Origin of the sequence: Synechococcus sp. R60.1 (assembly GCF_047461835.1) — a bacterium.
In the GTDB taxonomy this organism is placed as follows: domain Bacteria; phylum Cyanobacteriota; class Cyanobacteriia; order Thermostichales; family Thermostichaceae; genus Thermostichus.
Map to the genome: position 1 here is coordinate 1 of NZ_JANSIA010000011.1, position 42,131 is coordinate 42,131.

At 57.8% G+C, this 42,131-nt stretch carries 35 protein-coding genes and 1 tRNA gene; 20 read left to right on the forward strand and 16 right to left on the reverse strand.

Going from position 1 to position 42,131, the window contains the following annotated elements; translation table 11 throughout:
- The first annotated feature begins 84 nt into the window (after positions 1–84).
- Positions 85–444 (forward strand): DUF559 domain-containing protein, encoded by a 360-nt coding sequence (locus NW834_RS02955; RefSeq protein ID WP_148202775.1) that lies wholly within the window; start codon positions 85–87, stop codon positions 442–444.
- 40 nt (positions 445–484) lie between these two features.
- On the opposite strand, the gene ispD is transcribed toward NW834_RS02955, so the two are convergent.
- The 5 genes from ispD to NW834_RS02980 all read right to left on the reverse strand — a co-directional run bounded on the left by ispD (position 485) and on the right by NW834_RS02980 (position 6,389).
- Positions 485–1,192 carry a 2-C-methyl-D-erythritol 4-phosphate cytidylyltransferase gene (ispD, locus tag NW834_RS02960; protein ID WP_414418964.1) on the reverse strand — a complete coding sequence of 236 codons (708 nt, stop codon included), beginning with the start codon at positions 1,190–1,192 and terminating at the stop codon, positions 485–487.
- 40 nt (positions 1,193–1,232) lie between these two features.
- Positions 1,233–2,708 (reverse strand): ammonium transporter, encoded by a 1,476-nt coding sequence (locus NW834_RS02965; protein WP_414416892.1) that lies wholly within the window; start codon positions 2,706–2,708, stop codon positions 1,233–1,235.
- A gap of 209 nt (positions 2,709–2,917) precedes the next feature.
- Positions 2,918–4,330: an ammonium transporter gene (locus NW834_RS02970; protein ID WP_414418963.1), complete on the reverse strand. Its 1,413-nt coding sequence runs from the start codon at positions 4,328–4,330 to the stop codon at positions 2,918–2,920.
- 154 nt (positions 4,331–4,484) lie between these two features.
- Positions 4,485–4,823, reverse strand: coding sequence for a P-II family nitrogen regulator (locus NW834_RS02975; protein WP_011430352.1), 339 nt, complete (start codon positions 4,821–4,823; stop codon positions 4,485–4,487).
- Between the two features lie 150 nt (positions 4,824–4,973).
- Entirely contained in the window at positions 4,974–6,389 is a 1,416-nt protein-coding gene (locus NW834_RS02980) for an IctB family putative bicarbonate transporter (protein WP_414418962.1), read from the reverse strand.
- Positions 6,390–7,331: 942 nt separating this feature from the next.
- Between NW834_RS02980 and holA the strand changes: the two genes are divergently transcribed.
- Positions 7,332–8,399: a DNA polymerase III subunit delta gene (holA, locus tag NW834_RS02985; protein ID WP_414418756.1), complete on the forward strand. Its 1,068-nt coding sequence runs from the start codon at positions 7,332–7,334 to the stop codon at positions 8,397–8,399.
- A gap of 64 nt (positions 8,400–8,463) precedes the next feature.
- Here the strand turns inward: holA and NW834_RS02990 are convergent, their stop codons facing one another.
- From NW834_RS02990 to NW834_RS03000, 3 genes are all read right to left on the reverse strand, one after another.
- The gene (locus NW834_RS02990; RefSeq protein WP_011434242.1) at positions 8,464–9,075 is read right to left on the reverse strand and encodes a heme-copper oxidase subunit III; all 612 of its coding nucleotides are present in this window, start codon (positions 9,073–9,075) and stop codon (positions 8,464–8,466) included.
- 118 nt (positions 9,076–9,193) lie between these two features.
- A complete protein-coding gene (gene ctaD / locus NW834_RS02995) occupies positions 9,194–10,900 on the reverse strand; it encodes a cytochrome c oxidase subunit I (RefSeq protein WP_414418757.1) in 1,707 nt (568 codons plus the stop codon).
- A gap of 77 nt (positions 10,901–10,977) precedes the next feature.
- On the reverse strand, positions 10,978–11,982 hold the full coding sequence (locus NW834_RS03000) for a cytochrome c oxidase subunit II (protein ID WP_414418758.1): 1,005 nt from the start codon (positions 11,980–11,982) through the stop codon (positions 10,978–10,980).
- A gap of 536 nt (positions 11,983–12,518) precedes the next feature.
- Between NW834_RS03000 and NW834_RS03005 the strand changes: the two genes are divergently transcribed.
- From NW834_RS03005 to NW834_RS03020, 4 genes are all read left to right on the forward strand, one after another.
- Positions 12,519–13,622 (forward strand): FAD-binding oxidoreductase, encoded by a 1,104-nt coding sequence (locus NW834_RS03005; RefSeq protein ID WP_414418759.1) that lies wholly within the window; start codon positions 12,519–12,521, stop codon positions 13,620–13,622.
- 260 nt (positions 13,623–13,882) lie between these two features.
- Positions 13,883–14,578 (forward strand): TPM domain-containing protein, encoded by a 696-nt coding sequence (locus NW834_RS03010; RefSeq protein WP_414329371.1) that lies wholly within the window; start codon positions 13,883–13,885, stop codon positions 14,576–14,578.
- A 289-nt stretch (positions 14,579–14,867) separates the two neighbouring features.
- Positions 14,868–14,940 (forward strand) — tRNA-Thr (locus tag NW834_RS03015).
- 189 nt (positions 14,941–15,129) lie between these two features.
- On the forward strand, positions 15,130–16,728 hold the full coding sequence (locus tag NW834_RS03020; RefSeq protein WP_414418760.1) for a DUF6930 domain-containing protein: 1,599 nt from the start codon (positions 15,130–15,132) through the stop codon (positions 16,726–16,728).
- 258 nt (positions 16,729–16,986) lie between these two features.
- Here the strand turns inward: NW834_RS03020 and fni are convergent, their stop codons facing one another.
- Positions 16,987–18,048 (reverse strand): type 2 isopentenyl-diphosphate Delta-isomerase, encoded by a 1,062-nt coding sequence (fni, locus tag NW834_RS03025; RefSeq protein WP_414418761.1) that lies wholly within the window; start codon positions 18,046–18,048, stop codon positions 16,987–16,989.
- A 275-nt stretch (positions 18,049–18,323) separates the two neighbouring features.
- On the opposite strand from fni, the gene NW834_RS03030 reads away from it, so the two are divergent.
- Positions 18,324–19,118 carry a response regulator transcription factor gene (locus tag NW834_RS03030; protein ID WP_414381044.1) on the forward strand — a complete coding sequence of 265 codons (795 nt, stop codon included), beginning with the start codon at positions 18,324–18,326 and terminating at the stop codon, positions 19,116–19,118.
- A gap of 19 nt (positions 19,119–19,137) precedes the next feature.
- Here the strand turns inward: NW834_RS03030 and NW834_RS03035 are convergent, their stop codons facing one another.
- A complete protein-coding gene (locus NW834_RS03035) occupies positions 19,138–20,184 on the reverse strand; it encodes a tetratricopeptide repeat protein (protein ID WP_414418762.1) in 1,047 nt (348 codons plus the stop codon).
- A gap of 412 nt (positions 20,185–20,596) precedes the next feature.
- On the reverse strand, positions 20,597–23,197 hold the full coding sequence (gene glgP, locus NW834_RS03040; RefSeq protein WP_414406484.1) for an alpha-glucan family phosphorylase: 2,601 nt from the start codon (positions 23,195–23,197) through the stop codon (positions 20,597–20,599).
- Between the two features lie 150 nt (positions 23,198–23,347).
- Here glgP and mnmE point away from each other — a divergent pair, with 150 nt between their 5' ends.
- The 4 genes from mnmE (at position 23,348) to gpmI (ending at position 27,693) form a co-directional block, all read left to right on the forward strand.
- Entirely contained in the window at positions 23,348–24,727 is a 1,380-nt protein-coding gene (mnmE, locus tag NW834_RS03045; protein WP_414418763.1) for a tRNA uridine-5-carboxymethylaminomethyl(34) synthesis GTPase MnmE, read from the forward strand.
- 99 nt (positions 24,728–24,826) lie between these two features.
- Positions 24,827–25,327 carry a DNA starvation/stationary phase protection protein Dps gene (gene dps / locus NW834_RS03050; protein WP_414344460.1) on the forward strand — a complete coding sequence of 167 codons (501 nt, stop codon included), beginning with the start codon at positions 24,827–24,829 and terminating at the stop codon, positions 25,325–25,327.
- 39 nt (positions 25,328–25,366) lie between these two features.
- Positions 25,367–25,885: a tetratricopeptide repeat protein gene (locus NW834_RS03055; protein ID WP_011434229.1), complete on the forward strand. Its 519-nt coding sequence runs from the start codon at positions 25,367–25,369 to the stop codon at positions 25,883–25,885.
- 215 nt (positions 25,886–26,100) lie between these two features.
- A complete protein-coding gene (gene gpmI / locus NW834_RS03060; RefSeq protein WP_011434228.1) occupies positions 26,101–27,693 on the forward strand; it encodes a 2,3-bisphosphoglycerate-independent phosphoglycerate mutase in 1,593 nt (530 codons plus the stop codon).
- A 14-nt stretch (positions 27,694–27,707) separates the two neighbouring features.
- Here gpmI and NW834_RS03065 read toward each other — a convergent pair whose 3' ends face one another.
- Positions 27,708–28,022 (reverse strand): hypothetical protein, encoded by a 315-nt coding sequence (locus NW834_RS03065; RefSeq protein ID WP_414330481.1) that lies wholly within the window; start codon positions 28,020–28,022, stop codon positions 27,708–27,710.
- Positions 28,019–28,606 carry a DUF3177 family protein gene (locus NW834_RS03070; RefSeq protein WP_011434226.1) on the reverse strand — a complete coding sequence of 196 codons (588 nt, stop codon included), beginning with the start codon at positions 28,604–28,606 and terminating at the stop codon, positions 28,019–28,021. The genes NW834_RS03065 and NW834_RS03070 overlap by 4 nt, the downstream gene beginning before the upstream one ends.
- A gap of 517 nt (positions 28,607–29,123) precedes the next feature.
- Between NW834_RS03070 and NW834_RS03075 the strand changes: the two genes are divergently transcribed.
- The 8 genes from NW834_RS03075 (at position 29,124) to NW834_RS03110 (ending at position 35,054) form a co-directional block, all read left to right on the forward strand.
- Positions 29,124–29,528, forward strand: coding sequence for a hypothetical protein (locus NW834_RS03075; RefSeq protein WP_238376806.1), 405 nt, complete (start codon positions 29,124–29,126; stop codon positions 29,526–29,528).
- A 5-nt stretch (positions 29,529–29,533) separates the two neighbouring features.
- Positions 29,534–30,280: a F0F1 ATP synthase subunit A gene (gene atpB / locus NW834_RS03080; protein ID WP_414349847.1), complete on the forward strand. Its 747-nt coding sequence runs from the start codon at positions 29,534–29,536 to the stop codon at positions 30,278–30,280.
- A gap of 221 nt (positions 30,281–30,501) precedes the next feature.
- On the forward strand, positions 30,502–30,747 hold the full coding sequence (gene atpE, locus NW834_RS03085) for an ATP synthase F0 subunit C (protein ID WP_414330485.1): 246 nt from the start codon (positions 30,502–30,504) through the stop codon (positions 30,745–30,747).
- Positions 30,748–30,841: 94 nt separating this feature from the next.
- Positions 30,842–31,315, forward strand: a complete 474-nt coding sequence (locus NW834_RS03090; protein WP_414330487.1) for a F0F1 ATP synthase subunit B' — start codon at positions 30,842–30,844, stop codon at positions 31,313–31,315.
- Between the two features lie 35 nt (positions 31,316–31,350).
- Positions 31,351–31,914, forward strand: a complete 564-nt coding sequence (locus NW834_RS03095) for a F0F1 ATP synthase subunit B (protein ID WP_414418764.1) — start codon at positions 31,351–31,353, stop codon at positions 31,912–31,914.
- A gap of 20 nt (positions 31,915–31,934) precedes the next feature.
- A complete protein-coding gene (atpH, locus tag NW834_RS03100; protein WP_414417833.1) occupies positions 31,935–32,483 on the forward strand; it encodes an ATP synthase F1 subunit delta in 549 nt (182 codons plus the stop codon).
- Between the two features lie 44 nt (positions 32,484–32,527).
- Complete coding sequence (atpA, locus tag NW834_RS03105; RefSeq protein ID WP_011434218.1) at positions 32,528–34,048, forward strand: F0F1 ATP synthase subunit alpha; 1,521 nt, start codon at positions 32,528–32,530, stop codon at positions 34,046–34,048.
- A 61-nt stretch (positions 34,049–34,109) separates the two neighbouring features.
- Positions 34,110–35,054 carry a F0F1 ATP synthase subunit gamma gene (locus tag NW834_RS03110; protein WP_011434217.1) on the forward strand — a complete coding sequence of 315 codons (945 nt, stop codon included), beginning with the start codon at positions 34,110–34,112 and terminating at the stop codon, positions 35,052–35,054.
- A gap of 5 nt (positions 35,055–35,059) precedes the next feature.
- Here NW834_RS03110 and NW834_RS03115 read toward each other — a convergent pair whose 3' ends face one another.
- From NW834_RS03115 to NW834_RS03125, 3 genes are all read right to left on the reverse strand, one after another.
- On the reverse strand, positions 35,060–36,760 hold the full coding sequence (locus tag NW834_RS03115) for an ABC transporter permease (RefSeq protein ID WP_414418765.1): 1,701 nt from the start codon (positions 36,758–36,760) through the stop codon (positions 35,060–35,062).
- Between the two features lie 93 nt (positions 36,761–36,853).
- Positions 36,854–38,122, reverse strand: a complete 1,269-nt coding sequence (locus NW834_RS03120; RefSeq protein ID WP_414390689.1) for an esterase-like activity of phytase family protein — start codon at positions 38,120–38,122, stop codon at positions 36,854–36,856.
- Positions 38,123–38,295: 173 nt separating this feature from the next.
- Positions 38,296–39,348 (reverse strand): Fe(3+) ABC transporter substrate-binding protein, encoded by a 1,053-nt coding sequence (locus tag NW834_RS03125; protein WP_414407500.1) that lies wholly within the window; start codon positions 39,346–39,348, stop codon positions 38,296–38,298.
- A 451-nt stretch (positions 39,349–39,799) separates the two neighbouring features.
- Between NW834_RS03125 and NW834_RS03130 the strand changes: the two genes are divergently transcribed.
- Positions 39,800–41,980, forward strand: a complete 2,181-nt coding sequence (locus NW834_RS03130) for an NAD-binding protein (protein WP_414418766.1) — start codon at positions 39,800–39,802, stop codon at positions 41,978–41,980.
- The last annotated feature ends 151 nt before the right edge of the window (positions 41,981–42,131 follow it).

The window sequence follows — 42,131 nt, forward strand, 5'->3', positions numbered from 1 at the left end:
TTGTACTTCATCAAAGCGCATTCCTCCCGGCACTGACCCTACGGGTACAGTGCGGGGCTCCTGCGATTTCTAGCTGATATCGCAATGCAGGTATCTAGAGATGGAAAAAGATCACTCGTTTTACTCATTGACATTGAAATTGATGAGCCATGGTTTCTTGAAGGTAATCTGTGTAGGCCAGCCCATACTGTGAATGATCCTAAGCAAAGTAAGCGTGATGCTTATCTAGCGGATAGAGGCTGGGTTGTAGTTCGGTTCTCAGAACGGCAAGTTTATGAAGAAAGTGAAAAGTGCATTAATCTCATCTTTTGCTTGGTTTCAGGTGTCTTGGGTGCATTAGATTCTAAACAGCCAGACTTATCATTTTCATTTCCAACGGACCACAAGAGATGGGGTGATCAAAGTGCTCTTAGTGAACCTAGATTTCCTCCTTCCTACTTTTAATTCCCAAGGTTGAGACTGGCCCTACCGGGATTGAACTGAGCTAACGCGCTGGTCCGAGACGCTGCTGCAAGATTTGTGCGGCCAGCAACACATCCAGGGGGGTGGTTAGCTTCAAATTGGTCTCCTCCCCTTCCACGATGTAAACCGGCCAACCCAGCTTCTCAAACAGAGCTGCGTCATCGGTCACTTGCCAACCTTGGGCCAGAGCCTCCCGATGGGCTTGCCATAGCATCGACAGGCGAAACCCCTGCGGCGTTTGCGCTGCCCACAGCCGGCTGCGTTCTGGGGTTGACTGAATTTGGATCCCTTTTGGGCCTGCCTCAGCGACTTTAATCGTGTCCTTGACAGGGATCCCCGCGATGAGACCATCCACCTGCTGCAGAGCGGCACTGCAGCGATCGAACAACTCAGGGGTAGCCAGGCAGCGGGCCCCATCGTGAATCAGCACCCGTTCCACCGTCCCCCACCCATAGAGATACTCAACCCCCTTGCAAACCGACTCCTGCCGCGTCGCCCCCCCTTGTAAAAGCTGCACCGGCGTGGACAGATCCATTGCCGCCAGGATCTGCTCGATGGCCGGCCAATCGCCGGGTTGGGAGAGAATGCCGATCCACTCGATGGAGCTGGCTCGATCCGCAGCCTGCAACGTCCAAGCCAAAATCGGCTGACCCAAGAGCGGCAGCAACAGCTTATTGACCGCAGCTCCCATTCGCTTGCCGCTGCCAGCCGCCGGGATCAGGAGGTGCATGGGATCCAAAAGTGCATCCAACCGGATCCCAGTGTACTGCTCAACCTTCCAACTCTCCCGAAGCAGTGACAAAGTCAGGGTAGGCAATGTTGCCGTGCTCGCCAATATCCAAGCCGGCCAACTCTTCTTCTGCCGAGACGCGCAGACCGATGGTGCCCTTCAAAATCAAAAACAAAGCCAGACAACAGATAAAAGACCATCCTCCCAGGGCAATAACCCCCAGAATCTGTACCGGCAACACCGCCCAAGTCACCCCCGCTTCCGCATGGGCAAACCACGGGATCCCTGCAGCAATGACCCCCCAAGCGCCGCACACCCCATGTACCGACACCGCCCCCACCGGGTCATCCACCTTCAAGGTGCCCTCGATAAACAGCACCGACAACACCACCAACACCCCGGCCACCGAGCCGATAAGGATTGCCCCCAAAGGATGAACAGTGTTGCAAGGAGCAGTAATGCCCACCAGCCCCGCCAGTGTCCCATTGGCTGCAAACGTCATGTCCGGCTTGGTAAAAATGGCCCAGGAAGTACAGAGAGCGCCGATGGCTCCTGCCGCCCCGGCCAAATAGGTATTGAAAGCAATCCAGCCAATATCAGGAATCGCTGCCGTTGTAGAGCCGGCATTAAAGCCAATCCAGCCCAGCCACAGGATCAACGCCCCCAACATGCCCAAGGGTAAGCTATGCCCGGGAATAGCCCGCGGCTCCCCATTGGGACCATACTTGCCCAAGCGCGGACCCAACACCAAAGTTCCCGCAAAAGCTGCAGCCCCACCCACCAAGTGCACCACCCCCGACCCGGCAAAGTCAATGTAGCCCAGGTTTTCCAGCCAGCCGGCTGTACCACCGTTGTAGTCGGCAAACAGGCCATTCCAGGCCCAGCCCCCGGAAATCGGGTAGATCGCCCCAGAGATGACGATGGAGTAAATCAAATAAGCCAAAAAGCGGGTGCGTTCCGCCATTGCCCCGGAGACAATGGTGGCAGCGGTGGCGGCAAACACCAGTTGGAAACAGAAGAACGTGAAAGGCCAAGCATCGTTTTGACTGCCGGCTTCAGCTCCCTGTTGCCAGTTGAAAAAAAACCAGTTGGTGCCCAAAAAACCGGCCACATGGGATCCGAACATCAGCCCAAACCCCAAAAACCAAAAAGCGCAGGCCCCGAAGCAGAAGTCCATCAGGTTCTTCAGGACAATGTTGGTAGCATTTTTAGCCCGCGTGAAGCCCGCCTCCACCATGGCAAAGCCCGCCTGCATGAAAAACACCAGCGCCCCGGCCACCGTTGTCCAGACGATGTCGGCATGGTATTGCTGAGTTTTCAGTAAGGTTTGTAGCTCAGCCCAAGCCTCGGGTGGGAGAGCCTGTTCCAGAGCCGTGAGATCCGTCTGGGCCAGAGCAGGCGGGGCAACCAAACTTCCCAACCCCAGCAAAGCTCCAACCCCCAGCAGGACTTTCCCCCCTGTCCTCAAACCCAAAAGGATCCCCTGCCGAAGACGAGAGAAAACAGTCTCACCCATCTGACTTTTCATCTCGATTCCAAGTCCCACACCTCGATTTTGAGCTATTTCTCCCCTCCTACCCGTAACCACCTACACCAATGCCACCAAATACATCAGCAAGCCATAAAAGAGAGGGCCAGCCCTGACCCTCCCTTTTGATGCTCATTTGATGCTCAGTTCAGCAATGCTCCGATCCGGCAACCCCAGGTCAGACCGAGCACAACGGCTCAAGATTGCTCCGAATCGGTGGCAGCAGTAACGAAGTCGGGGTAGGCCACGTTGCCATGCTCGCCCACATCCAAACCGGCGATCTCTTCCTCGGCGCTGGTGCGCAGGCCGGTTACAGCCTTGAGGATAAAGAACAGGATCAAGCAGGTAATAAAGGGCCAGAGGAAGTAGGCCAGAGCGCCCACCACTTGTACCCCAAATTGGGCCCAGGTGACCTCTTCAGCATAGTTGGCATTGGCAAAGAAGGGGATCCCTGCTGCCAACACCCCCCAGATACCACAGGTGCCGTGTACCGAAATCGCGCCCACCGGGTCATCAATTTTCAGCACCGTATCCAGGATCACCACCGAAATCACCACCAGAATCCCGGCCACCGAGCCGATGATCAGAGCACCCAAAGGATGGACGCTATCGCAAGGGGCAGTGATCCCCACCAAGCCGGCCAGGACACCGTTGGCGGCAAAGGTCATATCCGGCTTGCCAAAATGAACCCAAGAGGTGAACATCGCCCCAATTGCTCCAGCCGAAGCTGCCAGCAGCGTATTCATGGCAATCCAGCCAATATCGACAGAGGCTGCAGTGGTGGAACCGGCATTAAACCCGATCCAGCCCAAGGCGAGGATAAACACCCCCAACATCCCCAGCGGCAGGTTGTGGCCGGGAATAGCCCGCGGCTCTCCATTGGGGCCGTACTTGCCAATGCGAGGGCCAAGCGCGATCGCACCTGCCAAGGCCGCAGCGCCCCCTACCAAATGCACCACCCCCGACCCGGCGTAGTCGATGTAGCCCAGATTTTCCAGCCAGCCGGCTGTGCCGCCGTTGTAGTCGCCGAACAGCCCGTTCCAGGCCCAACCCCCAGAGATGGGGTAGATTAGCCCAGAAATAACGATGGAGTAGATCAAGTAGGCCAAGAACTTGGTGCGCTCCGCCATCGCTCCGGAAACAATGGTGGCGGCGGTAGCGGCAAACACCATCTGGAAAACAAAAAAGGTGAAAGGCCAGCCGTCTGCCTCGTAAGCCTGCTGCCAGCCAAAAGCAAACCAGTCGGTGCCGAAGAAGCCACCACTGTTGCCGAACATGAGGCCAAACCCAATGAACCAGAAGGCGCAACAGCCCATGCAGAAGTCCATCAAGTTCTTCATCATGATGTTGGCGGCATTCTTGGCGCGGGTAAAGCCCGTCTCCACCATGGCGAACCCTGCCTGCATGAAGAACACCAAGGCCGCCGACACGATCGTCCAAACAACGTCAGCGTGTTTCTGAACTTCCTCGGCCTCTTGAGCAAAGGCAGTTCCCTGGCCGAATAGAAAAACCAGCGCAGCCATTAGAGCGGCAGTCAGACTCCACTTGGCCGGTCGCCAAAGCCACTGGGGCACCTGGCTCTTGAGCTTTTGGATCATTGTCGTACTCATGCTTTTCGACTCACCTAAAGTGACAGTACTTCTCGCAACACATTACCCGAAAAGTAGGGCAAGAACACCTCATCAGATATACAGCAAAAGAGACATGAAGCAAACTCACACGAGGCTCAGGCCGGGCAACCCAAACCCTGAACGTGATTCCTTCTCATAGGGCATCTTGGTTGAGCTCGCCAGTGCGGATGCGGATGGTTTTTTCGACGGGGCTGATGAAAATCTTGCCATCCCCGATTTCGCCGGTGCGAGCCGCTGCAATCAGCTTCTCCACCACCGTATCCACCAGGTCATCTTCAACCACGATCTCCACTTTCAGCTTTTGTAGGAACTCTACCGTGTACTCGGATCCCCGGTAACGCTCGGTTTGTCCCTTTTGGCGACCAAAGCCCCGCACTTCACTTACAGTCATGCCGACAATCCCGGCATTGACCAAAGCAATTTTGACCTCATCCAACTTGAATGGCCGGATTACGGCCTCGATTTTTTTCATTTGCCTCCTGCACCCCGGATAATTCCGCTAATTTCTAACACTACTGACACCTGCAAATTGTAAAAACAGATACATTTTTATCTCCTACTGAAGATGCTTACCACTCTGGATTTGCTCCCGTCAAGACCGGAAGGCCAAGCTTAAGCTACCTTAACGGGAGGAAGTCCCCACTGGCGTCTCACCAGCATCTGTAAGCGGCTGAGGGCTGAGAGAGGCCAAGCTGGCTGTAATAAGCGCTACCGCAAGCCACCACAGCATTTGTACCTGGGGACGATACCAGATGGTATCCACCAAGCCGTGGGCCATCATGCCGGTGCAAGCGGCCAAGCCTGCTGCCACCCATAGACCCTGCGGATCCCGCAAGTTGAGCAAAGTTTTCCAGCATCTCCAGCCGTGATCCCAGAGCACCAAGAGGAACCAGGCGAAAGTTAAGGAGCCGATGAAGCCAGTCTCCACGGTGAGCTGCAGAGGCACCGAATAGGCTCCGAGGGCGCTGAAGTTGCCTCGTTGGTAAAGGGGGTAGACGCGGTTAAAGGCGACATTGCCGGGGCCGATCCCCAAGATGGGAAAGTCGCGGATCATGTCCAAGACCGCCGCCCAGACATTGAGGCGAAAGTTGTTGCTGGTATCCAACCGCCCCCAAAAAAGGCTCTGCACCCGCAGCCGCAGAGGGCGTACCGTCAGGATTCCGAGCAACAAAGCGGCCCCCCCTCCACTCAACAGAACCGGCAAGGCCCAACGCCGCCAACGAGCCGGCAAATCGATAGAGTGCCACTGCGCCAACAACACGGCCATCAGGGTCAGCATAGCCAGCCCCCCAATCCAGGCGCCACGACTGTAGGTGAGCAACAGGCAAATCAGGTTCACCGCCGTCGTAAACCCGGCCAGGAGTTTCGCCCCCCAACTGGGCCAAATCCAAGTGGCGGCCAGCCCCAGGGGAATGACCGGGATCAAGTAGCCCCCATACAGATTTGGATTGCGCAGATAGCTGTACACCCGCGTCAGACCCGCCAAACCCGACTCCGGATCCACCCAGGTGGCCAGTTCCGCTGCCCCATATAAGTATTGCCGCAGGCCATGGATCCCCATCACCAAGCTGACCAAAAGCAGGGATCCAACGATCCCATCTCGGAATTGGGGTTTGCGCAGCAGACGATGCAACAACAGATAACCAGCCAGGTAGAGAGTCAACTTCAGCCAGCCATCCCGTGCTGCGTAGGCAACCGGAGAGAGAATCGTTGCCAAGGTGGCAATTCCCCAGAAAAGGCCCAGGGGCAGATGCAGCGGCAGCCCAATCGGCATTTCCACCAAAGCGCACAGGCCCACCAGAGCAGCCATAGCCAGCAAAATCAGGCCCAGGATGCCGGTGGAGCTGTGTGCAGAGAAAATCCAGTAGAGCAGCACTAGCCCCAGGCCAATCCGGTCGGAAGTTTGAACCAATATGCTGCTCTTCCCCCAACTTTGCAGGGATCCCAATAGACGACCCAAAAGGCTTCCCTGCTGCCAAGCCTTGATGGGAAAATCGCGCAGCAGAAAACCGTGCCACCGTTGCGTTGCTCGTTCCATAACCCTCCGGAGCCTGTTGGGCACAAGTTCATACGCCCCAAGTCACCTTCCGATTGCGTCGGTGGGACGAAGTTCTAGCTTATATCCCCAGAGGCAAGGAGACAACGAAGAAGAGCGCAACCTCTTATCGCGCCAGCCGGACAAAGTACCCCTCAACAAAAACAAAGAACCGGCTGACTCACAAGACTCTACAAGACAAAAGGCATCGAAGAGTTATCAAAGTTGGGTTTTCAATCTTAAGAACAAGTCTCTGTAAAAAGCAAAGAAGAACAGCAGGAAAAACTACAAAAAGCTCTATCTCAATCTTCAATCAAATGTTGGATTGCCGCAATCGAAGATCTCCTGACCTACCACAGACCGATTCTCAAAAGATTCTTCAGGCAACACAGGCTAACACTTGACCTTGAGATCCTCTTTCACCTTCGGCATTAGGAGAAGGGATTTGATCGCCTAAGCGGGATCCAGACCAACCTTCCTTGGCTCTAACTGCGTTCTGGGAATTGGAGTTGGAATAGTGAATCTGAATACGAGTAGGACGGCCCAGACCCAGGGCGGATCCCATGCAACGGGCTAAGATTTGCACCTTAAACTCAAACTCGCCAATGCCATCCATAATCTTTAACCCTGCAGTCTCTGCTCCTAATTCAACTGTAGGAGAAGGTCTACGAAACCTCTTCAGTGGGAATACAGAACTTTTTGAGCTGCGGAGACTTCTGGATTATGAAAGTTATGTAAAGATGCCTTTGTTTTCGCCAGACAGGGCGAGTACTTGACCTATTCTTAAACAACTTGAGTCAAGCTGGGCTCGGTATCTTCACTTGGACTGACTCCCTCCACCAAGCTGAGCAGGGATCCCAGCCAAACCGCTTAGACAAGGGGAACTGACCTACGCAAAATGGAGGAAGTAGGGGAAAAGCATCTCGTAAATCACTCGGTCGAAGCGTGCCCGTTTACCTGTACTGGGGGGATGATACCTATCGCCTGATGCAGGCGGTACAGCAGTTGCGGGATCAAGTGCTGGATCCCCACTGGGCAGCTTTTAACTACGATCGCCTGCCGCCGGAATCCACGGTTGCCGGGCTCAACCAAGCCATGACCCCGCCGCTGGGATCCACCGCCCGCTTGGTTTGGCTGGAAGAGACGACGCTCACCCACCATTGCCCGGAAGATCTGTGGGAAGAAGTGGAGCGCACACTGGCCCAGTTGCCCCCCACCACCCATTTGCTCTTGACCACCAGCAGCAAACCGGATGGGCGCCTGAAATCCACCAAAATCCTCAAAAAAACGGCCATTGTCCGCGAGTTTTCCCAACTGGCCCCTTGGGATGAAGAGGGCATTCTCCAGCAGGTGCAGCGGGAAGCCCAACAACGGGATCTGGCCCTCAGCCCGGCAGCCGCCCAGAAATTGGCCGAGGCGGTGGGCAATGACTCCCGTCGCTTGGCGATGGAATTGGAAAAGCTGGCCCTGTTTACGGCAGGTCAACAGGATCCCATTTCTCCTGAACAAGTCGAGGCGTTAGTTCCCGCCAGCGCCTACAACAGCTTTCAATTGGCGGGATCCCTGCGCAAAGGGAATCTGGAACAAGCCCTACGCATCTTGACCCATCTGCTGGATCACAACGAGCCGGCCCTGAGGATTCTGGCGGTGTTGGTAGGCCAATTTCGCACCTGGCTATGGGTGCGGCTGCTGCTGGATCAGGGAGAACGGGATCCCAAGGTCATCGCCCAGAAAGCAGAAATCGGGAATCCCAATCGGGTTTACTTTCTGCAAAAAGAGGTGGGATCCCTGGAAAGCTCAGCTCTGCTAAGGGTGATGCAGCAACTTTTGCAACTGGAATACCAGCTCAAGCAAGGTCAGCCAGAGCGAGAGGTGTTTCAAGAGGCGCTGATCCAGATTGTGGCCTTTCTCCAGAAAGGCTCATCTTCCCGCAGCCGCTCTCAGACCTCAGCCGCCGCTCTTCTTGGGGAGAGGGGAACCATTGGCCCAGCGAGCCGCTCCACTGCCACTTGAGGTAACCATGGGGCAGAGCTGAAATGGCTCTACGGGTTGCTGCCAAAATGGCTTCGAGACAACCTCAGAGCAAATAGAGCAAGATAAACAACACGATCCAAACCCCATCCACAAAGTGCCAGTAGATCTCGGCAGCTTCGACGCCAAAATGATGTTGGGCGCTGTAGTGGCCGGGTTTAAAGGAGCGCCAGAGCACCGCCAGAATAAACAGCAACCCTGCCATCACGTGGAGACCATGAAACCCCGTTAAAACATAGAAGGTGCTGGCAAACAAATTGGTGGTGAGGCCAAACTCCAGGTTGCTGTACTCATAGAGTTGCCCTGCCAGGAAAACCGCCCCCATCAGCGCTGTGAGGGCAAACCACAGCCGCAGACCCCTGACATCATCGGCCTTGATGGCCGACCCAGCTTTGTGAATGACGAAGCTGCTGGAGAGCAAGATCACCGTGTTGATCCCAGGCAAAAGCAATTCCCGCTCTGGGGTTCCCTCCGGCGGCCAGACAGGAGCGGTGAGGCTGTAGGCCAGGTAGGCCATGAAAAGCCCCAAAAATAGGCAGCCTTCTGCCACCAAAAACATCAAGATGCCAAAGACGCGATGATCTGGGTGCTCAGCATGGGCAGTGTGGGCCCTTGAGTGGCCAACCATCAGCGTTTCAGAGGCAAGGGATCCTTGCATATTCCTTTCCACCTAAATTCCTGAATTCCTGAGACTTCTTGAGGCTGTACAAGCAGCCCAGCCAAGACTGGAATACCCAGTGAGCAGGGGATCAGCCGCCCACCGGGCATCCGGCCTGCTAAGAAGAAGTAGGCTCCGCTTCCGCCAGTGCCAGCTCCCGCACGCTCTGCAACTGAGCAGCAAAGTAGTCCAGCGTCTCTTTGCTGTGCAAGCCGTAGTCGTAGGGGCCAGTTAGCAGAATGGGATCCCCATAGAAGTTGTGGGCAGGCGGCGGCGAAGCAGTCGTCCACTCCAGGGTGAGAGCCTGCCAGGGGTTGTCTCCCGCCTTGGGCCCGGCCACCCAGGAGTAGATGGCGTTAACCAAAAAGGGCAGGGTGGAAATGGCCAGAACAAAGGCCCCCACCGAGCTGATCCAGTTGAGGTCGGCAAATTGGGGATCGTACTGGGCCACCCGGCGGGGCATCCCCATCAGGCCCAGCTTGTGCATCGGCAAGAAGCACATGTTAAAGCCGACGAAGGTCAACACAAAGTGCACCCGCCCCCAAAACTCGTTCAGCAGCCGCCCCGTCATCTTGGGGAACCAGTGGTAGATGCCGGCATAGATCCCAAAGACGCTGCCGCCAAACAACACGTAGTGTAGGTGGGCCACCACAAAGTAGGTGTCGTGAACGTGGATATCCAGAGGCACCGAGGCGAGGATAATCCCGCTCAAGCCGCCGATCACAAACATCGAGACAAAACCCATGCCAAACAGCATGGCCGAGCGGAAGTGGATCTTGCCGCCCCACAAAGTGGCCAGCCAGCTAAACACCTTGATCCCAGTGGGAACGGCAATGGCCATGGTGGCGATCATGAAGAACACCCGCATCCAGTCAGGGGTGCCACTGGTGAACATGTGGTGAGCCCAGACGATCAACCCCAAAAAGCAGATGGCCAAGCTGGAGTAGGCGATGGCCTTGTAGGCAAAGATGGGCTTGCGGGCATGCACCGGCAAAATCTCCGAGATCATGCCAAAGACCGGCAAGATCATGATGTACACCGCCGGGTGGGAGTAGAACCAGAACATGTGCTGGTAGACCACCGGATCCCCGCCGCCGCTGGGGTTGAAAAAGGCCGTACCCGCCAACAGGTCAAAGCTAAGCAAAATCAACGCACCAGCCAGAACCGGTGTTGCAATGAGGGTAAGAATAGACGCTGCCAGCATGGCCCAGCAAAACAGCGGCATGTCTTCCATCTTCATGCCGGGCATGCGCATCTTCAGAATGGTGGTGATGAAGTTAACCGCCGCCAGGATGGAAGAGGTTCCTGCCAACAAAATGCTCAGGATCCAGAGTTCTTCGCCCACTTTGCCGCTGATCAAGCTGAGGGGCGGGTAGGAAGTCCAGCCGGCAGCCGGAGCCTCTATGAACAGGCTGGCCAAAAGCAGGATCCCTGTGGGCGGAACCAGCCAGAAGGCCACCGCATTCAGCTTGGGAAAGGCCATATCCCGCGCCCCAATCATCAGCGGTACTAGGTAGTTGCCAAAGCCCCCCACCAAAGCAGGCACGATCCACAAAAAGATCATGATCGTGGCGTGCAGGGTAAAGGCGCCGTTGTACCGCTCAAAGCCGAGAAAGTCCGCCTCCGGGGTAGCCAGCTCTGCCCTTACTGCCGTCGCCAGCGCCCCTCCCACTAAGTAGAAGAAAAAGGTGGTCACCAAGTACTGGATCCCGATGACCTTGTGATCGGTGGAGAAGGTAAAGAAGCGCCACCAAGGCTCAGCAGGAAGTTCAAGTTCAACCTTCGGTGCAGCAACAAGTCTTGGGCTGTCTTGCAGCTGGGTCATTGCACAAAAGCTCCTATATCGCGTTGGCAGAATGTTGTTCCCACAAGCGCAGGCCAAAGGGGCGTCAGGGATCCCGGCTAGCCTGCGGAAGGAAGGGATCCAGAATGGGACTGGAGAGACTTCAAATCTGAGGGGGAGACGCCCAAACGCTGGTGGTGGACATGGGCAAAGGCAGACTCGGCCTCAGGGGAGCCTGGCCGAGGAGAGGGATGGACTGGCGAGAAATCTGAAACGAGGGCCAAGGTGCTGCCCTCGCCACGGGCGGCCAAAACTTGCTCCTGCTGCCAGCGCTCGAAGTCTTCCGGCGTATCCACAAACAATTGCCCTGCCATCACCCCATGATAGGGGCCGCACAGCTCTGCGCAGATGATGGGGTACTGCCCCAGTTGGGTAGGCACAAACTCCAGGTGGGTCTCTCGGCCCGGGATCACATCCTGCTTGAGGCGAAACTGCGGCACCCAGAAGGCATGGTTCACATCCAGAGCCGTCATATCCAAGCGCACCCGCTTGTTTAGAGGAAGGTGCAGCTCGCTGGCCACCAGGCCGGAATCCGGGTAGGTGAACATCCAAGCATATTGCATGCCCTGAACTTGAACGACCAGATCCGGCTGGCCCATCTCCTTCCCGGGTAGCACTACAGGGGTATAAGCGTAGCCGGGATCCCCCGCCTCAGCTTCGTGGGAAGACTCCATCGCCATGGCCGCGTGGATATGGCCGCCGACGTGAGCACCCCCGTAAACAGCTTGATAGACATCTAGGCTGGCCAAGCCCAACCAAAGAATGATCACCGCCGGCACCGCCGTCCACACGATCTCCAACAGCACGTTGCCGTGGCTGGGATCCCCGTCGCCTTTGTCGCCTCGCCGCTTGCGGTAGCGGACAATACAGTAGAGAAGTACACCCTGTACCACCAAAAAGATCCCTGTGGCAATGGTTATGGTGCTGTTAAAGAGGCTGTCGAACAAGGGGGCTGATTCGGCAGCAGATTCGGGAAGCAGATGGTGGTTTTGCCCGTACCAAAGGCTGGCAAGGGTCAGGAGGATCCCCATAGCCACCAAGATGATGTTGCTCAGCGCACTCACGACTGCTTTTCCCCAATACAAAGAGCGTCCATCCTAGCAGATAATCTGCTCACAGCGTCTGCAAACTACCTTGCTCAACTTAATCCGTCGTTTTTTACTGTTGCCGTTTTTTATTTTTGTTTGCATTGTTTATGGAGTTTACAAAGTTTTCCGATTGTAGAGTCTGCTTCGCTGCGCACGGCTTCTCCACTAGTATCAGATAGTAGTCTGCGGGAGAGAGAAACCCTGCAGGCTTATGGATCTCTTCAGGATCTTTCAGGGTGAGCAGTGACGAGGCGGAGCTTTGGTTCCGAGATTTTCGGCAGACCTGTGTAAGGGCGGTACCACATTGAAGGCTGGCTCTGGTTGAGGGTCATCTCTCCAAGCTGAGATTTTTGCTGGCTGTAGACTGAGGTAGGGTGGGATAACCCCGCAATTGGGCTGGTTTGGACAGGTTTTCTCTCTTTAATCTCTGCTTCTGTTTAATCTCTGCTTCGCTTTCCCCAATGTCTTCTCCCCATTCACTGGCGACCTTGCTATCTGATCCAGGGGATCCCTTGCCGATCCAGACTCCATCAACGGTCTCGGAATTGGCCGGAATCTTAAAGGAGTGCCAAGGGCGGAAAGTGCTGCCGCTGGGGCAGGGGAGCAAGTGGGGCTGGGCCCACTCTGTGGAGCCGGTGGATTTGGTTCTCAGCACGCGCGGCTTACGCCGGCTCATCGACCATGCGGCTGCTGATCTCACCGTCACGGTGGAAGCTGGCATGACTTTGGCGGAACTGCAACACATCTTGGCCGAGCGGGGGCAATGGTGGCCGGTGGATCCCCTCTATCCGGAGCGGGCTACCCTGGGGGGCATTATCGCCACTGCCGATACGGGTTCTCTGCGCTGGCGTTACGGTGGGATCCGCGACTTGCTACTGGGCATGACCTGGGTGCGGGCGGATGGGGAGGTGGCCAAAGCGGGCGGGCGGGTTGTCAAGAATGTTGCCGGCTATGACCTGATGAAGCTGTTCACCGGATCCTTGGGCAGCCTAGGAATTTTGACCCAGGTGAGCCTACGGCTTTACCCGTTGCCGGCAGCTCAGTCTACTTTGCTGGCCATAGGATCTTTGCCGGAGCTGGAGGTCCTGTGTCAGCAGGTGCTGACCGGCCCGGTTAACCCTGTAGGGGTGGATCTCTGGCTAAGGGCAGAGGGATCCCAAGTTTGGCTCAGCTTTCACGGCTCGGAGCGGGCGATTGCCCAGCAGATGGCCCAAACGCGGCGGCTGGCCCCTGCAGGGCTGACTTTGCAGGAAGTGAATCCCGACTCTCTGCCCCTGCCTCAACCCGGCTCAGGGGCGGTGCTGGCCAAGTTCGGGTGCCTGCCCAGTCAGAGCTTGGCAACACTGGAGCAGTTTCAAACCCTGTTTCCTGGAGCTCAGGTGCAACTGCACCGAGGCTGTGGGCTAGGACGGGCTTGGCTGGTTCAGCCAGAAGTGGGATCCCTAATGCAACTGCAACGCTACCTCAAGTCCGCAGGCGGATTTCTCCTGCTTCTGGAGGCTCCGCCGGCTCTGAAGAAGGCTCTTGCCCATGACTTTGGCCCGGCTGCCAGCCTAATGCGCAAGCTGAAGCAGCAATTTGACCCTGCCGGCACCTTCAGCCCCAGCTTGATATAAACATCGCCCTCGCCACCGCTGCTTCCTCGGGATCCCTCTGGCCAAACGTCTTGTTCCGGTGCATGATAGATCTATAAGAAATTGAAATATTTCTTAACATCATTTCTCAGTATCTCAGCGTCAAAGCTAAGAGAGGGATCAGCATGAGCATCGAGTGGCAACGGATACTCCGCGTTGGGGTGGGCTTTTGCCTTGGGCTGTTGATTGCGGTGGGCGGGGGATCCCTGACCTGGGCGCAACCTGCCCTGCCGGTGGTGCCGATGGAGTTGCCCCAGCCGCCTGTGCCGGTCTTGGACTTAGCGGATCAGTTGACCAGCAATCAGGAAGCTCAACTGGCCCAGCATCTGAACAAGTTAGAGCAAGACACCGGCTGGAAGCTGCGGGTGCTGACTCAGTTTGATCAAACTCCAGGCCGTCAGGTGAAAGAGTACTGGGGCTTGAATGAGCGCAGCGTTCTGATGGTGGCGGATCCCAGGGGGGGCAACTTGCTGGCGTTTAATGTAGGGGATGCTGTGCGCGAGATCTTGCCACGTACCTTTTGGATTGAGCTGCAATCTCGCTTTGGCAATCAATTCTACGTGCGGGAGCACGGCACCCACCGCGCCATCCTGGAGACCGTGGATGTTTTGGATCGCTGCTTTCATCAGGGAGGCTGCCGCGTGGTGCCCGGCCTGCCTCAGGAGCAGTGGATCCTAACGCTGGTGACCTCGATTTTGGGCGGGATTGTCTTCGGGTTTGCCGGCAAGCCCCGCCATGCGGAGGAGCTGTTTAACTGGCGTTGGGCCTTGCTCATTTCTCCCCTGTGGTTCATTCTGTTCGGGGCCTTCGGTATCGGGCCGGTGGTCACACGCACGCAGGATTGGATCCCGGTGTTGCGCAACGTCTTGGGGTTTCTGGCAGGGGCTTTGGTGATTTACCTAGCTCCCATTGCTCGCCCGGCAGTGGATCGGCAGTAGCCGACTCTTGAAGTCGGATGGGTGAGTTATGATTAGATTTAGAGAAGATCAAGGCCCTCCCCAAGGGCTCTAGGCTGCTGACCAAACGCTCCGAGCCGCTTCTGCCCTCCCAAAGGGAGAGGACGGCCAGGGATTGAGGGAGCAAGCTGGCTATTTGAGATGACTATGGTTGCATCTCTGGAGAAGCTCTCAGCAGCAACTGTCCGAGCCCTTCTCTTGTGGTGCTGGGATCCACAGGACAAGGCCAAGGGGGAATCCTGGAAAATGCTAGGCTTGGTAAAGCCAAATTGCTGGTGTAGCTCAGTTGGTAGAGCACTCGACTTGTAATCGAGCGGTCGTCAGTTCGAATCTGACCATCAGCTTTTGTTGCTATAGAGCTGGGCTCTGCCGTCTCCTCTCCCTGAAGCAGAACTCAGCCTCTACACTGGTGGTTAGATCGGCCTCAGCGGGAGCCCTGGGCCTTACCGGCAAAAGGCCAAGGCCGTTCCCTGCTCAGTTTGGCATACCTACTCAGCCGATTGGGTTGTTCTCCTGATTCTCCTTGGATGTCTATGTCCGGTCTCCCAGCCGCTACGGTTCGTCGATTGCAAAAGCTGCCCCAGGTGCCCTCCGTGTGGGAAGGGGATCGCCACAAGCTCTCAGGATCGCCACCCATGGGATCCCAAACGGAAGGGGAGTGCATTCTTTGGGTAGATGGCGTTCAGGGCGTGGTACGGGCCATGGAAGTGGTGCCCGCCGATTCTGGCTTTGAGCCGATGGTGCGAACCTTGATTGTGGCCATGGAGCGGCCCCATGCTGCCTCACCTGCTCGCCCCCAGAAGATCATCGTGCGGGATCGAGAGGTGCAATTTTTCTTGCGCGGCATCCTGCACGAGCTGGACATTAAGGTGGAATGCCAGCCGGAATTGCCTCTGATCGACGAGATCCTGCAGAGCTTTGAAGAGGCCAACGAGCGGATCCCTCCCCCTCTGCCGGAACACTATGTTGAGTTGCTGGCCGGCAAAGCCCTTACCCTCTGGCGAGATGCTCCCTGGGATTACCTGGAGGATCACCAAATCTTGGCCATCGACCTAGATCACTGGGACATCCAAACCCTTTACGTCTCGGTGATGGGGCGGTTGGGCATGGAGTATGGGGTGCTTTTTTATCGCTCGCTGCCCTCTCTTAAACAGTTTCGCCAAGATGCGGCCCAGCCGGCCACTCCCGAAGAAATGGAGGAGGCTTTCCTCAGGCAAGATTGTCTCTATCTCACCTTCCAAGCTCGCAATCCTGAACTTAACGAACTGCCGGATCTGGACTTGGCAGAGTTGGATCCCGAGGAAATTGAGCCGAACTTCGGCACCATTCACCCCCTGGAAGGCTTGCGCGTGACTTTGCAGGAGGACGAGGCAGCGGTCTTATCGGTGGCCCTGGAAGCCTTGCATCGCTTCTTCAAGCAGTACCACCGCAAGCTGGAAGATGACTTTCGACCCTATCAAGGCCGGTACCGCATTCCCAATCCCCAAGAGAAGGGGACAACCCTTTCGGTGCAGGTGCGCACCCTGCCGGACGTGGCCGAAGAGCTGCTGCAGCTGGAAGGGGAGGCGGAAGAACCTGCACAAGCCCTGCTGCGGGATGATTTGGTGCCCGAGGGCGCGCAGATAGGCCTGGGGGTCTTGCCGTGGACAACGGTGGAAATGCTGCGTCGCACGGGGCAATGGCATCCTCTCCCCCAAAGCAAGCTGGTGAAAAATGGAGAAGGGCTGCCGGTGGTGATTGTGCGCACCTCTCGATCAAAAGCAAAGCAGCTCATCGAGAATTTGCGTGGGGAAGGTGGGCCGCAAGGCGTTTGTTTCAACACAGGGGTGGATCCCTTCGATGGCGATCGCTACGACTTGGAAATTGTGCAAACGGGCAATCGCGATCTGCACCTGTTTGGAGAGTTTCCCGAAGATGATCCCGTTCACTCCATGGCTCGCAAGCGCTGGGAGCGGCGTTGCCGGGATACGGGTGGCTATTGCGGCTTGGTGGTGGCGATGGGGGTGAATTCTACGCGCCCAGAGCTGCAAGTGCGCCACATTCTGGCCTTGTTTGAGATGCAGGCTTTGAACCCAACGGGACTGGGACTGGGGCCGATGGTGCGGATTAGCCGACAATTGCACTTGCCTTGACCGTCCAGATGGAGGCAGGTTAGGTGCTGCTGGTAACCTGAGCAACTTTCTCCCAGCCGGGATCCCTTCTTTCTATCTCTGGCAGGTTTACCGGGCGGTGATTCGGTTTTTCCAGGGATCCACGCTATCTTGGCTCTGGTTCTCTCCTGGGTGCTGACCGGCAAAATAGCTCGACAAAGCATCTCGACAAAGCATACAGTGGCCCTATCATCTGGGGGCTCTGGTATTGACCCTCAGTTTGTGGCAAGTGCTTGGAGTTTAGGGCAAGGGATCCCAAGTATCCTGCCGCCGCAGGGTAGCTTGTCGCAGCCGAGCCAAGTTGGCCGATCCAGTGCAAAAGGCAACAATGCGCAGCTCCTCGATCACGGCGCGAAAGGTGTCCACCACCGCCTGCATCTGTCCTTGGGAGACGGCGTGTAAAGCGGGGGCGGCCATACCTATCACATCGGCTCCCAGACGGATGGCTTTGGCCGCGTCGATGCCATTGCGGATGCCACCGCTGGCCACCAGGGGTAAGTCCGGCAGCAGGCGACGAATTTCCAGCAGGGACAAAGCCGTTGGGATCCCCCAGTCCCTGAAGCTGTGGGCAATGCGTTTTTTGAGAGCATCTGTTTGGCGATGGGCCTCCACCTCGCTCCAACTGGTGCCGCCCGCCCCCGCCACATCCAGGGCTGCCACGCCGCATTCGGCCAGCTGCTGGGCTACTTTGGCACTGAGGCCATTGCCCACTTCCTTCACCACCACCGGCACCGGTAACTGCGCCACCAACCGTTCGATGCGGCCATACAATCCACGCCAGTCGGGATCCCCTTGGGGCTGAACCGCCTCCTGGAGAGGATTGAGGTGCAGAATCAATGCATCCGCCTCGATCATCTCCACCGCCCGTCGCGCCTGCTCCAACCCATAGCCGTAGTTGAGCTGAACGGCACCCAGGTTGGCCAGCAGCAAAATATTCGGGGCCACTTGGCGCACCTGGTAAGTCCGGGCCAGCTCTGGATGTTCCAAGGCTGCCCGCTGGGATCCCACCCCCATGGCAATGCCCAACTGTTGGGCAGCGGCGGCCAGTTGTCGGTTTAGCTCATGGGCAGCCTCTGTTCCCCCCGTCATGCTGCTGATGAGCAGGGGTGCCTGTAGGCGTTTTCCCAAGAATTCGCAGCTTAGGTCGATCTCCGGCAACAGCAGCTCCGGCAGCGCCACATGCTCAAAGAAAAACCGCTCAAACCCGGTGCGGATCCCTTTGGCAGCCACATCCTGCTGCAGAACAATGTCCAGGTGATCCTGTTTGCGCTCGGAAATGGGGGGGAGAGAATCGGCCATCATGTCAGCAGTGCAGAGCCCTTTGGTCTTGGTAGAGATTGTCAGTCTATAACGCCGTGCGCTGCCAAAGGCGAACAGCATTGCCCGTTCGCGCTAGCGGGACGGAGTCCAAGGTGACTCGCTATCTACAACGACAGCGGTGCGGTTCCCGTTAGGGTGCCGGAGGCATAGCACTGTCGCGTCAGCGGTGCGGTTCCCGTTAGGGTGCCGGAGGCATAGCACTGTCGCGTCAGCGGTGCGGAGCACTATGATGTGGGCGGGATCCCAACCGAACAGCCATGCAACCCTTGCACATCTTGCTGGCAGAAGGCAACCCTCATCTGCGCAGCTTGCTGTGTTGGCATTTGCAACAGGCCGGACACCAAGTTTGGGAAGCAGAGACCCTTCGCCAAGCAAAGACTCTGCTGCAACACCAGCCCATTCACCTGCTGATTTTGGATGCGGAGCTGTCCAACCGCGGCGGGCTGCAATTGTGCCGGTGGGCCCATCGCCAGTACGACCTGCTGATTTTGCTACTCTCCCACCGGGGATCCGAAGCGGACATTATCGCCGGCCTAGAAGCAGGAGCGGACGATTACCTCACCAAGCCCTTTAGTATGCAACTGCTGGATGCCCACCTTCTAGCCTTGGCTCGGCGACGACAGCGGCATATTCCTCCCACCTTTCTGCAGTATGGGGATCTCAAAATTGACCTGGTGCAACGGCGCGTCGCCTTGGCTGGGGAAGGGATCGACCTCACGCCCCAGGAGTTTAGCCTGCTGATGGTGCTGGTGCAGGCGGACGGGGATCCCGTCTCTCGTCTAGAGCTACTAGAGCGAGCATGGCCGGATTCCACCGATAACCCTCGCACCGTCGATACCCATATCCTCTCGTTGCGCAAAAAGCTGGAACGGGATCCGCGCCAGCCCAGCTTGATCCACACAGTGCGCAATGTCGGCTACTGCTTTGGCCTCAGCCCCCCGCTGCTTCAGGAACAGAAAACTCTGTCAGCCGCTGCAGGCGATTCAGGATCTGGGCCTCAGCGGCAGCGTCGTGGAGTCGCAGCGTCAGGCAAAGCACCTACTAAGGAATAGCTAGTTAACGTCAATTCCGCTAGGCAGAATCGGGATTGCTAAGTTGCAGCAGAGACCGGCGTACCCGCTGCTCCAAGGCCAGGTTGTGATGTCGGCGGCTGACCTGCAAAGCTGCCTGCAAATCCGAAAAAGCTGTTGCTTTATCTCCCATATTCCAGTAGGCCAGCCCTCGTCCGTACAAGCCATACTCGTCGGAGAGGTCAATCCGGTTCATATCCGCTTCCAGGCGAAAGGCCCGCTCGTAGTCGTCCAAAGCAGCTTTGATCTCCCCCAGCGCATAGAGAAGGTTGCCCCTGATGTAGAGAACGTTGGGCTGCTGGGGTTCTCTTTCTAAGCTGCGGCTGAGGTCGGCAATGGCCTCGTCAAAGTAATCACCACAGGCGTAGGTCACCCCCCGCTGGTAGTAGTGGGCTGGGCTGGGATCCCAGTCAATAGCCTGCGACCAATCGGACAAAGCCGCCTCCCAGGTGCCCAGGTAGCTGTGTAAACGGGCTCGCTGGGAATGGGCAAGCGCTGAGGTGGGATCCAGGCGGATGGCTTCATCCAGGTGGGCTAGGGCCAAAGGCAGGGATCCCTGTTGCACGAGCAGGTTGGCCAAGCTGAGGTGGTGGGGGACGTTGGGGTGTAGGCGCACCAGTTCAGCAAACTCCGCCGTTGCTCCCTGGAGATCCCCCTGAGATTGACGAATCAGCCCGCGGTAAAAATAGGGTTCTGGTCGCCGCGGGGCCAACCGGATCGCCTGGCCGAAATCCTCCAGGGCCTGGGGAACTTGGCCGAGGGCAAAGTAGGCTTCTCCCCGCAAAATGTAGGCGTTGGCCAGGCAGGGATCCCGTTGCAGAGCCAAGCTGAGCTGTTCAATAGCCCCCAGCAAATCCCGGTTCAGCCACCGTTCTCGACCACGGTTGTAGGCCAAGATGGCCGGACGGGTAAAGGCAGAGATGGCGGCTGCACCCACCAGGCCCATCACTGCCAAAAGACGATCCTGCCGCCAGCTGGCCATGCTCCCCAGCAACAGGGCAACCGCAATCAAAAGGCGCAAACCGGCAGAGTCGTGGGCTCTGAACATACTGCTCTGCACCGCTGTTACGAGCGTATCCTGTTTTTTTAATCTGCTCGCGAGCTTCTCTCTGATTCTGCCCGATTTGGCAGCGAAAAACGCCGAACAGCTCAAGCCCAAAAAGCTCCCGTAGCTCACTTGGATCAAGAGTAGAAAGGGGATCCCCGTGCTCCTCCCAACCCTTTAGCTTGTGGGGGTGTGGGGGTAGCTAAGCCCCGCACTGTACCCGTAGCGTCAGTGTCGGGATACAGATACCCCCACATGGTGTATGATGAGAGTAGTTGCACAAAACGGCTTTGCCGGAATCTGGTGCAGCTACGCGGTGGGACATCCCGTGTCTGCTCGCAGAGGGTTCTTGCGTAGGCTCCCCGATGAAGCGAGAAGCCCACACTGTACCCGTAGGGTCAGTGATGGGAGTATGTCACGCCCAGAGCATCAACCGCAGCTCATAGGGATCGTGCATATCGGGGTGAAAGGGCAGCAAGCGGATGGCTAACCCTTGCAAGCCGCTGGCCTCATAGCAAATCTGGCCGGAAAAGATGGCCCGATCCTCCAGCGTCTCCACATAGCGCAGGGAGATTGCCTGTCCTTTCTGAATCTGGCCATCATCCTTGACCGGCCCCTGATAAGCTTGCACAATCACATCCTGAGGTTGCAGGGATCCCAGCCGCACTTCCACCGTCACGGTGAGGGGATCCCTGGCCATCACCACTTGGTCATCCTGTGCCAAGGCAAGGCCGGCAGCGGCAGCTTTCTTCGGGGTTTCGATCTGGACGTTGAGAACCTGGATGTTGTACCAATGCTCCTGCAGGTGGTTTTGCCAACGAACGAATTGGCGGGCCGACTCGAAGTGGTCACGGCGCATGCGGTCGAAGTAGTTGCTGAGAGGAATGTAGGCTCGCTGGACGTACTCCAACACCATGCGCTGCGTGCTGAACTGGGGGCAATTGAGGCGAATCGCCTGCTTCATGCGCTGGATCCACTGATGGGGTAGGCCATCGCTGCCGCGCTGGTAGAAGAGAGGGGCAACCTCTTGTTCCAGCAGGTCGTAGAGGGCATTCGACTCCACCTCATCTTGATAGGCGCGATCCTCATACTCCTCGCCGCGGCCAATGGGCCAGCCGGTCTGGTAATAATCGGCCTCATCCCACCAGCCATCCAAAATACTTAGGTTCTGTCCGCCGTTGGCCGCTGCCTTCATGCCGCTGGTGCCGCTGGCTTCACGGGGGCGCAAGGGGTTGTTCAGCCACACATCCACCCCGGCCACCATCAAGCTGGTGACATACATGTCGTAGTCCTCAATGAAAACCAAGCGCTGGCGAAACTCCGGCTGCCGCGACACCTGCACGATCTGGCGGATCAGCTCTTTGCCGGGTATGTCGCGGGGGTGGGCCTTGCCGGCAAAGATAAACTGCATCGGGTACTGAGGATGGTTGAGCAAAGCCTTGAGCCGTTCCAGGTTGTGGAACAAAAGGGTGGCCCGCTTGTAGGTGGCAAAGCGGCGGGCAAACCCAATGGTAAGCACCTCCGGGTTGAGGGCCTCAGAGGCCCGTTGGATCTCAGCCGCTGAGGCAGCCCGTTTCTGGAGCTGTTCCATCAAGCGCTCGCGGGTAAAGTTAATCAGGCGGGAGCGGCTGCGCTCGTGGGCCCGCCACAGTTCCCCATCCGGAATCCGATCCACCTTTTGCCAGAGGGGATCCGAAGGAGGAGCCTCTGCCCAATCCGGCCCCAGGTAGCGGTCGTAGAGGGCTTGGTTCTCCTCCCCCACCCAGGTGCGGACATGTACCCCGTTGGTGATGGAAGTAATCGGCACTTCTTCCAGCGGGATCCCAGGCCACAGCCGGCTGAACATCTTGCGGGAAACCGCCCCATGCAGCTTGCTCACACCGTTCACAAAAGAGGCCATGTTGATGGCCAGCACCGCCATGCTGAAGGGAGATTGGAAGTCGCCAGTATTTTCCCGTCCCAAAGCCAAAAAGCGCTCCCGGCTCAGGCCCATCTGGCTGTAGTAGAAGCCGAGGTAGTAATCGATCTTGTCGGGCGGGAACAAGTCAATCCCGGCAGGTACCGGCGTGTGGGTGGTAAACATCTGGCTGGACTTGGCCACTTGCCAAGCCTCTTCAAAGCTCAGCCCCTGCTCCACCATCAACAGGCGAATCCGCTCTACTGCCAAAAAGGCCGAGTGCCCTTCGTTCATGTGGTAGACGGTGGGATGGATGCCAAGGGCGCGCAAAGCCCGCACGCCGCCGATCCCCAGCATGATCTCCTGGTGGATGCGCAGATCTTGGTCGCCACCGTACAGCTCATCGGTGATGTCTTGGTCGTACTGGCTGTTGGGCTCGATGTTGGTGTCCAGAAGATAGAGGGGCACCCTCCCCACCGTCACCTTCCAAATGCGGGCGAACACCTTGCGGTTGGGATAATCCACCTCAATGCGAATTTCGCGGCCCTCCGCATCTCTCTGCAGCTCCAGGGGCATGTTAAAGAAATCGTTAACTGGGTAGCGTTCCTGCTGCCAGCCGTCGGGGTTGAGGTACTGGCGGAAATAGCCCTTTTGGTAGAGCAAGCCCACACCCACCAGGGGCAAGCCCAGGTCGCTGGCCGCCTTGAGGTGATCCCCGGCCAAAACCCCCAAGCCGCCTGAGTAGAGGGGTAGACAATCCGCCAAACCAAACTCTGCCGAAAAATAGGCGTAGCACTCCCCTTCCACCGCTTGGGCCGAACGATACTTGCGATACCAAGTGTCCTCCTGCAGGTAGCTCTGCAGTTGTTGGCTGGCCCGTTCCAACTGGGCCAAAAAGCCGGGATCCTCCGCCAACTCATCCAGCCGTTCCTGCCGAATCCGACCCAGAAGAGCCACCGGGTTGTGGGCACAGGCATCCCACAGATCGGGATCCATGCGCCGGAATAGGCTGCGGGTTTCTACGTTCCAACTAAAATGCAGGTTGTAAGCCAACAAGCGCAGACTTTCCAGCGGAGTAGGCAGGTAGGGAGTGACCTTAAACGTGCGTAGCGGCTTCATAAAGACTGGGAAGAGCGTTGTTTCCACTGTCAGGCTACCTTGCCCTCAGCCTGAGGGCGTGGCTTTTTAACTTGAATGTCGATTTGTAATCCAGTGGATGCCGAGCTGTAATCCAACGGCTGCTCGAACTCCCTCAGGGCTTTGTTTAGGATGGATCCGACTGCGCCCCTGGCCGATACGATCGCTGCCATTGCCACTGCGGTGGTGCCTGAACAGGGCAGCGTGGGGATTGTGCGCCTTTCCGGGTCACGAGCCCTTCCCATTGTCCAAGCCATCTTCACCCCTGCCCGCCGCAACGCAGTCTGGGAGAGCCATCGGCTCCTCTACGGCTGGATCCGCGACGAGAAAGGCCAAATCCTAGACGAAGCGCTGGCCGTTTGGATGCAGGCCCCCCGTTCTTACACCCGCGAAGATGTGGCAGAGCTGCATTGCCACGGTGGCATCATGGTGGTTCAGGCCACGTTGCAACAATGCCTGCGGCAGGGGGCGCGGCTGGCTCAGCCGGGGGAGTTTAGCCTGCGCGCTTTTCTGAATGGCCGCATTGACCTCACCCAGGCCGAGAGTGTGGCCGATCTGGTGGCGGCCCGCTCCCCTCAGGCAGCCCGGATGGCCTTGGCGGGCTTACAGGGCAAGCTAGGGGGATCCATTCGCGCCCTGCGCCAGGAGCTGCTGGGTTTATTGGCAGAAATTGAGGCTCGCATCGACTTTGAAGAGGATCTGCCCCCCTTGGACGTTGCTGCTTGGCAGGCCCGGCTCCAAGCTATACAAACCCAGATCCAAGCTCTGCTGGCCACGGCAGAACGGGGACAACTGCTGCGCACCGGGGTGAAGGTGGCCATCGTCGGGAGGCCCAATGTGGGCAAGTCCAGCCTGCTCAATGCTTGGTCAGGACAGGATCGGGCCATCGTCACCGATCTGCCCGGCACCACCCGCGACGTGGTGGAATCCCACCTGGTGGTAAAAGGGATCCCCGTTCAACTGCTGGACACTGCCGGCATCCGCGCCACCGAAGATCCGGTGGAACGGCTGGGGGTGGAGCGCTCCCAACGCCTAGCCCAGGCTGCCGATGTGCTGGTGCTGGTCATCGACGCCCAAGCGGGCTGGACGGCTGCCGACGCCGCCATCTACGAGTCGATCCGCCATCGCCCCCTCATCCTGGTGATCAACAAAACCGACCTCGCCCCGCCAGAGGGGATCCCTCTCCCCCCCGAGATTGCCCACCGCGTCCCCACGGTTGCCGCCCAAGGGAAAGGGATCCCGGAGCTGGAAAGAGCCCTGGAGCAGCTCGTCACCCAGGGACGTCCCCAGCCCAATCTGGAGATAAGCCTGAACCAGCGGCAGGCCGCTGCCCTCCAACAAGCCCAAGCCAGCCTGGAACAGGTGGGGCAGGCCATCCAAGCTCAGCTCCCCCTGGACTTTTGGAGCATCGACCTACGGGGCGCCCTGCATGCCCTTGGCCAGATCACTGGCGAGGAGATCTCGGAATCAGTGCTGGATCAGATTTTCAGCCGCTTCTGCATCGGTAAGTAGCCCCCTAACTCATACTCATTTTGAGTTTGTGTTACTATGGGCTCAGTTGGGAAGCCGAAGCGGATCCCCGATAATGGAAACACAGTTAGGAGGTTGGCCATGGTTACCGCCGAGAAAACCCGTCTCTACCCCACCCAGATCGATTTGCCAGCAGAGGCTCGCGCGCAACTGGTGGAGCTGCTCAACCAGTCCTTGGCAGACACGTTGGATCTGAAGACGCAGGTGAAACAGGCCCACTGGAACGTTAAAGGCATGCACTTCATCGCCTTGCACGAGATGTTCGACACTTTTGCCAGCACCCTGGAAAACTACGTGGACATGCTGGCGGAACGGGTTACGGCGCTGGGGGGCATCGCCCGCGGCACGGCTCGCATCGTTGCCCAAACCTCCACCTTGCCGGAGTACGATCTGGCCGCTGAAGAGGGTCGGGATCACCTGCAGGCTTTGGCAGCCCGCTACGCTCAATATGCAGCTTCCGTCCGCCGCAACATTGACCGCACCACCGAACTGGGGGATGCCGACACAGCAGACCTGTTCACCGAGATCTCGCGCCAGATTGACAAAGATCTTTGGTTTATCGAGGCTCACCTCCAGGCGTGACGCCGGCAAGACCCATCACAGGCAAGTGGATCAAGCAAAATGGGCGTTAACGTTCCCCTCCTGTATTTGGTGGCTCTGGCCAGTATCCTCGGCGTGGCGGGCTTCTTTGTCCTGCGGGAGGTGCTGCGGGTACGGGCCCAGGAAAAGGTCATCCGTGAGCTGCAGCCCCGCCTGAGCAAAGGCAAGGGATCCCCGCAGGAGCACTACGAGTTGGGCAGCGTCTATTTGCAAAAGGGCCTCTACGACCAGGCGGTTGCCCAGCTTAAAAAAGCCCTAGAAGTGGCTGGGGAGAACATTCCCCCCGTCTGCAACGCCCTCGGTTTTGCCTACTTCAGCCAGGGGCAGTACGACTTGGCCATCCGCTACTACAAGGATGCCGTGGCTGCGGATCCCGGTTATGTAACTGCTTGGAACAATCTGGCCCATGCCTATGAGAAGAAAAATCTCTATGGCCCAAGCTTGGAAGCTTACGAAACTGCCCTGAAGTTGGATCCCCGAAATGCCATTGCTAAGCGGCGCTCGGAGTCTCTGCGCAAACGGTTGCAGCCCAGCCCCTGAGGATCCCATCTGCAATTTCATCCGCAGAAATACTCTTGACCGCAGCACAGTTGTCCATAGGAGTTGGCTCTAAAGACTCCATCCTGCCTGTGCAGGCACTTCCTTATCCTCTCAAAAGAAGATTGATAATACTGAAATCTTGAGCGCAAATGTAAGATCCGGTATCGTGTTGCCTGGGCTGGTATTATGTCTTAAATAAAACGAGAGGCCATTTCATGGATTCGCAATCGGTAGCACCTGTGGTTTTGGTGATCCTGGATGGCTGGGGTTATCGGGATGCTCTCGATGGCAACGCGGTGCTGGCTGCGGAAACCCCTGTCCTGGATAGCCTTTGGGCTGCCTATCCCCACACCCTGCTGCAAGCTTCGGGTCGGGCCGTGGGCCTGCCGGCAGGACAGATGGGCAACTCTGAAGTTGGGCACCTGACCTTGGGGGCAGGGCGGGTGGTGCCGCAGGAATTGGTGCGCATCAGCGACGCGATAGAGACAGGATCCCTCTTCCAGGATCCCTTGTTGATGCAAGTTTGTCGCCAGCTCAGAGAGCGAGGGGGCCGTTTTCACTTCGTTGGCCTTTGCTCCGAGGGGGGGGTTCACTCCCACATCGACCATCTCTATGGGTTGCTCAAGCTGGCGGCCCAGGCTGAGATTCCGGCCTATGTCCACGCCATCACCGATGGCCGCGACACCTTGCCCCGCGATGGTGCCAGGGTTCTGGCCGCCCTGGAAAAAGAGCTGCAATGGCTGGGCAATGGCGTCATCGCCACCCTGAGCGGACGCTACTACGCCATGGATCGGGATCGCCGTTGGGAGCGCACCCAAAAGGCCTACGAGATCATGACCCAAGACGGCCCTGGCCGTGGACAAAGCGCCGCGGAGGTGATGGAAGCTTTCTATGCCCAGGATCTCACAGACGAGTTCATCCCGCCCACCCGCCTGGCTCCGGGGGCTGTGCAGCCGGGAGATGCGGTGCTTTTCTTCAACTTCCGCCCAGATCGCGCCCGCCAACTTACCCAAGCCTTTGTCTGCCCAGACTTTTCGGGTTTTCAACGCCCCTTGCTGCCGGCTCTCACCTTCATCACCATGACTCAGTACGAGGCGGATCTGCCGGTGCAGGTGCTGTTCAAGCCCCAGAACCTGAATCACCTGCTGGGCCAAGTGGTGAGCGAGGCCGGCCTCAAGCAATTGCGCATTGCCGAGACGGAAAAATACGCCCATGTCACCTACTTCTTCAACGGCGGCATCGAGCAGCCCTTCCCCGGCGAAGATCGCATCCTGGTGCAAAGCCCGCTGGTGACCACCTACGACCAGGCGCCGGAGATGTCGGCAGTGGAAGTGACCGACAAGGCGATAGAGGCCATCGCCCGCCGCGAATACAGCCTGGTGGTGCTCAACTATGCCAACCCCGACATGGTAGGTCACACTGGCAACTACGAAGCCACCATCCGCGCCCTGGAAACGGTGGATCGCTGTTTGGGCCGGCTGCTGGCGGCAGTGGTAGATGCGGGAGGCACTACTTTGATCCTGGCGGATCATGGCAATGCAGAGCTGATGTGGGATGAGAACGGCAACCCCTGGACGGCCCACACCACCAACCCCGTTCCCTGCATTCTGGTGGAGGGGGAAAGGCGTAAAATCCCCGGCTGTGGCGGCGATGTCAAGTTGCGCTCCAACGGCACTTTGGCTGATGTGGCCCCCACCCTGCTGGAGATCTTGGGCCTGCCTCAGCCCCCCGAAATGACAGGACGCTCGCTTTTGCAGCCGGCAGAATATACCATTCTCCAGCGGCAACCCAGTCCTGTGGGGCGGTAGGTGCCAGGGATCCCTTACTCCGTCACTGGGATCCCTTCTTGGGCCAGCCATGCTGTTAGCTCTCCCCAGTTGCGATAGACAGCCAGAACCCGTGAGCGATCGGGGTGATAGGGGGCAGCCAAGCGCTCCAACTGCAAAAAGCGGGCCTGGGGAGGGATCACCGCCGCTTCGGGATCGGGGGGAGTGGGTCGGCGCAAGGAGCTGCTGTAGCCGCGGTAGATCAGCACCAGATCAGACTCTCCCTCGCTTTCCACCTCCACCCGCAGCACCTCCTGCGGGTGGTCTTGGCTATAGCGCTCCAAGGCCAAGGGCCAAGGCAGGGCCCTCATGCTTCCAGTTCCCCCTTATCAGTTCCGGGTCGCAGCCGCCAGACAAAGTAGAGGCTGTAGAGCAGGTAGGCCACCAGCCCCCAGGCCCCCACGCTCCCCAGCAGCTCCGGCGATACATTGGGATGGAAGATCTCCCGAAACCCCAGCGGTGGCCCAAACCAAGCCCGGCACTCCTCTGGCAGAGAAGTGCGGAAAGCACAGGGCACAAAGGCCCCCGAAAAGAGGATCCCGGCCCCCATATAACCAGTCAGGCCCCACCGCCAGAGCAAAAAGGCTCGCGCCGCCCAGGTTCTCGACTGCTCGAGAGCAGCACTCCAGTCCCGCCAAAACCAAAGACAAACCAAGATCAACAGCCGCGCCATTGCTCCACTGAGAAAGCTGACGGGCAGGCCCCCAATCATCAGGTACACCGTCACCGCCAAGAGGCTCGATACCCGCCAATAAACGATCAATAGCTGAATCAAGGGCCGCAACCCCACCGCAAAAGCCCAAATCAGCAGCAGCAATGGCATCACCACCGTCAGCGCCACTGCCAAGCGGTAGTCCAGCCAGATTGCATCCACCAGCCAACTCTGGGGAGTCATCCTCACCCTCTGCCACTCCTGCCCCTTAGTATATGAAACCTGGGGGATCCAGGACGGGACACAGAGAGTTACGGAATGTTAACGCCTGCTGACCATCCCCAGCAAAACTTTACACCAAACAGCTTTCAGAAAGTTTTCCATTTTGCCGCTACCGATCCCCGAAAGTGGTAGATTCTTAGCTAGCTCCTCAGAGGAGTATCCCTGTCGTTCGGAAGGCCAGCTGCCTGTCTGAGCGACCAGCGGAGTCTCCTTCAGACCTTGGCCCAACTTAATCTCATTAAGTATTGTTACTTAATCGTGTTATCTTGGGTTAAGGTCAAACCTTGAGAGGCATGACCTCGAAACCATGGCCCGTTCTTCCAGACTCCTCTCTCACAGTTCTACCCGTTGGAAGGCGACCCAGTGGAAGCCCAGACCACTGCCTCCCTTGGAGAATGCACCTCCTTCTCCGAAGCGGGAGGAAGAGACAGGGGATCCAGTTGCGTCAGAGCCACCCCTTGCCCTGGGGAAGCCCGATTTGGCGAGGAAGGTGAAGGGTGGAGCTAGGGGGGCAGCAGTTGCTGGCAGCGGGAGCTATGAAGCGCTGCAGCTATGGCTGGTGCTGGTTACCTTGGGGGTAAGTCTGGCCATTGCCGTGGGAGTGGCCCTGGTTTACTCTCTGGGGGTAGCTGCCAACTACTTGCTGGGGGCGGTTGTTGGCGTGGTTTATCTGCGCATGCTGGGCCGCGGCGTAGCGGAGCTGGGCAAAAGCCGCAACCGTTTGGGGGTGACGCGTTTGGCTCTGTTTGTCGGGCTGATCGTTTTAGCCACTCAGGTGAAGTCTTTACAGATATTGCCCATTTTCCTGGGGTTCATGACCTACAAGGTCACCCTGCTCATTCATCTTGTCCAGACCTTGACCCGTTCATCTTCTTCTGTGTGATGCCCATGAACCTGTCCTTCTCCTCTCCTCCTCTTTTGGCAGAACTCGAGGTCGGCCATCACCTTTACTGGCACCTGGGCAAATTCACGGTTCACGGGCAGGTTTTGATCGCCAGCTGGATCGCCATTGCCCTGATCTTGACGGTGGTTATCTTGGGCACCCGTCAACTGCAGCGGGAGCCGGCTGGCCTGCAAAACTTTGTCGAGTATGCCCTGGAATTTGTGCAGAGCATTGCCCGAGCCCAGATTGGCGAGAAAAACTTCCGGCCCTGGGTACCCTATGTCGGCACCTTGTTCCTGTTTATCTTTGTCTCCAACTGGATGGGCAACCTCTTCCCGTGGAAGCTGATTCCTCTGCCGGAAGGGGAGTTGGCCTCCCCCACCAACGACATCAACACCACTGCCGGGTTGGCGCTGCTCACCAGCATCATGTATTTCGTGGCCGGCATCAGCAAGCGGGGGCTGTCTTACTTCAAAAAGTACATCGAGCCTACCCCGATTCTGCTGCCCATCAACGTTTTAGAAGATTTCACCAAGCCCCTCTCCCTGAGTTTCCGTCTATTCGGCAACATCCTGGCAGAAGAGCTGGTGATTGCGGTGTTGGTGTTGCTGGTGCCCTTGTTTATCCCCGTGCCGGTGATGGTTCTGTTCCTGTTTACGGGGGCGATTCAGGCTTTGATCTTCTCAACCCTCTCGGCAGCTTACATTGGAGAGGCGCTGGAAGGTCATGGAGGAGGGGATCACCACGATTGATCCCGCTGGTCGGTCGATCCATCTTGAACCTTTTCGGGAGGATCATCTCAAATGGGTCAGCGCAAGGGATCCCTTCTTTTGGTAAGGTTTGTTGGGGCTGACAGATTGGTTCTGAAAGCCGCCGACAAGGGAGTGATTTGAGGCTGTAGTGTATCAGACCCAATCACCTCTGAAGCTCAAGAGACGTTGTTGTTGTGTCAATCACCAAGGAGCATCTCACTATGGATCCGTTAACCTCTGCTGCTTCTGTTCTGGCTGCTGCTCTGGCCATTGGTCTGGGATCCCTGGGTCCCGGTCTGGGTCAGGGGAATGCTGCCGCTGCCGCCATGGAGGGGCTGGCCCGTCAGCCCGAAGCGGAAGATAAGATCCGCGGCAACTTGCTGGTCAGCTTGGCTTTCATGGAAGCTTTGACCATCTACGGCTTGGTGGTGGCGCTGGTGCTTTTGTTCGCCAACCCCTTTGCTTAACTCTCATCGGGGGCGGACTGCATTGATTTACCCATCCGCCCGCCCCCTCACCCAGCTCCATCTCAGACTCAGTTCCTGTTGGGGTTGCAACGTCATGTTCTTTCCAACCTTGTTGGCTGTTGAAGCGGCTGAAAAAGGTGGTCTTTTCGATCTGGATGCCACCCTGCCCCTGATTGCCATTCAGTTTTTGCTGTTGGTGGCAGTGCTCAACTCCCTCTTCTATGAGCCGGTTACGCGGGCTATCGACAGCCGCAGCGACTACATCCGCACCACTCAAGCGGAAGCCCAAGAGCGGTTGGACAAGGCGGTGTCGTTGACCCGACAGTATGAGTCTGAGATCAGCCAGGCCCGCTTGCAAGCCCAGCAGGTGATCGCTGAGGCAGAGGCTGCAGCTGCTCGCATTCGTTCCGAGAAACTGGCTGCTGTGCAGGCAGAGATCCAGCAGAAGCTGGAGGCGGCGCGGCTACAGGTCGAGCAAGAGAAGCAGGCAGCCCTCGAACAGCTGCAGCAGCAGGTGGATGCCATTGCCGCCCAGATTACCCAGAAACTGTTGGGCAGTGCTCGTTAGATCGCTGGTTGGAAGTACTTTTGGAGGAGCTTGCGATGCCTGTGTGGAGTTGGGTGGCCGGTTGGATCTTGGCTGTGGCCGAGACCACGGAGCTACTCCCAGAAGCCAAGGCAGGAGAGGGGGATCTCTTGGCCAAGATTCTCGAGAGCAACCTGATCAACATCGCGATCATTCTCACCTTGCTGTTTATCTTTGGTCGCAAAGTGGTGGGAGAAGCCCTGGCCAAGCGGCGGGAGGGGATCCTAGAAGAACTGCGGCAGGCGGAGCAGCGCAAGCGGGAAGCCATCGAGAGGCTGGCGGAGGAGCAGCAAAAGCTGGCCCAGGCTCAGCAGGAGGCTGAACGTATCCGCAAGCAGGCGGAAGCCAACGCCGAAGCCCGTCGGCAAGAGTTGTTGGAGCAGGCGGAGCGGGAAGTGGAGCGGCTGCGGGCCAATGCTGAGAAAGAGTTGTCCAGCGAGCAGGAGCGGGTTTTTCAGGAGTTGCGTCGGCAGATCGTTCGCCAAGCCCTGAGCAAGGTGGAGCAGGAGTTGCCGCAGCACCTCAACGAAGAGGTTCACCGCAGCCTGATCGAGAAAGGGATCCAAATGATTGCCCGCTAACTCTCAAGGAGGAGAAAGGTATGATCAGCAGCACAATGGCTGAGAAGGTGGTGGATCCCTATGCCGAGGCTCTCATTGCTCTTGGGTCAGGCCAGGGATTGCTGGACACTTTTGCCGCCGATATGCGCTTTATTGCCGAGGTTTTGCGGGCTACGCCGGAGCTGGGCCAGTTTCTCGCCAACCCGGTGATCAAGGCCGAGGCCAAAAAGAACCTGCTGCAGCAAGTATTTGCCGATCAGATCCACCCTCTGCTGCTGAATGCGCTGAAGTTGTTGACCGACCGCCGCCGTATTATGTTTCTCGGGACTGTTTGCCGGCGCTTTTTGGATCTGCAGCGGAAGCTCCAGAACATCGTCCTGGCCGAGGTGACGACGGCGATACCCTTGACGGAAGCTCAGCAGCAGTCAATTCGCGAGCGGGTGATGGACTTCACGCGGGCCAGCGGCGTGGAGTTGCAAACTGCTCAGGATCCAGAGCTGCTGGGAGGGGTGGTCATCAAGATCGGATCCCAGGTGATCGACCTCAGCTTGCGTGGACAGTTGCGCCGGCTTGCCTTGCAGTTGGCCTAAGTTGGTTTTTGAGGATCCCTTCCCGTTACCTTGAGAGGACTGCTATGCCTACCATTCGCCCAGACGAGATCAGCACCATCATCAAACAGCAGATTGAGCAGTACAACCAGGAGATGCAGGTCTCCAATGTGGGGACAGTTCTGCAGGTGGGGGATGGCATTGCCCGCATCTACGGTTTGGATAAGGTGATGGCCAGCGAGCTGCTGGAATTTGAGGATGGCACCACCGGTATTGCCCTCAACCTGGAAGAAGACAACATCGGTGCCGTGCTGATCGGCTCCGGGCGGAATATCCAAGAGGGATCCACCGTCAAATCCACGGGCAAGATTGCCAGCATCCCGGTGGGGGAAGCCCTCTTGGGCCGCGTGGTGGATCCCCTGTGCAACCCCCTCGACGGCAAAGGCCCGATCCAGTGTACGGAGTCTCGCCTAATCGAATCTCCGGCACCTGGCATTGTCGATCGCCGCTCTGTGTACGAGCCCCTGCAAACCGGCATTACCGCCATCGATGCCCTGATCCCCATCGGGCGGGGGCAGCGGGAACTGATCATCGGCGACCGCCAAACCGGCAAGACCACCGTTGCTGTGGACACAATCCTGAACCAAAAAGGGCAGGATGTGATCTGCATTTACGTGGCCATTGGTCAGAAGCAGAGCACCATCGCCCAGGTGGTGGGCATCCTGACCGAGCGAGGGGCTATGGACTACAGCATTGTGGTGGCTGCCGGCGCCGATAGCCCGGCCCCGTTGCAGTGGCTGGCCCCCTACTGTGGCGCCACCATTGCTGAATACTTCATGTACCAGGGCAAACACACCCTGGTGGTCTATGACGATCTCTCCAAGCAGGCGGTGGCTTATCGGCAAATGTCGCTGCTGCTGCGCCGTCCACCCGGTCGGGAAGCTTATCCTGGGGATGTGTTCTACCTGCACTCGCGGCTATTGGAGCGAGCCGCCAAGCTGAGCAGCCAACTGGGAGAGGGATCCATGACGGCACTGCCGATCGTGGAAACCCAGGCCAATGACGTATCGGCCTACATTCCCACCAATGTTATCTCCATCACCGATGGGCAGATCTTCTTGGAATCGGATCTGTTCAACGCTGGCATCCGCCCGGCCATCAACGTCGGGATTTCCGTCAGCCGCGTCGGCTCGGCAGCTCAGACCAAGGCGATGAAAAAGGTGGCTGGCTCCATCAAGGTGGAACTGGCGCAATACCGCGATCTGGAGGCCTTTGCCCAATTTGCCTCTGACCTGGATGAGGCTACCCAAAAGCAACTGGCCCGCGGCCAACGGCTGCAGGAGTTGCTGAAGCAGCCACAGTACTCTCCCCTGTCTCTGGATCAGCAGGTGGCCATTATCTATGCGGGGACGCGAGGCTATTTGGATGACATTCCGGTGGAGAAGGTCTCCAGCTTCAAACAGGGCCTTTTGGCTTACCTGGGCACCACCCATCCCAAGTACGGCGAGATCGTCCTCTCCACCAAGCAACTCACCGACGAGGCAGAAGAAATCTTGAAAACGGCCATCACAGAGTTCAAGCAGAGCTTCGTGGCCAAGGCGGCCTAGGGTGACGCGGATCTCTCCTGGCCCGGATCCCTGTCGACCACCAAAATAGAGGGAGTAGGTTATGGCAAACCTCAAGCGCATCCGCGATCGCATCAAAGCGGTCAAAAACACCCGCAAAATCACCGAGGCCATGCGGCTGGTGGCAGCAGCCCGAGTGCGCCGCGCCCAAGAGCAAGTGATGGCCACCCGTCCCTTTGCCGACCGACTGGCCCAGGTTTTCTATCGGCTGCAAACTCGGCTGCGGCTGGAAGATGTCAACTTGCCTCTGCTGAAGCAGCGCCCCATCCAGACGGTGGGGCTGTTGGTGGTGGCCGGGGATCGGGGCTTGTGCGGAGCCTACAACGCCAACGTGATTAAGCGCACCGAGGAGCGGGTTCGCGAGCTGCAGGAGACAGGGCAGCAGGTGCAGCTTTACCTGGTGGGCCGCAAGGCGGTGCAGTATTTCCAGCGGCGCTCCGCTCCCATCGCCAAGACCTACGTGAATTTGTCGCAGATCCCCACGGCGGCTGAGGCTGCCCAGATTGGGGATCAGCTCCTGGCGGCCTTCTTGTCGGAGAAGGTGGACAAGGTAGAGCTGCTCTACACCCGTTTTGTCTCTTTGATCAGCTCCCGTCCGGTGGTGCAATCCCTGTTGCCCCTCGATCCGTCGCGGTTGGCCACTCAAGACGATGAAATTTTTCGTCTTTTGGTGCGGGGCGGAGAGTTTACTGTCGAGCGCAGCAAAGTCATCGCAGCGGTCTCGGCCCCACCTCAGGACATGATCTTTGAGCAGGATCCCGTGCAGATTTTGGATGCCCTGCTGCCGCTGTACCTGAACAACCAGTTGCTACGGGCCTTGCAGGAGGCGGCGGCCAGCGAATTGGCAGCTCGCATGACGGCCATGAACAACGCCAGCGACAATGCCAGCGAGCTCATTCGCACGCTGGGTCTTGCCTACAACAAAGCTCGCCAGGCGGCTATTACCCAGGAGATCCTGGAGGTGGTGGCCGGAGCGGAGGCCTTGTAGGGTTCTCAAAGGAGATCCCCTGAGGAGCCGAGGTTGCGTTGCCGCGCCATCTGGGAGTTGAGCAGAACCACCGGCAAAATCCCCACCAAGACAATGGCCAAAGCCGGTGCCCCTGCCTCCGCGAGACGCTCATCGGCTGCCAAGCGGTAGGTTTGCACCGCCAAGGTGTCGAAGTTGAAGGGCCGCAGCACCATCGTGGCCGGCAGCTCTTTCATCACATCCACAAATACCAGCAGCATAGCCCCCAAGAGGCCACCCCTCATCAAGGGCAAATGCACCTGCCACAGGGTGCCCAGGGATCCCTGTCCCAGGCTGCGGGCCGCTTCATCCAAACTGGGGGGAATGCGCAGCAGCGTGGCCTCAACGGTGGCCAAAGAAACGGCCAAAAACCGCACCAGATAGCCGAACACCAAAGCCGTGAGGGTACCGCCGATCACCAGGCCGGGTGGCTGTTGCAGCACCACCTGCCGCAGGTAGCTCAGCAGTTGATCCAACCACCCTAGGGGAATCAGAACCCCCACCGCGATCACCACTCCCGGCAGCGCGTAGCCCAGAGAAGACAACTGCACCGCCAGCCGCAGGCCCCACGGGGATCCCGCCCGTCCTAGCCCCTGCATGCGCAGCCCGTAAAGCACCACCACCGACACGGAAACAGCAATGATAGCCGTGATGGTGGATAGCCAAAAGCTGTTCTGGGCGTAGCTCCAAAAGCGGCGACCCAGCTCCCCCTGGCGCAGGGTCATATTGAGCAGAATCAAGGCCGGCACGACGAAGCCCAGCCCAATTGGGATCCCACAGGCTAGCCAAGCCCCCACCGCCCGGATCCCTTGTAGGCGGTAACGGGTTGGGGTGGGTTTGAACCCTTGGCGATAGTAGCGCGCCCGCCGGCGGGAGACCTGCTCCATCGTTATCAGCAGCAACACCAGCAGCAACAGCAGCGCCGAAAGCTGAGCCGCCGCCACCGGATTGCCCAGGGCCGTCCAGGTGCGGTAGATGCCGGTTGTAAAGGTATCTACCCCGAAATAGCTGACGGTGCCGAAATCGTTGAGGGTTTCCATCAAGGCCAGCAGACAGCCGGCCACGATCCCCGGTCGGGCCAGCGGCAAAGCCACCTTGAAAAAGCTGGCCCAAGGCCCGTAGCCCAAGGAGCGGCTTACCTCTAAGCAGGCCACCGATTGCTCCTGAAAGGCCAGCCGGGCCGAGAGATAAACATAGGGATAGAGGGTGAGGATCAGCAGCAGGATCGCCCCCCACAACGAGCGAATGTTGGGGAACCAGTAGTCGCCGATCCCCCAACCTGTTACCCGCCGCAGCCAGATCTGGAAACCGCCGGTTACCTGCAAAAAATCGGTGTAGGCGTAGGCCAACACATAGGTGGGGGCCGCCAGGGGCAGCACCAACATCCACTCCAGCCAGGCCCGCCCCCAAAACTGACACATGGTCACCAGCCAGGCAGTGCCACTGCCCACCAGGATGACCCCCGCCGCCACCCCTGCCATCATCACCAGGCTATTGCGCACATAAAGCCCCAAGACCGTATCGGCCAGGTGCTCCCAAACCTGCCGCTCGTCCGCAAAAAGGCTGAGCAACACCGTAAGGACAGGAACGAGAATGAGACCGCTGAGGGTCAGAGTCAGAAGCGCCCAGCCGTTCAGAGGAAAGAAGCCACTTCCCGGCAGAGATTTGCTCAACAACTTCAACCTCATCTCTTTGTCCATCTCAACAGGCGGGAGCTACCTCTTGAGCAACTCCTGGGGAAGAAAAGGGGATCCTCCAGGGATCCCCAACCAAGTTTTCTCTCAAAACAAGCTCTTGGGCAGCTTAACGAAATAAACGATGTTCTCGTCTTGCTTGTTACCAAGGTAAGGCATAGTTTTTTCTTGAACCGCGCCCTTTTCCGAGACGATGCCAAAGTCGTCGTCGTTAACTATCGCTAGGGTAGTTGAGTTGAGAATGGCCAACCCCTCGGGCTTGTCGTGGGGATAATTGGGGATCGACATAATGTCAAATACTTCTTCTTTGGAAACGGGCTTGATCCCCGCTGCAATGATTTCCTCTTGGGTTAACTGCTCCAGAGTCTTGCCGTTAACCAGCAGGCCATTTGGACCAGGATCAAAGACATCCGTGGCAGCGGCAGTATCGATTTTGTAGATCTTCTTCGTAACCTCTTTGTCCTCTCCCGGCGTTTTGCCATCCCGTTCGAGAACCAGGAAGGTTGTGTCGGTAATGGCGACAATTTCGCTAACAGCGGTGCCAGTTCCCTCTAAAGGATAGAGGTATTCTTTGAACTTGCCCGTGGCCAGTTCATAGAAGAGTATCCTGCAAACAGTTGCGGTCTTTTGAACATCTTTGTTGGGGTTCAAAAGCGGAGACTGCATGATGCCGACCAAGTATTTCTGATCGGGCGTCAGAGTTAGCCCCTCCATGCCGCGATTGGGGCGCCGATTTTTGTAAACTTCTGGAAGCTTTTTGCCGCCAACTCCACTTCCAAAAGGATTTAGCCACTCGATGGCCTTGCCATTGGAATCAAAATGGATCAAGTGAGGTCCGTATTCGTCGGCAACCCAAAAGCTTCCATCTTTGGCCACCGCGATCCCCTCTGGATCGATACCTTTGGGATCCGGCGCAAGCTGCTTGCCGCTGAGATCGTAGGCATTCTCTCCCGTTCCCCCCGAGTCAGATGGATTGGGGATCCCGGTGAGATTTTTGCCGGTCTCGTCTTGCAGCAGGATGACCCTGTCCAACTTGAAGCCCTTGCCGTCCAAAGACAATCTGGCAACTTGAGGGGTAAAGTCTGGCTTAGGGAAAATCTTGTCGTTTGACTCAGCTCCATCAATATTGGGACCGCGATCGGTGAGCACATAAAAATATTGGCCATCAAAGGCAAGGCCAGAGCCAAACCCACCATTGTAGATTTTGACGCCGTTTTCTGTGGTCAAAAGCAGATCCCGCTTTGGAACAGGAGCCTTTTCGGGAAGGTTTTCAATTGCCTTTGCCGGGCTATTGGTGTAGAAAGAAGTTAAAGAAAGCAGGAGCAAGAACAAGCCTGCTGTTCGCAGTTGTTTCATTTGGCAAACCTCCAGAAGCTTTTGAAAAAGAAAGACAGGACGCCTGAGCGGCCTCAAACGGAAGCAACGCCGTCCTAGAGTATCGACGCTTGGCCAAGAACCGTCAAGCTGCTTAACGTTCACGGCGTCAAGCAATGAAAGGCTGCACTCAGGGCCTGTCCTGGAGGCCTGATCTACTTCCAACCGGCCCGATCCATTACCTTCAGGGCATCAGGGGTGACGCGGCCAATGCTGGCGGCGTTGATCGTATCTTCCTTAAAGGTGCCAAAGCTGGCCACCAACGAGTCGATCTCAGCCCCGGGCAGTACCGGGTACTCATTGTTGCTCTGGGCAAAAATGGCCTGCGCCTCTGGCCCGGAGAGAAACTCCAAAAATTGGATGGCCGCGTCTTTGTTGGGAGCTGTTTTCAGAATGCCGGCCCCGCTGATGTTGACGTGGGTGCCACGATCCTGCTGGTTGGGGAAGAAGACGCCGATTTTCTCGGCTACGGCGCGCTCTTCTGGATTGTCGGATTTGATCAAACGCGGCAAATAGTAGGTGTTGGCCAAAGCCACGTCTCCCACCCCGGCGGCCACGGCCTTGATCTGATCCGTGTCTCCCCCTTCCGGCGGACGGGCAAAGTTGGCCACCAAGCCCCGGGCCCATTGCTCCGTTTCCGGGATCCCGTGGGCCAAGATGATCGAAGCCGTCAAGGATTGGCTGTAAACGTTGCTGGAGGAGCGGGTGAGCACCTTGCCCCGCCACTTGGGGTTGGCCAGATCTTCGTAGGTAGACAGCTCGTTGGGATCCACCTTGTCTTTGTTGTACATGATCACCCGCGCCCGCTTGGTGAGGCCAAACCAGTACCCCTCTGGATCCCGCAGAGACTCGGGAATATTTTTGGAGAGCGTCTCCGACTGGATGGGTTGAAACAAGCCCTCGTTCTGAGCGCGCCACAACCGGGCAATATCCACCGTCATGAAGATGTCGGCGGGGCTGTTGGATCCCTCGCTGCGGATGCGCTGGACGATCTCATCGGCGTTGCCCTGCACCCAATTCACGGTAATGCCCGTTTTCTGCTTGAAAAGTTCGTACAATTTCTCGTCTGTGCCGTAGTGCCGCGAGGTGTAGAGGTTCACTTCCCGATTGGCGCCATGGGCCGGACGCAGAAGAGACCCTGCTGCCAGAGCCGCAGAACCTAGCGTGGCTCCACTGACAAATTGCCGTCGCGATAAGCGCATACCCAACTCCTAAGTTCAAAAACATCTCAAGAGACACAGCTCCACCGGCCAGGCTCTCTCTGAGAAAGCACCGGAAAGCCAAGCCCAAAGGACAAAGACAGTCCCCGCAAGCCTCACTCTCTTGGCTCTTATCTTGGGCCAACCTTATTGAGACTTTTATTCAAGAACTTTGCCTTGAGGAAATGATAGGAGATCTCAAGTACCAGGTCAAGCTCTTGGGAGTTGTTCTCACTTCTCACCCTTTGGGATGAAACTGGCCAACTTCCCCTTGTCCTCGACAGCGCCTGAGATGGCCAGCAACGCAGCCGGTCTTGTTGAGCAACGGGTCTCTACCCAGGGCTTTGCGGTCAGCGGTATTGACAGCACTCGCGAAAGCTGAAGAGGCTTCGGGTATAAAGGGAGCAGGGTAGATGACAGAGCTATGGTGAGCTCCCTTTCGAGATCGCCTCATGCACAGGTGCAAGAGAATAGCAGGGATCCAGGTGTCTCTATCCTGGTCTGCGGCTACAACGATTTGGTGGAGCTCACTCTCCAAGCCCTAGAAGCTTTTGGACATCGCGCTGTAGTAGTTGCTCCCGATCTGCCCCCTCATTTGGAAGAGCAGTGGCAATACCTACAGGCGGATCCCCGCCAGCCGGGGGTGTTGCAGCGGGCTGGGATCGAGCGGATTAGGGTGGCGCTGCTCCTGGAGGACAGCGACCAAGCCAATTTCGAGCTGGCTTTGCTGATTCGAGATCTCAATCCACAGGTGCGTGTCGTCTCCCGTCTGTTCAACCACAGCCTTGCCCGCTATCTCGACTCGGCTTTGCCGCAGCATTTTTCCCTATCGGTGGCGGCTTTGGCTGCCCCGGCTTTTGCCCTTAAGGCTGTTTCCGACGAATTTGTTGGCTACTTTGAGCTGCCCCAGCTGGAAGCCCAGCCGGCCACGCTTCCGCCAGAGCTGGCAGATCCGGCTTACTTTGTCTCAGACCGAGAGACCACCCTCTGGAACGTGGTAGAGCTGACCATCGGATACAACTCCCGCCTGCTGCATATGCCCCTCTCGGAGCTGGAGGAAACTTTTGGGGCGCGGGTGCTGTTTCATTACCCGGTGGATGGGCTTTCTAACTTTTCCAAACAGCGAGTTTTCGACGACTTTGACCACGAGGCAGAGCTGCTGGAGGGGGATCGCGTTTTGGTCATTTGCGATCCCAGAGCCTACCTGCAACTGTTGGAACGCAACGGGCGACGGGGCTCCTCACGGGCACAGCGCTGGGCCAGCGGCCAGATGCAGGACAAGCGACAACAACGGCAAGGCAGGTCGTTGGGGCGGGGATCCCTTGGGTCTTGGCTGCGCAGAGGAGTGCAGGGACTCCTACAGGTCAAGCCCATCGTGCGCACCCTCACCTTCACCTTGGGGGCCATGCTGGTGCTGGGGGTGATCAACTTCAGGATGATCGGCAAACCCCTCATCGATGGGCTTTTGCTGACGATCGTGGTGCTGACAGGGGGCTACGGGGATATTGAGGCTTTTCAACAGCCGGAAACACCGCTGGGGGTGAAGGTGCTGGCGGTGATGATGACCTTGGTGGGGGCTGCCCTGGTGGGGTTGATTTACGGCTTGGTGACCGACAAATTGGTGAGCAGTCGCTTTGGCTTGGGCCAGGCTGCCCGTATGCCCAAAGAGGATCATGTGGTGATCGCAGGGTTGGGGCGGCTGAGCTATTTGGTGCTGCAGTTGTTGCGGCAGATGGGCTACGAGGTGGTGGTGGTGGATCCCAATAGCGAGAACCCTCTCTTGGAGGCAGCGGAACGGGAGGGAGCGGTGGTGGTTCGTGGGGATTATGCCCTGGCAAGCACGCTGCAGCAGGCTCGCATTCAAGGCAGCCGCTGCCTGATCTGCACCACCCCTGACGATCTCACCAACCTGGAGACGGCCCTGACGGCCCACAGCCTGCAACCGGGGATCCGCACCATTTTGCGGGTTACCGATCCCGAATTGGCGGCTCGCATGCAGCGCCACATGCAGACGCTGGGGATCAGCTACAGCGCTACCGGGTTGGGGGCACGGGCTTTTGCCACAGCAGCACTGGTGGGATCCGTCTACGGCACCCTGGCTTGGCAGGGGGAAACTCTGCTGGTGACGCTGCTGGAGGTCTCTGCCGATTGCCACTACCTGGGGCTATCCTTGCGCCAACTGGCCCAGGACTATGACCTGGTGATCTTGCTGCATCGCTCCCGACCGGGGAAACCCTGTGTTTTTCCCAAGATCTGGCAAAAAGAGGGCAAGACCCTGTTGAAAGAAGGCGATCAACTCTATGTGATGGGAACGGTGGAATCCCTGATTCGCTTAACCCAAGGACGGCCTCTTCCCCCAGAGCTGTATCAGGTGCGCCTCCTAGAGTATCGCAACCCCTATTTTGAAGAGGAGATCCTCTCGGCTTTATCGTTCTACGCACGCCTGCCCAAAACGGCCCTGAAACCCCTATTGGGCTGTCTGCCGGCGGTGGTGAGCCCACCCCTTCCCCGCGACAAGGCAATCAAGTTAGCCCGCCAACTGCGCAAGATGAGCACTGAAGTGCAGGTGTTTGCCCAGGCGCAGCCTGCCCATTGGATCCCTGCAGCCATGAACGAAAACAGCGAGAGTAATCTGAATTGATTTGGACACTGTTCTGTTTATTGGTCTATTCTGCACTCCGTAGTCCAAAACATCTCGTTATGGGCAGTTGGACATTCAGCTAGAAATCGCAGGAGCCCCGCACTGTACCCGTAGGGTCAGTGTCGGGAGGAATGCGGAAGTTATGATAGAA

Bases quoted from the DNA above. Each gene is read 5' to 3' on its own strand.
- NW834_RS02955 (WP_148202775.1), top strand. From the start codon at position 85: ATGCAGGTATCTAGAGATGGAAAAAGATCACTCGTTTTACTCATTGAC.
- ispD (WP_414418964.1), bottom strand. From the start codon at position 1,192: ATGCACCTCCTGATCCCGGCGGCTGGCAGCGGCAAGCGAATGGGAGCT.
- NW834_RS02965 (WP_414416892.1), bottom strand. From the start codon at position 2,708: ATGGGTGAGACTGTTTTCTCTCGTCTTCGGCAGGGGATCCTTTTGGGT.
- NW834_RS02970 (WP_414418963.1), bottom strand. From the start codon at position 4,330: ATGAGTACGACAATGATCCAAAAGCTCAAGAGCCAGGTGCCCCAGTGG.
- NW834_RS02975 (WP_011430352.1), bottom strand. From the start codon at position 4,823: ATGAAAAAAATCGAGGCCGTAATCCGGCCATTCAAGTTGGATGAGGTC.
- NW834_RS02980 (WP_414418962.1), bottom strand. From the start codon at position 6,389: ATGGAACGAGCAACGCAACGGTGGCACGGTTTTCTGCTGCGCGATTTT.
- NW834_RS02990 (WP_011434242.1), bottom strand. From the start codon at position 9,075: ATGCAAGGATCCCTTGCCTCTGAAACGCTGATGGTTGGCCACTCAAGG.
- ctaD (WP_414418757.1), bottom strand. From the start codon at position 10,900: ATGACCCAGCTGCAAGACAGCCCAAGACTTGTTGCTGCACCGAAGGTT.
- NW834_RS03010 (WP_414329371.1), top strand. From the start codon at position 13,883: ATGGAGTTGCCCCAGCCGCCTGTGCCGGTCTTGGACTTAGCGGATCAG.
- NW834_RS03020 (WP_414418760.1), top strand. From the start codon at position 15,130: ATGTCCGGTCTCCCAGCCGCTACGGTTCGTCGATTGCAAAAGCTGCCC.
- fni (WP_414418761.1), bottom strand. From the start codon at position 18,048: ATGATGGCCGATTCTCTCCCCCCCATTTCCGAGCGCAAACAGGATCAC.
- NW834_RS03030 (WP_414381044.1), top strand. From the start codon at position 18,324: ATGCAACCCTTGCACATCTTGCTGGCAGAAGGCAACCCTCATCTGCGC.
- NW834_RS03035 (WP_414418762.1), bottom strand. From the start codon at position 20,184: ATGTTCAGAGCCCACGACTCTGCCGGTTTGCGCCTTTTGATTGCGGTT.
- glgP (WP_414406484.1), bottom strand. From the start codon at position 23,197: ATGAAGCCGCTACGCACGTTTAAGGTCACTCCCTACCTGCCTACTCCG.
- mnmE (WP_414418763.1), top strand. From the start codon at position 23,348: ATGGATCCGACTGCGCCCCTGGCCGATACGATCGCTGCCATTGCCACT.
- dps (WP_414344460.1), top strand. From the start codon at position 24,827: ATGGTTACCGCCGAGAAAACCCGTCTCTACCCCACCCAGATCGATTTG.
- NW834_RS03055 (WP_011434229.1), top strand. From the start codon at position 25,367: ATGGGCGTTAACGTTCCCCTCCTGTATTTGGTGGCTCTGGCCAGTATC.
- gpmI (WP_011434228.1), top strand. From the start codon at position 26,101: ATGGATTCGCAATCGGTAGCACCTGTGGTTTTGGTGATCCTGGATGGC.
- NW834_RS03065 (WP_414330481.1), bottom strand. From the start codon at position 28,022: ATGAGGGCCCTGCCTTGGCCCTTGGCCTTGGAGCGCTATAGCCAAGAC.
- NW834_RS03070 (WP_011434226.1), bottom strand. From the start codon at position 28,606: ATGACTCCCCAGAGTTGGCTGGTGGATGCAATCTGGCTGGACTACCGC.
- atpB (WP_414349847.1), top strand. From the start codon at position 29,534: ATGAACCTGTCCTTCTCCTCTCCTCCTCTTTTGGCAGAACTCGAGGTC.
- atpE (WP_414330485.1), top strand. From the start codon at position 30,502: ATGGATCCGTTAACCTCTGCTGCTTCTGTTCTGGCTGCTGCTCTGGCC.
- NW834_RS03090 (WP_414330487.1), top strand. From the start codon at position 30,842: ATGTTCTTTCCAACCTTGTTGGCTGTTGAAGCGGCTGAAAAAGGTGGT.
- NW834_RS03095 (WP_414418764.1), top strand. From the start codon at position 31,351: ATGCCTGTGTGGAGTTGGGTGGCCGGTTGGATCTTGGCTGTGGCCGAG.
- atpH (WP_414417833.1), top strand. From the start codon at position 31,935: ATGATCAGCAGCACAATGGCTGAGAAGGTGGTGGATCCCTATGCCGAG.
- atpA (WP_011434218.1), top strand. From the start codon at position 32,528: ATGCCTACCATTCGCCCAGACGAGATCAGCACCATCATCAAACAGCAG.
- NW834_RS03110 (WP_011434217.1), top strand. From the start codon at position 34,110: ATGGCAAACCTCAAGCGCATCCGCGATCGCATCAAAGCGGTCAAAAAC.
- NW834_RS03115 (WP_414418765.1), bottom strand. From the start codon at position 36,760: ATGAGGTTGAAGTTGTTGAGCAAATCTCTGCCGGGAAGTGGCTTCTTT.
- NW834_RS03120 (WP_414390689.1), bottom strand. From the start codon at position 38,122: ATGAAACAACTGCGAACAGCAGGCTTGTTCTTGCTCCTGCTTTCTTTA.